Below are 57454 nucleotides of genomic sequence, written 5' to 3' on the forward strand. Positions count from 1 at the left end.
GCGGCTGAGATGCGCATGAAGAACGTCAATACGTTGTTTCAGTGGATGAGCGAAATGCTGGAAGGCAGCGACATCGACGAGCCGATGACGCTGGCTCAGGTGGTGACGCGCTTTACCCTGCGCGACATGATGGAGCGTGGGGAAAGCGATGAGGATCTCGATCAGGTGCAGCTGATGACGCTGCATGCCTCAAAAGGCCTCGAGTTCCCTTATGTGTTTCTGGTCGGCGTGGAAGAGGGGCTGTTGCCGCATCAAAGCAGCATCGACGAAAACAATATCGAGGAAGAGCGTCGGCTGGCCTACGTGGGCATCACGCGCGCGCAGAAAGAACTGACCTTCACGCTCTGTCGCGAGCGCCGTCAGTATGGCGAGCTGGTGCGTCCGGAGCCGAGCCGCTTCCTGCTGGAGCTGCCGCAGGACGATCTGATGTGGGAAACCGAACGCAAGGTGGTCAGCGCCGAAGAGCGGATGAAAACCGGGCAGAGCCGTGTTGCAGGTCTGCGCGCCATGCTGGAGAAATCCAAAAAGAGTTAGCCCGCGTTATTAAAGACCTGGCCTCCGTCGAGAACCGTCGCGAGCGCCAGCGAGGCAAGGCGAGCAGGCCACGGCAAAGCGGAGTTTACATGGCGTAAATGAGCATTTGACGTGGCCTGATCAACGCCGCCGCCGCAGCAAGCGCAGCAGGTTCGATCAACAGATCACCAACAGCCAGTGGGCATAGGACTGATAATGCGCCTCCTGCTCCAACAGCTCCGCCCGCAGCGGATGCAGCTCCAGCCAGCCCGTTGGCAACGTCAAATGCAAGGTATCGTCATCCGCCTGCAGCCTCACTGCCGGTAAAGTATCATCGCGGCGGCGACTGGAAAAAATAATCGCCAGCCGCAGCAGACGGCACAGGCGCTCCGCCATGCGCGGCGGTACGGCGTTCTGCTGCGTCAGCAGCGCGAGATCGATACTGCCGCTCTGGTTTTGCAGCAGACAGGCCAGCATTTTTCGCTGGGCAGGCGTAAAGCCGGGAAGGTCGAGATGACGAACAAGATAGGCGGCGTGTTGCGGCGCCTGACGAAAATCGACGCTCAGGCCAATTTCGTGGATAGAACAGGCGCTTAGCAGCAGGTCGCGACAACGCTGGTCGAGTTTCCATGCGCTGCTGACCTGACGGAAAAAGCTCTCCGCCAGCTGACGCACACGATCGGCCTGCTCCACATCGATAGTAAAACGGCGCTGAACGTTCAGCAGCGTACGGCTACGGATATCCCGGTCAACGGGCAGATGCAGCATTCCGTACACCAACCCTTCGCGCAGCGCGCCGCCGGCCAACGTCATGCCTTCGATGTTTAATTCCTGAAAAATAGCGATCAGAATCGACAGGCCGCTCGGGAAAACCAGCGCGCGCTCCAGCGTCAGCCCTTCGATTTCCAGTTCCTCAAGCTTGCCGCACTGAATAGCGCGCCGCTTAAGCTGCTGAAGCTTACTCAGGGTGATGCGCTCATCCATGCCCTGCGCCACCATAATCTCCTGCAGCGCCTGTACCGTGCCGGATGCGCCCACGCAAATCTGCCACCCCTGCTCGCGCAGATGGTTAGCCACCGGGCGGATCATGTCGCGTGCGGCCTGCTCCGCCTGGGCAAAATTCTCTTTTGCCAGATGGCGATCGCTGAAATAACGCTCCAGCCAGGTCACGCAGCCCATGGAAAGACTGAAAAGCGCCGTCGCGTGCGAACCTTCACCGGTAACCAGTTCGGTACTGCCGCCGCCGATATCCACCACCAGACGCTTATCGGGACCGCCGGTAGTATGCGATACGCCCTGATAAATCAGACGCGCCTCTTCTTCGCCGCTAATAACGTTAATCGGACAGCCAAGAATTTGCCCGGCAGGATGCAAAAAATCCTGCGCGTTTTCCGCCAGACGCAGTGTGGCGGTGGCCACGACGCGAATCTGTTCCGCAGGAATATCCTGCAGCTGCTCGGAAAATAACTTAAGGCATTGCCAGCCACGCGTCATCGCTTCTGCTGAGAGGTGATTCGCCTTATCCAGCCCGGCAGCCAGACGCACCTTGCGCTTGATGCGCGCGACAGTCTGAATCGTGCCTGAGACTTCGCGCACCACCAACATATGAAAGCTGTTAGAGCCTAAATCAATCGCAGCATAAAGTGACGATGCGCTTAGCATGGTGAGCTTAACCCGAACGTTTACGGTTATTACTGCGTGGCGCGCCACCACGGCGGTTGGCGTTATTGCCACGACGTGGCGCATTGCCGGATCGGCTGCGCGCCAGGCGTTTCGGCGGCGGCAGGTCGCTGAGCAGCGCATCGCTGTTGTACTTGCTTACCGGAATGCTGTGGCCAATATAATCTTCAATCGCCGTCAGGTTGAGCGCGTACTCTTCACAGGCGAGGCTAATGGAGTGTCCGCTGGCGCCGGCGCGACCGGTACGGCCAATGCGATGCACGTAATCTTCGCGATCGTCGGGCAGATCATAGTTAAAGACGTGGGTCACGGCCGGAATGTGCAGACCACGCGCGGCCACGTCGGTGGCGACCAGAATATCCACATCGCCTTTGGTAAAGTCGTCGAGAATACGCAGGCGTTTTTTCTGCGCGACATCGCCGGTGAGCAGACCTACGCGATGACCATCGGCAGCCAGATGGCCCCAGATATCTTCACAGCGGTATTTGGTATTGGCGAAAATAATGGCGCGATCCGGCCACTCTTCTTCCAGCAGGGTTTGCAGCAGGCGCATCTTCTCTTCATTTGAGGGATAGAAGAGTTCTTCTTTGATGCGATGGCCGGTTTTCTGCTCGGGCTCTACTTCAACATATTCCGCATTATTCATGTGCTCAAACGCGAGCTCACGAACACGATATGACAGCGTGGCGGAGAAGAGCATGCTCAGGCGCTGTGTGGCGGCAGGCATCCGGCGGAACAGCCAGCGAATGTCTTTGATAAAGCCGAGATCGAACATGCGATCGGCTTCATCCAGCACCACGACCTGAATGGCACCCAAATTAACATGATTTTGTTTAGCGTAATCGATTAAACGGCCGGTGGTGCCCACCAGAATATCGACGCCTTGCTCCAGAACTTTCAGCTGTTTGTCGTAGCCGTCGCCGCCGTACGCAAGGCCCAGTTTCAGGCCGGTAGACTGCGCCAGAGGTTCGGCATCAGCATGAATCTGTACGGCCAGTTCTCGCGTTGGCGCCATAATCAGCGCGCGTGGCTGATTAACCTGACGGCCTTCTGCGGCAGGATGAGTAAGAAGATGATGAAACGTCGACGTCAGAAACGCCATCGTTTTCCCGGTACCGGTTTGCGCCTGACCCGCGACATCACGCCCTGAAAGCGTAAAAGGCAATGCGAGCGCCTGGATAGGCGTGCAATGATGAAAGCCTTTTGTATCAAGGGCTTCCACAACCTGTGGGTGCAGGGCGAAGTCGGAAAACTTCTGTTCAGTTAAGTGTGTTTTGCTCATAGTGTGGTAGAATATCAGCTTATTATCGCTTTACGAAAGCGTATCCGATGAAATAAAGTCAACCTACGTTGGTATATTTTACGCCAATTCGCCAGGCATATTCTTGTGGAGTAAAACATGAGCAGCGATAAAATCGTTCACCTGACCGATGACAGTTTCGACACAGACGTTCTGCAAGCAGAGGGTGTCACGCTGGTAGATTTCTGGGCTGAATGGTGTGGTCCTTGTAAAATGATCGCCCCGATTCTCGATGAAGTCGCAGAAGAGTACGACGGTAAGCTCACAATCGCCAAGTTGAACATTGACGATAATCCGGGCACCGCGCCGAAGTATGGCATTCGCGGCATTCCGACGCTGCTGCTGTTCAAAAACGGTGAAGTGGCCGCCACCAAAGTGGGCGCGTTGTCTAAAGGCCAGCTGAAAGAGTTCCTGAACGCTAACCTGGGCTAAACCTGAAACCGAATAATCGCGGTGGCGAATTTTTTTCCCACCGCTATATTTAAGATCTTTCAGGCGGCAGCGAACATCGTCATAGTCTGAAAGAGAAAAAGGATAATATCCAAAAGATTTCAGGTTGCGGCAAGGCGGCAACTGAGCGCATCCGCGAAAGCTTACATCGGTAAGTGACTGGGATAAGCGAAGGCAGCCAACGCAGCAGCAGCCTGAAAGATGAAGGGTATGGACGTCAGGGTTCAGGCGTGCTAGATTACTTTCACTGCATTACGCACTTACCTTGTAGTTTGAATCTAAAGATTTCCTTTGTTGAACCCTGACACGCTGTAACGTACGGCGGTTTGACAATCTGACGGTTAGCATCAATTTCGGCCTTGCGTTTCGACCGCCTCTTCGCTTCCTATCGCCATCCCTGACGATAATCGTCGAGAAGAGTCGAAAACCGAGCCATTAACAGGCATGGAATTTTTGCCATACCATTCACGACAAACATTTCGAGAATTACCCCGAGTTTAAGAACCCATCACTATGAATCTTACCGAATTAAAGAACACGCCGGTTTCTGAGCTGATTACTCTCGGCGAAAATATGGGACAGGAAAACCTGGCGCGCATGCGCAAGCAGGACATAATTTTCGCCATTTTGAAGCAGCATGCGAAAAGTGGCGAGGACATCTTCGGTGATGGTGTGCTGGAGATACTGCAGGATGGATTTGGTTTCCTCCGCTCCGCAGACAGCTCCTACCTCGCCGGTCCCGACGACATCTACGTTTCTCCCAGCCAAATCCGCCGCTTCAACCTCCGCACTGGTGACACCATTTCCGGCAAGATTCGTCCGCCGAAAGAGGGTGAGCGTTACTTTGCGCTGTTGAAAGTGAACGAGGTTAACTACGATAAGCCGGAAAACGCGCGCAATAAGATTCTGTTCGAAAACCTCACGCCGTTACATGCGAACTCACGTCTGCGCATGGAAAGGGGTAATGGCTCTACGGAAGACCTCACCGCTCGCGTATTGGATCTGGCATCGCCGATCGGTCGCGGCCAGCGCGGCCTGATTGTCGCGCCGCCGAAAGCAGGTAAAACCATGCTGCTGCAGAACATCGCGCAAAGCATCGCTTACAACCATCCTGACTGTGAGCTGATGGTGCTGCTGATCGACGAGCGTCCGGAAGAAGTGACCGAGATGCAGCGTCTGGTGAAAGGCGAAGTGGTGGCGTCAACCTTTGACGAACCCGCTTCGCGTCACGTACAGGTTGCAGAAATGGTTATCGAGAAGGCGAAGCGTCTGGTTGAACACAAGAAAGACGTTATCATCCTGCTCGACTCCATTACCCGTCTGGCGCGCGCCTACAACACTGTGGTGCCGGCGTCCGGTAAAGTGTTGACCGGTGGTGTGGATGCGAACGCCCTGCATCGTCCGAAGCGTTTCTTCGGTGCTGCGCGTAACGTGGAGGAGGGCGGCAGCCTGACCATCATCGCGACCGCGCTGGTTGATACCGGCTCCAAGATGGACGAAGTAATTTACGAAGAGTTTAAAGGCACCGGTAACATGGAGCTGCATCTCGCGCGTAAAATCGCGGAAAAACGCGTCTTCCCGGCTATTGACTACAACCGTTCCGGTACCCGTAAAGAAGAGCTGCTGACTTCCCAGGAAGAGCTGCAAAAAATGTGGATTCTGCGTAAAATCATTCATCCAATGGGTGAAATCGACGCGATGGAATTCCTCATTAACAAACTGGCGATGACCAAAACCAACGACGAATTCTTCGACATGATGAAACGTTCCTGATTCAGCCATGAAGCGCGGGTACACTTTATGCTCGCTTTCATCCGAATCTGCAGGAAATCGCACCGACGCCACGTCTTAACGTGGCGTTTTTCATTTCCGGGCTATAGGATTAACCCTGACGGGAGTATTTATAACGACTGCAGTATCGATACGGGAAAATTTCACCTTTTTTCGCATCGTATAAGCAGATTTCGGACTCTGGATGAACGGCAGAAAAGCTTTTTTGCTTATAGTATCCATGTTTTGTAGCTGAGAGCGTTTAACGTGAATTTACTCACTATGAGTACTGAGCTTGGTTTAACTTTTCTTTTTTCCTTAGCTTTCCTCTTTTTTGCTCGTAAGGCAGCTAAAAAAATCGGGTTGGTCGACACGCCCAATTCGCGTAAACGACACCATGGCGCCATTCCGCTGGTTGGCGGCATTTCCGTGTATGCCGGTATCTGCTTCCTCTTTGCTATCACCAATTACTATCTTCCCCACGCCTTGCTCTATCTTTTTTGCGCCGGCGTTCTGGTGCTGGTCGGGGCGTTGGACGATCGCTTCGATATCAGCGTTAAAATCCGCGCCGTTGTGCAGGCGGTGGTTGCGCTGGTGATGATTATCGGTGCCAAGCTCTATCTGCTCAGCCTGGGTTTTATCATCGGCCCGGTAGAGCTGGTGGTGGGTCCGTTTGGCTATGTGCTCACACTGTTTGCCGTCTGGGCGGCGATCAATGCCTTTAACATGGTAGACGGTATTGACGGTCTGCTCGGCGGCCTTTCCTGCGTCACCTTTGCCGCGATGGGCATCATCCTCTATTTTGACGGCCAGCTGAGCCTGGCGATGTGGTGCTTTGCGATGATTGCCGCCACGGTGCCTTATATCCTGCTTAACCTGGGCTTTCTCGGAAAGCGCTACAAAGTCTTTATGGGCGATGCCGGCAGCACCATGATCGGCTTCACCATCATCTGGATATTGCTGGAAACTACGCAGGGCCTGAGTCATCCCATTACGCCAGTTACGGCGCTCTGGCTGATCGCCATCCCGCTGATGGATATGGTAGCGATCATGTATCGTCGTCTGCGCAAGGGCATGAGCCCGTTTTCCGCCGATCGTCAGCACATTCACCATCTCATCATGCGCGCCGGATTTACCTCGCGTCAGGCCTTTATGTTGATTACCCTGGCGGCCGCCGTGCTGGCCGGGATCGGCGTGTTAGGCGAATATCTGGCCTTTATTCCGGAATGGGTGATGCTGCTGCTGTTCCTGTTCGCTTTCCTGTTATATGGCTATTGCCTTAAGCATGCCTGGCGCGTGGCGCGCCTGGTAAGACGTATGAAACGTCGCCTGCATCATTTTCGAGAAAACAGAAAATTACCCAGATAAGTACCCTTAAAGGATAACCTTGTTATGACCTCTTCCGTCGTGGAGAACGAACTGGATATTCGCGGTCTCTGCTGCACCTTATGGCGTGGCAAGGCGTGGATTGTGGGCCTGGCACTGCTGTTTGCGCTGCTGACCTGGATCGCCTCATTGTTGATGAAACAAGCCTGGAGCGCGACGGCGATAACCGATCGGCCTACCATCAATATGCTGGGCAATTATTATGCGCAGCAACAGTTTCTCAACAATCTGGACGTGCGCAACAATGCCGTGAACCTGACCGCGCCGTCGCCGACGATGATGGATGAGGTCTATCAGGAGTTCACCATGCAGCTCGCCTCCTGGGATACGCGTCGTGAATTCTGGCTGCAGACGGATTATTACAAAAGCCGGAAAAGCGGTAATGCTCGTAACGATGCCGCCGCGCTGGATGATTTAGTGAATAATATCCTGTTTACCCCCGCCGATAGCGCGCATAACACGCGCGACAGCGTGAAGTTAGTGGCGGAAACGGCCAACGATGCCAATAACCTGCTGCGGCAATATATCGCCTTTGCCAGCGAACGGGCGGCGCGGCATTTGAACGCCGAGCTGCAGGGCGCGTGGAAGGCGCGCAGCGACCAGCTTCAGGCGCAGGTAAAACGTCAGGAGAACGTGGCGAATGCGGTATTTGAGCGCCAGCGCCAGCGTATTGAGCAGGCGTTGAAAACCGCAGGTCAGCAGGGCATCAGTGAAAACCAGGCGCGAGCGACGAGCGAGTCGCTGCCCGATTCCGAACTCTTCCTGCTGGGCCAGACGCGGCTTCAGGCTCAGCTGGAAACGCTGCAGGCCACCGGGCCGGGCTACGATATAAGCTATGATCAGAACAGAGCGATGCTGGCTACGCTGGAGGCGGGCCCGAAGCTGAACAGCCAGTTCCAGACATATCGCTATTTACGCACGCCGGAAGAGCCTGTTACACGTGACAGCCCGCGTCGTCTGTTCCTGATGATTATGTGGGGCGCCGTCGGTGCGCTGGTGGGCGCGGGGATCGTGCTGGTGCGCCGTCCACGCCCGATGTTACAGCAGAGCCATTAAGAGAATTCGCGTGAAAGTTCTGACAGTTTTTGGCACCCGTCCCGAGGCGATCAAGATGGCGCCGCTGGTTAAAGCGCTGGCCCAGGATGCGGATTTTGAGTCGCGTCTTTGCGTCACCGCCCAGCATCGGGAAATGCTCGATCAGGTGCTGCGCCTTTTTGATCTACAACCTGATTACGACCTCAATATCATGCGCCCGGAACAGGGGCTGACGGAGATTACCTGCCGTATTTTGCAGGGGTTGAAAACCGTCTTGATGGATTTCAGTCCTGATGTGGTGCTGGTGCATGGCGATACCACCACCACGCTGGCGGCCAGTCTGGCGGCGTTTTACCATCGGGTGCCGGTGGGACATATAGAAGCGGGCCTGCGCACCGGCGATCTTTACTCCCCGTGGCCGGAAGAGGCGAACCGTACCCTGACCGGCCATCTTGCTACCTTTCACTTCACGCCGACCGAAACTTCACGTCTGAATCTGCTGCGGGAAAATCTGCCCGAACCGCGCATCTTTGTTACCGGCAATACGGTGATTGACGCGCTGCTCTGGGTACGCGATCGGGTGTTGATGAATGCCGATCTGAATGCTCAACTGGCGGCGCGTTACCCCTTCCTCGACGCCGACAAAAAACTGATTCTGGTTACCGGCCACCGACGCGAAAGCTTCGGCGGCGGTTTTGAGCGCATCTGTAGCGCGCTGGCGCAGATTGCGCGCCAGCACCCGCAAGTGCAAATCGTCTATCCGGTACACCTCAATCCCAACGTCAGCGAGCCGGTTAACCGTATTCTCAGCGGGATTGAAAACATTGTCTTAATCGAACCGCAGGAGTACCTGCCTTTCGTCTGGCTGATGAACCGCGCCTGGCTGATCCTGACCGACTCCGGCGGCATCCAGGAAGAGGCGCCCTCGCTGGGCAAACCGGTGCTGGTGATGCGGGACACCACAGAACGGCCGGAGGCGGTTGATGCCGGTACCGTCAAGCTGGTGGGCACCGACGTGAATAAAATTGTGGCGGAAGTCAGCCATTTGCTTAATGACGAATCTGCCTGGCAGGCCATGAGCCACGCGCATAATCCCTATGGCGACGGTCAGGCCTGCGGGCGTATTTTGCAGGCATTAAAAAATAACAGAGTTTATTTATGAGTTTTGAAACCATTTCCGTTATTGGACTGGGTTACATTGGGCTGCCGACGGCGGCCGTTTTTGCCTCGAAGGGAAAACAGGTAGTGGGCGTTGATATCAACGCGCGCGCGGTGGAGATCATCAACCGCGGTGAAATTCACATCATCGAGCCAGAGCTGGATGAGGTTGTGCGCGAGGCGGTAAAAAACGGCTATCTGCGCGCAACCATCACGCCGGAAGCGGCCGACGCCTTTTTAATCGCGGTGCCCACCCCTTTTGTCGGCGACCATCAGCCCGATCTCAGCTTTGTGCAGGCGGCGGCGGAGTCGATCGCGCCGGTGCTGAAAAAAGGCGATCTGGTGATTCTTGAATCCACCTCGCCGCCAGGCAGTACCGAACAGCTGGCGAACTGGCTGGCGGCCGCGCGTCCCGATCTCCGTTTCCCCTTGCACGCTGAAGAAACCGATATTCATATCGCATACTGTCCTGAACGCGTATTGCCGGGGCAGGTGATGGTGGAACTGGTGAAGAACGATCGCGTGATTGGCGGCATGACGCCCGCCTGCTCAGTGCGGGCCAGCGCGCTTTACCGCATTTTCCTGCAGGGCGAATGCGTGGAAACCAATACGCGTACGGCGGAAATGTGCAAGCTGACGGAAAACAGCTTCCGCGATGTCAATATCGCCTTCGCTAACGAATTATCGGTGATCTGCGCCGCGCAGGGCATTAACGTATGGGAACTGATTGCGCTGGCGAACCGTCATCCGCGCGTCAATATCCTTCAGCCCGGACCGGGCGTTGGCGGCCACTGCATTGCGGTCGATCCCTGGTTTATCGTGGCGCAAAATCCCGAGCAGGCGCGGCTCATTCGCACTGCGCGTGAAGTGAATGACAGCAAACCCCATTGGGTGCTGGATCAGGTGAAAACCGCGCTGGCGGAGTGTCTGACGCAAAGCGACAAACGCGCCAGCGACATCACTATCGCCTGCTTCGGTCTGGCATTCAAACCCAATATTGATGACCTGCGGGAAAGCCCGGCGATGGAAGTCGCGCATCTGATCGCTGGCTGGCATAGCGGCAAAACCTGGATAGTGGAGCCGCATGTGCAGCAGATTCCGACCGGGCTGGCCGATAAAGCGACGCTGGTTTCCACTGAGCAGGCGCTGCAACAGGCCGACCTGCTGGTGATGCTGGTTGATCATCGCGAATTCCGCGCCATTGATGCTGAAAGCGTAAGGCAGCAGTGGATCGTCGACACCAAAGGGGTCTGGCGATGAAGCAATTTTTGGTTACCGGCGGAGCGGGTTTTATCGGTTCGGCACTGGTACGTTTTCTGATTAACGAAACGGATCATCGCGTGCTGGTGGTGGATAAGCTGAGCTATGCCGGCAACCTGGCCTCGCTGGCCAGCGTGGTGAATCATCCACGTTTCGCCTTCGAACAAATCGACATCTGCGATCGCCCGGCGCTGGATTGTGTACTGGCGCAGTATCAGCCTGACTGCATCATGCATCTGGCTGCGGAAAGCCATGTTGATCGCTCAATTGATGGCCCGATTGCCTTTGTTGAAACCAATATTGTCGGCACCTATCATCTGCTTGAAGCGGCGCGCCACTACTGGAACGTGCTGGCCGATGAGCGCAAAAAAGGTTTTATTTTTCATCATATTTCAACTGATGAAGTGTTCGGCGATCTGCATGACAGCCAGGCGTTTTTCACCGAAACCACGCCCTATGCGCCGAGCAGCCCTTATGCCGCGACCAAAGCGAGCAGCGACCATCTGGTGCGCGCCTGGCTGCGTACCTATGGCTTACCCGTTATCGTGACCAACTGCTCGAATAACTATGGTCCTTACCATTTCCCGGAAAAGCTGATTCCGTTAATCATCATTAACGCGTTAGCCGGCAAGCCGCTCCCGGTATATGGCAACGGCGGGCAGATTCGCGACTGGCTGTTTGTCGACGATCACGCCCGTGCGCTTTACACCGTGATAAACAAGGGAAAACCAGGCGAAACCTATAATATCGGCGGCCACAATGAACGGCGCAACATTGAGGTTGTAGAGACGCTGTGCGCGCTGCTGGAAGAGCTGGCGCCGGAACGTAAACCCGCAGGCCTGAACCATTACCGCGATCTGATCGCTTTTGTCACCGATCGACCCGGACATGACCAGCGGTATGCGATTGACGCCAGTAAAATTGCGCGCGAGCTGGGCTGGCGTCCCCGTGAGACATTTGAGAGCGGCATCCGTAAAACCGTGCAGTGGTACCTCGAAAACCAACACTGGTGGCAGTCGATCCTCGACGGCAGCTACCGTGGCGAACGCCTCGGTTTATCCCGGACGCACTAGCAGAGAAATACAGGAGCTGACGATGAAAGGTATTCTTCTGGCTGGTGGTTCCGGTACCCGCCTGCACCCCATTACCCGTGGTATTTCCAAACAATTATTGCCGGTGTATGACAAGCCGATGATCTATTATCCGCTGTCAGTGCTGATGCTGGCCAGTATCCGTGACGTGCTGATTATCACCACGCCGGAGGATCAACCTTACTTTATCCGGCTGCTGGGTGATGGCAGCGAGTTTGGCCTGCGGCTCTCATGGGCGGTGCAGCCCAGCCCGGACGGGCTGGCGCAGGCGTTTCTTATCGGCGAGGCGTTTATCGGACAGGATCCCTGCTGTCTGGTGTTGGGCGACAACATCTATTTCGGCCAGGGTTTCAGCCCAAAGCTGAAAAAAGTCGCGGCAAAAACCCAGGGCGCAACCGTGTTTGGCTACCAGGTGATGGATCCGGAACGTTTTGGCGTCGTGGAGTTTGATGAGGACTTCAATGCGCTGTCGATTGAGGAAAAACCGCGCCAGCCAAAATCCCGTTGGGCGGTCACCGGCCTCTATTTTTACGATAATCAGGTTATTGAATTTGCCAAACAGGTGAAGCCCTCGGCGCGCGGCGAGCTGGAAATTACCTCCATTAATCAGATGTATCTTGAGCGCGGTGAATTATCCGTCGAGCTATTGGGACGCGGCTTTGCCTGGCTGGATACCGGCACACACGATAGCCTGATCGAGGCCAGTACCTTTGTGCAGACGGTTGAAAAGCGTCAGGGATTTAAAATCGCCTGTCTGGAGGAGATTGCCTGGCGCAACGGCTGGCTGAGCGACGATCAACTTTATGCGGCTGCGCAGGCATTAACCAAAACCGGCTACGGCCAATATCTGTTGGATTTATTGCATGTCCATCCACGTCAATATTAATCCGCTCGACTGGGAAAGCCAGTTCTTTGGTCTGCGTACGGCACGCGTCGATCTTGACGGTACGCAGCCTTTGAACGCTGAAACGATGCGTCCCTGGGCGTTACTGCAGGCGAAAGTCCCGGCGGAGCGCTTTGCAGCGATCGATATGCTGAGCCAGCACGGCTTTCAGCTGGCGGAAGGCGAGGCGGACCTTTCGTTAAGCATCAAGCGGACCGAGCGGCAAACCGGCGTGCGTATTGCGCGCGAGGCGCAGATTAGCCCGTTGCGTGCCGCCGCGCAGCACGCTTTTACCCAAACCCGGTTTCGCGCGCCCTGGTTTTCCCCGCAGGCCAGCGGCGAATTTTATGCCCGGTGGATTGAGAACGCCGTGCGCGGCACCTTCGACCATCAATGTCTGATCGCCGTGGATGATGACGGTGAGCTGCAGGGGTTTGTTTCCCTGCGCGAGGTGGAAGGCGATGCGCGCATCGGCCTGCTGGCGGTGCTGCCGCAGGCGCAGGGCAACGGCGTCGGGCAGAGGTTGATGCTGGCGGCGGCGGACTGGGGACGCGTCAGGCAGCTCAACCGGCTGCGTGTCGCAACCCAGCTCAGCAATCTGGCAGCAATGCGCCTCTATTTACGCAGCGGTGCCCGTCTGGAAAGCACTGCTTACTGGTTCTACAGGAAAGGTGATGATTCCATTTAATGCGCCCCCGGTTGTGGGCACCGAAGTCGAATACATGCAATCAGCAATGAGCAGCGGCAAACTGTGCGGCGATGGCGGATTTACCCGCCGTTGCCAACAGTGGATGGAGCAGCGCTTCGGCAGTAAAAAAGTGCTGTTAACCCCCTCCTGCACCGCATCGCTTGAGATGGCCGCCATATTAATTGATATTCAGCCCGGCGATGAAGTGATCATGCCGAGCTATACCTTTGTTTCCACAGCAAATGCCTTTGTGCTGCGCGGCGCGACTATCGTGTTTGTCGACGTGCGTCCCGATACGCTGAACATGGATGAGACGCGCATCGAAGCGGCGATTACTGCGAAAACCCGCGCCATCGTGCCGGTGCATTATGCGGGCGTTGCCTGTGAAATGGACGCCATCATGGCGCTGGCGCAAAAGTATCAGCTCTATGTGATTGAAGATGCGGCGCAGGGGGTGATGGCGACCTATAAAGGTCGCGCGCTGGGCACTATCGGCCATATCGGCTGCTTCAGCTTCCACGAAACTAAAAATTACACCGCGGGCGGCGAAGGCGGCGCCACGCTGATCAATGATGCAAAACTGGTGGAACGTGCGGAGATCATCCGGGAAAAAGGTACCAATCGCAGCCAGTTCTTTCGTGGTCAGGTGGATAAATATACCTGGCGCGATATCGGCTCCAGCTATCTGATGTCCGATTTGCAGGCCGCTTATCTCTGGGCGCAGCTGGAAGCCGCTGTACCTATCAATCAGCAGCGCCTGCGCCTCTGGCAGCGCTATTATGATGCGCTGCAACCGCTGGCGGCGAGCGGGCGCATCAGCCTGCCGCATATTCCTGCCAGCTGTGAACACAATGCGCACATGTTCTATATCAAATTGCGCGACAATGACGATCGCAGCGCGTTGATTAACTGGATGAAAGAAGCGGAAATCCTGACGGTATTTCACTACATCCCGCTGCACACCTCGCCTGCCGGCCAGCGCTTTGGCCGCTTCGAGGGGGAAGATAACTTCACCACGCGGGAAAGCGAGCGTCTGTTACGTCTGCCGCTGTTCTATAACCTCTCGGACAATAACCAGAATTCGGTTATCGGTTCCCTGTTGAGCTTCTTTTCCTGATGTCGCTGGCCAGAGCATCGGTGTGGACGGCATCGTCCACGCTGGTAAAAATTATTGCCGGGCTGCTGGTGGTGAAGCTGCTGGCGGTGAGCTTTGGCCCGCAGGGGGTGGGGCAGGCAGGCAATTTTCGTCAGCTGATTACCGTGCTCGGCGTGCTGGCCGGGGCCGGAATATTCAACGGCGTTACCAAATATGTGGCGCAGTATCAGCATGAGCCGACGCAGCTGCAGGCCGTGGCCGGAACGGCGTCGGCCATGGTGCTGGGCTTCTCCTTGCTGTTGGCGCTGCTGTTTTTGCTGGCAGCGGCGCCCATCAGCGTCGGGCTGTTCGGCGACGATCGCTACCAGAATGTGGTGCGCATCGTGGCCTTTCTGCAGCTGGGCATCGCCTGGGCCAATCTGCTGCTGGCGCTGCTGAAAGGGTTTCGCGATGCGCGCGGCAACGCGCTGGCGTTGATCATCGGCAGTGTGATCGGCGTTATCGCTTACGTTTTCTGCTGGTGGATAGGCGGCTACGCCGGTGCGCTGGTGGGGCTGGCGCTGGTGCCCGCGCTGGTGTTCTTTCCCGCGCTGGGCCTGTTAAAGCGGCGCGTAGCGCTGCCGCTCGCCTGGCTACAGCCGCAATGGCATCCGGCGCTGGCGCGCAGTCTGGCGAAATTTACCCTGATGGCGCTGATCACCGCCGTGACGCTGCCGGTCGCCTGGGTGATGATGCGCAACCTGCTGGCTGCCCATGACGGATGGCAGCAGGTGGGCCTGTGGCAGGGCGTCACCAGCATTTCCGATGCTTATCTGCAGTTTATTACTGCCACTTTCAGCGTCTGGTTGCTGCCCACCCTGGCTCGCCTGGAGAGCAAAAAGGATATTGCGCGCGAAATCTGGCGTGCGCTGCGCTTTGTCATCCCGGCGGTCGCCGCCGCCAGCTTTTGCGTCTGGTTGCTGCGCGATGTGGCGATTTGGCTGCTGTTTTCCAAAGCCTTCAGCGGGATGCGCGACCTTTTCGTCTGGCAGCTGTGCGGAGACGTCTTTAAAGTGGGCGCTTATGTTTTCGGTTATCTGGTGATCGCCAAAGCTTCGCTGCGCTTTTATATCGTCGCTGAAGTGAGCCAGTTCATTCTCCTGACGCTGTTTTCGCGTTGGCTGATCCCGCTCTACGGCGCAACCGGCGCGGCGCAGGCTTACATGGCGACCTATATCATCTGGTTTGCCCTGTGTTGCGGCGCATTTATACTCTATTGCTGGAAAAAATGACTTTACTTCATGTTTTGGGATCGGATATTCCCCATCACAACCAAACTGTGCTGCGCTTTTTTAACGATGTGCTGAGCATCGAGCAGCCGACCCCGCAGCCGCGCCGCTTTATGGTGGTGGCGCGCGAGGCTGAGGCATTTGCTGCCTTTACCGCGCTTGAGATCGAACTGTTCGCCAGCAAAAAAGCGCTGGCGCAGGCTCTGACTGATCGTGCGGCAAATCGCCAGCAGCGCTTTTTCTGTCACGGGCAGTTTAATCCCTGGATCTGGCTGGCGTTGCTGAGCGGGAAAATCAGACGCGCGCAGATTTACTGGCATGTCTGGGGCGCAGATCTCTATGAGGATGCGACTGGCCTGAAGTTTCGTCTGTTTTATCTGCTGCGTCGGCTGGCGCAGGGACGGGTGGCCCATCTGTTCGCCACGCGCGGCGATATTCACCACTATCAGCAGCGGCATCCAAAGGTGCCGACCTCGCTGCTCTATTTTCCGACCAATATGCCGGAAACCGCGCCTGCGTCATCGCCTACGGTCGCACCGCTTACGCTGTTGCTCGGCAATTCCGGCGATAAGAGCAATCGTCATATTCAGGGGCTGGAGGCGATTCGCGCGCAGTTTGGCGACAAGGTGAAGATTGAAGTGCCGCTTGGCTACCCGCCGGACAATGAAGCTTATGTTTCTCAGGTGGAGGCAGCCGCTGTGCGCCTCTTCCCGGCGGGCAACGTCCATCTTATTCGGGAAAAGCTGGCGTTTGCGGATTATCTGCAGCTTATCGCCCGCTGCCAGCTGGGCTATTTTATATTCGAACGACAGCAGGGGATCGGCACGCTCTGCCTGTTGATCCAGGCTAACGTTCCCTTTGTGCTCAACCGTAAAAATCCTTTCTGGCGTGATTTAAGCGAGCAGCAGCTGCCAGTGCTGTTCAGCAGCGATGAGCTGAACGAGAACCGGGTTGCCGAAGCGCGCCGCCAGCTTCAGCTGTGCGATAAACAGGCTATCGCCTTTTTCGCGCCGGCATACCTCACGGGCTGGAAAGCGGCCTTAACCCTTAGCGAAGGGGAGTCGATATGAGCCTCATGCAGTTTAGCGGTCTGCTGGTGGTCTATCTGTTCTCGCTGGGCTTTGTGCTGACGCTGACCTGGCGGGAATTCAGGCGGGTGCGCTTTAATTTTCACCTTTTTTTCTCCCTGTTGTTTCTGCTGACCTTTTACTTTGGCTTTCCGCTGACCAGCGTTCTGGTCTTTCGCTTCGATATGGCGGTAGTGCCAGCGGAATACCTGTTGCAGGCGCTGCTGGCGGCGACAGCGTTCTACGCCATTTACTATGTCAGTTACAAGGTGCGGCTGAAAGCGGCCACGGCGCCGCCGGGAAAACCCTTGTTTAACCTGAACCGGGTAGAAACGCATCTGAGCTGGTTGTTGATGGCGCTGGTGGCGCTGGGCACCGTGACGATCTTCTTTCTGCATAACGGCTTTTTGCTGTTCCGCCTGAGCGCCTATAACCAGATCTTCTCCAGCGAAGTTTCCGGGGTGGCGCTGAAGCGCTTCTTCTACTTCTTTATTCCGGCGATGCTGGTGCTCTATTTCCTGCGGCCCACGCAGCGAAACTGGATCCTGTTTCTGCTGATTACCGTGGGTTTTGGCCTGCTGACCTATGCGCTGGTCGGCGGAACGCGCGCCAACATCATTATCGCCTTTGCGCTGTTTCTGTTTATCGGCATCACGCGCGGCTGGATCACGCTGTGGATGCTGGTTGCGGCGGGAGCGATGGCGATTGTCGGCATGTTCTGGCTGGCGCTGCGGCGCTATAACCTCGACGTGGTGGGGGATGAGGCGTTTTATACCTTTCTTTATCTGACGCGCGACACCTTCTCGCCATGGGAGAATCTGGCGCTGCTGTTACAGCACTACGACAAAATCAGCTTCCAGGGGCTGGCGCCGCTATGGCGCGACTTCTATGTCTTTATTCCCGGCTGGCTCTGGCCGGGTCGGCCTGCCATGGTGCTTAACAGCGCGAACTACTTTACCTGGGAAGTGCTGGGCAACCATTCGGGGCTGGCGATTTCGCCAACGCTGATCGGCTCGCTGGTGGTGATGGGCGGCGTCTGGTTTATCCCGCTGGGCGCGGTTGCGGTCGGCATGATTATCAAATGGTTCGACTGGCTTTACACCCGTGGTCGTCAGGAGAGCAACCGCTACAAGGCGGCGATTCTGCAAAGCTTCTGCTTCGGCGCGGTGTTTAATATGATCGTGCTGGCGCGCGAGGGGCTGGATGCGTTCGGCTCGCGCGTGGTGTTTTTCTGCGTCATCTTTGCGGCCTGCATCGTGGCGGCGAAATTGCTTTACTGGTTACTGGATCGCGCCGGGCTGATTCGCAGCCGCGATGGTCAGGTTTTACAACGCTCAACCTGACATTCAGGCACAACAGGAAAATAAAAACAGCTTATGACAAGGCAACCCGATGCGCCGCAGTACCAGATTCGCGGCGTGGCGCTGTATGGCTTCGACAAAATGTCGTCGTTTCTCGATTTCCTCTTTGCCGATGGAAAGGTTTGCACCGGTACGTTGGTGGCGATCAATGCGGAAAAAATGCTGACGGCGGAAACCGACAGCGATCTGCGCGCGCTGCTGCAGCAAGCCGAATTTAAATATCCGGATGGCATCAGCATTGTTCGCTCTATTCGTAAAAAATATCCTGATGCGGTGGTCAGCCGCATTGCCGGCGCCGACCTGTGGGAAGCGCTGATGGAGCGCGCCGGGCGGGAAGGGACGCCGGTTTTTCTGATTGGCGGTCGTGAAAAGGTGCTTAATGAAACCTGCGACAAATTACGGCGTCAGTGGAACGTCAATATCGTTGGCAGCCAGGATGGCTACTTTGCGCCGGCGGAGCGCGACGCGCTGTTTGCCAGGGTAGCGGCCAGCGGGGCGCAGATTGTTACCGTCGCGCTCGGCTCGCCGCGTCAGGAGATACTGATGCGCGACTGCCGCCAGGTTTGTCCGCAGGCATTGTATATGGGGGTCGGCGGCACTTACGACGTATTTACCGGCCAGGTGAAGCGAGCGCCTAAAATCTGGCAAAAACTCGGGCTGGAGTGGCTTTATCGCCTGATTGCACAGCCGAGCCGCTGGCGCAGACAGTTAAAGTTAATGAAATATCTGCGCTACCACTGGCGCGGCGATCTTTGATATCGCTGGTTTTTTCAGCACCCTTTACCTTGTGGAGAAGAAATAGTGAGCGAAAAGGGTAAAGAGTGCGCAAAGCGTCATTAAACGCGTATTTTTGTGAAAAAAGCACTGGACAGCATCACACCAAATCCGTAGTATGCCCATCCGCAACGGCGCTACGCGCCCGTAGCTCAGCTGGATAGAGCGCTGCCCTCCGGAGGCAGAGGTCTCAGGTTCGAATCCTGTCGGGCGCGCCATTTGGTTTAAGCGCAAGAGCTGCGGTGGTTACATTACCGCGTTAGTTAGAAGGATGATGGCTGCAAACGTCGTCCCGGTAAGTAGATAGTTTGCAGAAAGAATTATGGTGGCTATAGCTCAGTTGGTAGAGCCCTGGATTGTGATTCCAGTTGTCGTGGGTTCGAGTCCCATTAGCCACCCCAGATTTTGCTGGGGTATTGCGAAGGTGGCGGAATTGGTAGACGCGCTAGCTTCAGGTGTTAGTGTCTTAACGGACGTGAGGGTTCAAGTCCCTCTCTTCGCACCAGGCAAAATAAGAAAGATAAAAATCGGCGAGTAGCGCAGCTTGGTAGCGCAACTGGTTTGGGACCAGTGGGTCGGAGGTTCGAATCCTCTCTCGCCGACCATCTTTTTCACCTCGCTTATGCGAGGTTTTTTGTTTTCAGCGTGCCTGAAATCTCTTTCGCTCCGATCTCTCCCTGTTTCCACTTTGTCGCGAATCTGTGACAGTTATCTCATTGAATAGATTGCGTTTTATCTGGAACGCTGTGGGTTGTCGCCTGCCAGAGACAGTTTTATCGTCTGTTGTCGTGAAACAGCAACGTTACCGGCCAGAAGCACCAGGTTGAAAATATATAATTCTATATTTTTCATATAGTTAAGATAAGCTTCTTAAGAAGAGTGCCATACTGGCACGCTTTATGCAATAATCAAGCTGTAGATGCTCATTCCACCTCTTATGTCTGCTGATGCTGCATAAACCTGGGAATGATGCAGAGCCAATTTACGGCACCTGTTGTCCGCCCCGCCTGTATCGCCTTTGCTTTACAGCAACTACGGACATTACGTTGAGTCGGGTGCCAACTCAGTTGTCTTACTGACCTGATCTTACACCTGCCTCTGGCAGGTGTTTTTTTATCTGGCGTCAGGCAAAAAAAAGCCGGGCACTAAGCCCGGCGTGCACAAAAAAACAACCAATAAAAAATCAGGCGCCCGGATTGTTCTTCAGCGTCAGCAATAATCCTTCGCGACGCATGTTTGCCGCATCTTCCGGGCGGTGCAGACGATCGTACACATCGGCCAGCCAGGCATAATCAAAAGCATCGGGACGCTGCGCCAGCGCCTGATTAAAGGCATCTGCCGCCTGCTGCCATTCACCGTGACGCATCAACATCTGCCCCAGCGTGCTGTGCAGCAGCGGGGTTGCGCCGTGCTGTTTGATCTGCTGACGCAGCGCTTTTTCCAGCGCTTCCGGATTGCCGCTTTTGATGCGCGGCATCAGCAGCACCAGACGATCGTCATAGTGACGCTTCAGCCCATCCAGAACGATTTCTTGCGCAGTATCGTGGTCGTCACATTCAATAAGGTGATCCGCCATCGCCACCTGCAACGCGGTTTCCTGGCGCGTTTTGCGGCTCAGCTTATGCCACCAGCGCTTCAGCCCTTCGCTGCCCTGGTCGGCCATCGCTTGATTCATCAATCCCAGCCAGGCCTGCTGCTGTAGCGCGTCGCGCTGTGCCTCGTCGCCCACCTGCGCTTTCTGCATCGCGGGAAGGATATCCAGCAGCGCACCCCATGCGCCGGTACGCACGTAGGCCTGCTCCGCCAGACGCAGCACTTCCGGGTGACGCGGCGCGACTTCCAGCAAACGGTCAATGCCGCCGCGCGCGGCGTGATCCTCATTGCGCGCCAGTTGAATGCGGACGCGGGTGATCTCTATCGGGATGCGATCGTTTTCCGACAGCTCCGCGGCGCGATCCAGATGCTGATTAGCGCGGATTTCGTCGCCGCGCTGCTGCGCCGCTTCCGCCGCCAGCAGATAGTTCGCCACCGGCTGTTCAGCGTGATCGGCATCTTTCGACAGCAGTTTCTCTACCTGTTTGTAATCGCCTTCCGCCAGCTTCATCAGCGCGTTTTGCGTCTGACGGTGGGCACGCCGGCGTTTGCGACCTGCAAACCAGCCGCGGGTGCGCGCGCCGGTACGGAACAGTCGACGCAGCACCCATTCCACCAACAGAATCACAATCAGGCTGAGGATCAGGATAATCGCCAGGCCCGTGACGCTGGTTTCGATATTCCAGTTATCGGTCTGGATCAGCACATAACCCTGATGGCCAGAAATCATCGGTCCGACCACCACGCCAGCAATCAGCAGCAGGAATAGCACCAGTACTTTTAGCATGCTTATTCTCCCTGCGGGTTAGCCGGAACCGATGGCTGCGCCAACAGGTTGCGTACGCGCGTCTGCATCAGTTTATCCAGCAGCGGCTGACTTTCCAGCGACTCCGGCACATCCATTGAGATGCTCTGCTGGCCGAGATCGTCCAGCTGAGAGAGAAACGCTTTGGTTGCGGCATCGTCGGTGTCATACCAGGCGCGTATCCAGGCCGAGACAGTGTCGATCGATTGCTTGTAAATTTCATCCTGATGGCGTGGTACTGCCTGGGCGGCAATCAGCAGGCGGGAGCGAATGTTCTCTCGCAGATAGACATCCTGATTCGGCGCCAGCAGCGGCTGGGCAGTGTTATCGCGGCGGCGAATGGTGATGAAATCATCCATAAAGTTATGCCAGCTTTTCACCAGGTTCTGTCGCCACTCGTGCAGAGAGCTGGAAAGTTCGCCGTTATCGTTATCCATCGGCGCGTCATCGGCGTCGTTATCTGCCAGACGCAGATTATCAACGCCATTGGAAAGCTGATTCAGCTTAAGGATGATGCCATCGTAGTCAACCTGGCTGACGCCGGAGAGGTTGCTGATATCCATCGTCAGCGCGCGCCGCACGTTCGTCACGCTGGGATCGTTCATGTCCGCCAGGCTGGCATCGGCGCTTTTCAGCAGCGCCGCTGCGGTAGTGACATCCTGATCGCTCCAGAGCTTGCGCCCGGCCAGCTTCACCAGATAATCCGCCTGCGCCAGCAGCCAGGTGCGGGAATCGTTGCCGGAGATAGTCGCCACTTTCTCACGCAGCGTTTCCAGCGCCCTGGTGGTAGCATCCTGCTGGCTACGCGCCTGCTGCAACGCGCCGTTCGCGCTGGCTAACTGCTGGGTCAGCTGCTGTTTATCGCTGCTGGTTTGCTGTTGCAGGCTGGCGAGCTGTTCGCTCAGGCTTTTGTTGGTTTGCGCCTGCAAATCAGCCTGATGCTTCCCGTAGAGGTATAAACCTGCGCCTAAGGCCAGCGCGATAACGATCGCCACCGCACCCAGTACGGCGCCGCTGTTTTTGCTGTTGCGAGGCGGCTTAGCTGCTGGAGGGGTGGTGTTATCTACCGCTGGGGTGGTTTCTTCAACCATGGCGGAGGACGCTTTTTGTTCCGTCATTGTGGCACATCCCGTTGTTAAGTTCAGAGTAACGCGCGCAGCAGCGCATCGTTATCGGCACCATCGGCTACCTGAATATCCTGCCAGCCAAGTTCACCGGCCAGCGTAGCCAAACGTTCACTGACGACCAGCAGTCGACAGTGCAGTAACCATTCCTCGCGATCGATAGCGGGGAACAGTGAAAACAGCTGTTGTAACATCTCACCGCTGGTCACCACCAGGGTAGTAATTCCGCGGTCGCGCCAGCGGCGTCCTTCTGTTGCGCCATCGTACTGCTTATTGCAGCGTTGATAGCATTCACAAAAAGAGACGTCAGCGCCGCGCTCAAGCAGCGTCTCCGCCAGCAGCTCACGTCCGCCGTTGCCGCGCAGGATCAGTGCGCGCTTGCCTGCAACCTTTTGCAGCCTGTTCAGCTGGATAAGCGCGTCGCTGGTCTCCCGGGCATGGGGATAATCAACCGGCAAACCGCTAACAGTATGCCAGGCTAACGCCGTGCTGCGACCAATAGCATAATAGTCTACGTCGCCCGGCCACGCTGTGCCGCCGCGCTGCAGCGCGGGGTGCGCATAGCGGATAGCCTGCTGCGAAAGCAGAAAAACCAGGTCACCGGGGCGTAGTGCGGCAAGCTTCTGTGGTAACGCATCCAGATCGCGGCCCGGCGTGAATTCAATCAGCGGCAGGCTCCAGGCGTGCCGACCATGCGTGCGCAGGCGGGTGACCAGCTCAGCGGCGGCGGGTTCCGGACGGGTCACCAGGATGGTCATGCAGGCGGATTTCCCTGATAAACGTCGCGCAGGATATCGCGCGCGCCGCGCTCCAGCAGCTCTTCAGCCAGCGAAATGCCCAACTGCTCCGCCTGATCGCGCGGGCCGCGCCGCTCGCCGCTCACCATGGTGCTGCCATCCGGCGAACCCACCAGGCCGCGCAGCCAGAGTTCTTCTTCTTCCAGCACGGCGAAGCTGCCGATCGGCACCTGGCAACCGCCTTCCAGACGGGTATTCATGGCGCGTTCGGCCTTGACGCAGATGGCGGTATCGTCATCGTTCAGCGCCTGCAGCAGCTGAATAAGCTGATGATCATCGAGGCGGCACTCAATGCCGACCGCACCCTGGCCTACGGCGGGCAGGGAGATTTCCGCCGGTAGCGCCAGGCGAATACGATCTTCCTGTCCGAGCCGCTTCAGACCGGCGGCGGCGAGGATAATCGCGTCATACTCGCCCGCGTCCAGCTTCGCCAGACGGGTACCGACATTGCCGCGCAGCGAGCGAATCACCAGATCCGGGCGACGGGCGCTGATCTGACATTGACGACGCAAACTGGAGGTGCCGACCACCGCGCCAGACGGCAGTTCGTCAATCGAGGCGTAATGGTGAGAAACAAAGGCGTCGCGCGGATCTTCACGCTCGCAGATGGTAACCAGACCCAGGCCTTCAGGAAAATCGACCGGCACATCTTTCATTGAATGCACAGCTAAGTCGGCGCGGCCTTCCAGCATCGCCAGTTCAAGTTCTTTGACGAACAACCCTTTGCCGCCGACTTTCGCCAGCGGCGTATCCAGGATCACATCACCTTTCGTGACCATCGGCACCAGTTCCACCCGCAGTCCGGGATGCGCAGCCATCAGACGCTGTTGCACATAGTGTGCCTGCCATAACGCCAGCGGGCTCTGTCTTGTAGCAATTCTGAAAATTTTGTCTAACATTCTGTTAACCGTTTTAATCGTTCACGGATTATCCTATCATTGATAAAGGAATGCTGTCAGTTTCAACGGATTGAAAAGGGCTGAGCGATCGCGATCGTGCGGGCAACGCATGGACGATTTGTCGCTTAAGTCTGAAAAGGCGGAATGACGCAAGCAGCGTGCTAAACTGTTAAGTAGCGCAACTTTCTTTACGGTCAATCTGCCAGGTGTTAGATTGATCACGTTTCCAGCAATAATCTGCACGAAACCTTTATTATAAGCGGCAGATTTCGGAAACAGGGTTCTTAAACACTGGGACAATCAGGCGAAACGTCTTGTACCTCTACATTGAGACACTGAAACAGAGACTGGATGCCATTAACCAGCTGCGCGTCGATCGCGCGCTGGCTGCCATGGGACCTGCTTTCCAGCACGTCTACAGTCTGCTGCCAACCTTATTACATTATCATCATCCGCTGATGCCGGGTTACCTTGAAGGTAACGTTCCACATGGCATCAGCTTCTTCACGCCTGAAGAAAAGCAGATGCAGCTGCTGGCCGAACTGGCCGGAGAAAATGCGCTCACGCTGGCGCCATCGCCGAAAGGCGAAATGCCGATTACCGGCATCTACTCCATGGGCAGCACCTCATCGGTCGGGCAAAACAGCGTGTCGGATCTCGATATCTGGGTCTGCCATCAATCCTGGCTGGATAATGAAGAGCGCCTGAAGCTGCAGCGAAAATGTACGCTGTTGCAGAAATGGTGCGTCTCGATGGGCGTCGAGGTCAGCTTCTTCCTGATTGATGAGAACCGCTTCCGTCATAACGAAAGCGGCAGCCTGGGAGGAGAAGATTGCGGTTCAACCCAACACATTCTGCTGCTGGATGAGTTTTACCGTACCGCCGTACGTATGGCGGGTAAACGCATCCTTTGGAACATGGTGCCGGGCGAAGAGGAGCAGCATTACGACGATTACGTGATGTCCCTCTATGCGCAGGGCGTGTTGACGCCCAACGAATGGCTCGATCTCGGCGGCCTCAGCACGCTGTCGGCGGAAGAGTATTTCGGTGCCAGCCTGTGGCAGCTCTATAAAAGCATCGATTCCCCCTACAAAGCGGTGTTGAAAACTCTGCTGCTGGAAGCCTACAGTTGGGAATATCCCCACACCAAACTGCTGGCGATGGATATCAAACAGCGCCTGCACGACGGTGAAATCGTCTGCTTTGGCCTCGACCCTTACTGCATGATGCTGGAACGCGTTACGCATTACCTGACCAGCGTGGACGATCAGGCGCGTCTCGACCTGGTGCGCCGCTGTTTTTACCTGAAGGTGTGCGAAAAGCTGACCAACGAAGAGCATCATCATCGCTCAGGCTGGCGGCGCGAGATCCTTTCTCAGCTGGTGAAAGAGTGGGGCTGGGATGAGGCGAAGCTGGCGGTACTGGATAACCGCGCCGAGTGGAAAATCGAGCGCGTGCGCGAGGCGCACAACGAGCTGCTCGACGCCATGATGCAAAGTTACCGCAACCTGATCCGTTTTGCCCGCCGCAACAATTTAAGCGTCAGCGCCAGCCCGCAAGATATCGGCGTGCTGACCCGTAAACTGTATGCCGCATTTGAAGCGTTGCCCGGCAAGGTGACGCTGGTGAATCCGCAGATTTCGCCGGATCTCTCCGAAGAAAACCTGACCTTTATTCATGTGCCGGCGGGCCGCGCCAACCGGGCGGGTTGGTATCTCTATAACCAGGCACCGGATATGGACTCCATCATCAGCCATCAGCCGCTGGAGTATAACCGCTACCTGAATAAGCTGGTGGCCTGGGCCTGGTTTAACGGGCTGCTCACCGCCCGTACCCGGTTGCATATTAAAGGCAACGAGATATGCGATCTGGCGCGTCTGCAGGAACTGGTTAACGACGTTTCGCATCATTTTCCGCTGCGTCTGCCCGCGCCGACGCCGAAAGCGCTCTACAGCCCATGTGAAATCCGCCATCTGGCGATCATCGTCAATCTGGAACACGATCCGACCTCGGCGTTCCGCAATCAGGTGGTGCATTTCGATTTCCGTAAGCTGGACGTGTTCAGCTTTGGTCAACAGCAGCAGTGCCTGGTCGGCAGCATCGATCTGCTCTACCGTAACTCCTGGAACGAAGTGCGCACGCTGCATTTCAACGGTGAGCAGGCGATGATAGAAGCGCTGAAAACTATCCTGGGCAAAATGCATCAGGACGCGGCGCCGCCTGATAATGTCGAGGTGTTCTGCTACAGCCAGCATTTGCGTGGGCTGATCCGCACTCGCGTACAGCAGTTAGTTTCTGAATGTATTGAGCTGCGCCTCTCCAGCACGCGTCTGGAGCCGGGCCGCTTCAAGGCGCTGCGCGTAGCGGGGCAAACCTGGGGCCTGTTCTTTGAACGCATGAGCGTCTCGGTGCAGAAGCTGGAAAACGCGGTGGAGTTCTACGGCGCGATCTCCAACAACAAGCTGCACGGGCTTTCTATCAAGGTAGAGTCGAACCATACGCCGCTGCCGCCGGTGGTTAACGGCTACGCCAGCGAAGGCATTATTCAGTTCTTCTTTGAAGACACCAGCGACGATCGCGGTTTCAACATCTATATCCTTGATGAAACCAACCGCGTGGAGATTTATCACCACTGCGAAGGCAGCAAAGAGGAACTGGTGCGCGACGTTAGCCGTTTTTATTCGTCGTCGCACGACCGGTTTACCTATGGCTCCAGCTTCGTGAATTTCAATCTGCCGCAGTTCTACCAGATTGTGAATACCGGCGAGCGCTTCCAGGTGATCCCGTTCCGCAGCCAGACGCTGACGCAGCTGTGCGCCACGCAGCCGGATAACGATCACAGCGATTACCAGCCGCGCTACCAGATGCACTGAACCCCTTTCTGACCTTCGCCGCGGCCCGAAAGGGCGCGCGGTTTGCCCTGATTCTTCTCTGTTATTAACCCCAGCTGCCGTGCGCTTCACGCTATTTGCGGGCATTTCCTGTTGCTTTTCCAACTTCAACTGCGATGATAAGCAACCGGGTTAAGGACATTAATGAGCAGAGAAAATGAAGAGAATGATTTGCCAGCTGGGCATGGTGCTGGCGTTAGCGAGCCTGGTCGGTTGCGGATTAAAAGGACCGCTTTACTTCCCGCCTAAAGATCAGCCGCAGCAACCTAAAAAGCAGACCGCCAGCAACAGCCGCGACGCGAATGCCGTCTCATCCAACGGCAACGTAAACAGCATGGTGACCAGTAAACCGAGCAGGCAGGCGAACTAATTTCTTATGGCGTATCATCCGGCGGAGCAGAAAATGCAGTTCTCAAAAATGCACGGTCTCGGCAACGACTTTATGGTGGTGGATGCCGTGACGCAAAACGTCTTTTTTTCGCCGGAGCTGATCCGTCGACTGGCGGATCGGCATCTCGGCATCGGCTTCGATCAGCTGCTGATCGTCGAGCCTCCTTACGATCCCGATCTCGATTTTCACTATCGCATCTTTAACGCTGACGGCAGCGAAGTGGCTCAGTGCGGCAACGGCGCGCGCTGCTTTGCCCGCTTTGTGCGTCTGAAAGGGTTGACCAACAAAAGCGATATTCGCGTCAGCACGCAAACCGGACGTATGGTGCTCAGCGTTACTAATGATGAGCTGGTGCGGGTGAACATGGGCGAGCCGAACTTTGAGCCGCAGCAGGTGCCGTTCCGCGCCAATAAAGCGGAAAATCTCTATCTGATGCGCGTCGCCGAGCAGACGGTGATGTTTGGCGCGGTCTCAATGGGGAATCCGCACTGTGTGATTCAGGTGGAGAGCGTGAAAACCGCGGCCGTTGAGACGCTGGGTCCGCTGCTGGAAAGCCACGAACGTTTTCCTGAACGGGTAAACGTCGGCTTTATGGAAGTGTCCAACCCGGAACATATCCGGCTGCGCGTCTATGAACGCGGCGCAGGGGAAACCCAGGCCTGCGGCAGCGGCGCCTGTGCCGCCGTGGCGTGTGGCATTCAGCAGGGCATTCTGGCGGAAAAAGTACGCGTCGATCTGCCAGGCGGCACGCTGCATATTGCCTGGAAAGGGCCGGGAGAGCCGTTGTTTATGACCGGCCCGGCCACACATGTCTATGATGGGTTTATTCATTTATGAAAAATGTCGAAGAGCAGACCGTCACTGAGGTCATGCTGGACGATCAGGCCGTGAGTGAGTATCTGCGGCAGAATCCCGATTTCTTTATCCGCAACGCGCGTCAGGTTGAGCAGATGATGGTGCCGCATCCGGTGCGGGGCAGCGTCTCGCTGGTGGAGTGGCATATGGCGCGTCAGCGCAACCACATTCAACAGCTGGAAGAGGAGATCACGCTGTTGATGGAGCAGGCAACCGCTAACCATCAACTCTTCGATCGTCTGCTGACGTTGCAGAGCCATCTGGCTGCCGCCGACAGCCTGCAGGCGATGCTGAACCGTCTGCAGGGCTGGGCGCGCGAACTGGGGCTGGCCGGAGCCAATGTGCGCCTGTTCAATGACAAATGGCGCATCGGCGCGCCCTCTGATTTCACCCAGCTCGCCCTGTCGCGCCAGGCGTTTGAGCCGCTGCGCATTCAGCGCTTCGGCAAACAGCAGCATTTTCTCGGCAACCTCAACGGGCCGGAGCTGCTGCTTTTACTGCCTCAGGCGAAAGCGATCGGTTCGGTGGCGATGTCGCTGATGGGCGAACAGGGCGAGCTTGGCGTGCTGATTTTCAGCAGCCGTGACACGCAGCACTATCAGGCCGGCATGGGCACCTTACTGCTACAACATCTGGCGCATATGTTGCCCGATCTGCTGGCGCGCTGGGTGGAACGGGTATGAGCCAGGACGCGCCGTTGCAGGCCGCCGTTGAGGGCTTTCTGCGTTATCTGAAGGTAGAGCGCCAGCTCAGCCCGCTGACGCAAAGCAACTATGCGCGTCAGCTCAAAGCGCTGGTCATGCTGGCGGAAGAGATGAAGATTCGCGCCTGGAGCCAGCTCGATCCGGCGCTGGTGCGATCGCTGGCCGCGCGCAGTCGGCGCGGCGGCTTGCAGCCTGCCAGTCTGGCGCTGCGTCTTTCCGCGCTGCGCAGTTTTCTTGACTGGCAGGTGAGCCAGGGAATGCTGGCCGCGAATCCCGCCAAAGGCATCGCCACCCCGCGCGCGCCTCGTCATCTGCCGAAAAACATCGATGTGGATGAAATCACTCAGCTGCTGAATATCGATCTCAACGACCCGCTGGCGGTGCGCGATCGCGCCATGCTGGAAGTGATGTATGGCGCGGGGCTGCGCCTGTCTGAACTGGTGAATATCGATTGCCGCCATCTTGATCTGGAGGCGGGCGACGTCTGGGTCACGGGCAAAGGCAGCAAAGAACGACGCGTGCCGATGGGCCGCACGGCGGTCACCTGGCTGGAGCACTGGCTGGCGCTGCGCGATATTTTCGCACCCGATGACGATGCGCTTTTTCTTGCCAGCCAGGGCCGTCGCATCTCGGCGCGCAACGTGCAGAAACGCTTTGCGGAGTGGGGCGTGAAGCAGGGCGTGGCTAACCACATCCACCCTCACAAGCTGCGCCACTCGTTCGCCACCCATCTGCTGGAGTCGAGCGGCGATCTGCGCGCGGTGCAGGAGCTGCTGGGCCATGCCAATCTCTCGACCACGCAAATTTATACCCATCTCGATTTTCAACATCTGGCGTCGGTTTACGATGCCGCGCATCCCCGTGCAAAACGAGGAAAAGGCTCATGAAGTTTTATCGTTCGCTGCGTCCGATCAAAGCGATCACCTTCGATCTGGACGATACGCTGTATGACAACTATCCAGTGATCCGTAAAACCACTGCGGAATCGCACGCGGCCTTGCAGGCGTATCATCCTGCGCTCAGCGACTTCAGCGAAGAGGCTTATCAGGCGCTGCGTAATGAACTGTTGCTGCACGAACCCGATATCGGTCATGACGTGACCGAATGGCGTCGTCGTTCGGTCGAGCTGGCGATGCTCAATGCTGGCCTCTCTTCCGCTGAAGCGCGCACTGGCGCCGATAAGGTGATGGCAGTATTCGCCCACTGGCGCAGCCGGGTTGAGATGCCGGAAGAGACGCATCTCACGCTTGCGGCGCTGGCGGAGCATGTGCCGCTGGTGGCGATCACCAACGGCAACGCCGAGCCGGAAAAGCTGGGCATCGATCGCTATTTTCAGTTCAGCCTGCGCGCCGGGCCGCACGGGCGCGCCAAGCCCTGGCAGGATATGTATCATCTGGCGGCGCAGCGACTCGCTATCGCGCCGGAAAATATTCTGCACGTCGGCGACGATCTCATTACCGATGTGGCGGGTTCCCTGCGCTGCGGCATGCAGGCGTGCTGGATCAATCTGCGCCAGGGTAACCTGATGCAGATGAAAGAGGCGCGTCTGTTGCCTCATATGGAAATTTCACAGTTGGCTTCACTTACCTCGCTGCTATAATGGCTGTAAAAATATCCAGTAATACGATGCTTCTCTGACTTAACGGTGCTTATGGACGTTTCTGATCTGCTCAACAGTTTGAATGACAAACAGCGCGAGGCCGTTGCGGCGCCGCGCAGCAACCTGCTGGTTCTGGCAGGGGCAGGCAGCGGCAAGACGCGCGTTCTGGTGCACCGTATCGCCTGGCTGCTGTCGGTGGAGAACTGCTCGCCCTATTCGATTATGGCGGTGACCTTCACCAACAAAGCGGCAGCGGAGATGCGTCATCGTATTGAACAGCTGATCGGCACCAGCCAGGGCGGGATGTGGATCGGCACCTTCCACGGCCTGGCGCACCGTCTGCTGCGCGCGCATCATCTCGATGCCCGACTGCCGCAGGATTTCCAAATCCTGGACAGCGAAGATCAGCTGCGCCTGCTGAAGCGTCTGATCAAAGCGATGAATCTCGACGAGAAGCAGTGGCCTGCGCGTCAGGGCATGTGGTACATCAACGGCAAGAAAGATGAAGGGCTGCGACCGCAGCATATTGAAAGCTATAACAACCCGGTGGAGCAAACCTGGCTGCGTATCTATCAGGCCTATCAGGAAGCCTGCGATCGCGCCGGGCTGGTTGATTTCGCCGAACTGCTGCTGCGCGCCCATGAGCTGTGGCTGACCAAGCCGCAGATTCTTAATCACTACCGTGAGCGCTTTACCAACGTGCTGGTGGATGAGTTCCAGGATACCAACAATATTCAGTACGCCTGGATCCGTATGCTGGCCGGCGATAGCGGACGGGTAATTATTGTCGGCGATGACGACCAGTCGATCTACGGCTGGCGCGGCGCGCAGGTAGAGAATATTCAGCGCTTCCTGAACGATTTTCCCGGTGCGGAAACCATCCGCCTGGAGCAGAACTACCGCTCCACCAACAATATTCTTAAAGCAGCTAACGCCCTGATCGCCAACAACAATGGCCGCCTGGGTAAAGAACTCTGGACCGACGGCAGCGACGGCGAAAAGATTTCCATCTACTGCGCGTTCAACGAGCTGGATGAAGCGCGCTTTGTGGTTAATCGCATTAAAACCTGGCACGAAAACGCCAACGCGCTGGCCGACTGCGCCATTCTCTATCGCAGCAACGCCCAGTCGCGCGTGCTGGAGGAAGCGCTGCTGCAAAGCAGCATGCCGTACCGCATTTATGGCGGCATGCGCTTCTTCGAACGTCAGGAAATTAAAGATGCGCTCGCCTATCTGCGCCTGATTGCGAACCGCAATGATGATGCCGCTTTCGAGCGCGTGGTCAACACACCGACGCGCGGCGTGGGCGATCGCACGCTAGACGTGGTGCGTCAGGCGGCACGCGAGCGGGAGCTAACCCTGTGGCAGGCGACGCGCGAGCTGTTGCAGGAGCGGGCGCTGGCTGGCCGCGCCGCCTCTGCGCTGCAACGCTTTTGCGAGCTGGTGGATTCGCTGGCGCAGGAAACGGTTGAGATGCCGCTGCATGTGCAGACCGACCGCGTGATCAAAGATTCCGGCCTCTGGCTGATGTACGAGCAGGAAAAAGGCGAGAAAGGCCAGGCGCGTATCGAAAACCTTGAGGAGCTGGTCACGGCAACGCGCCAGTTTAGCTATCAGGATGAAGATGAAGATCTGATGCCGCTGCAGGCGTTTCTGTCGCACGCGGCGCTGGAAGCGGGCGAAGGTCAGGCGGATAAATGGCAGGATGCGGTGCAGCTGATGACGATGCACGCCGCTAAAGGGCTGGAGTTCAGCCAGGTCTTTATCGTCGGTATGGAAGAGGGGATGTTCCCAAGCCAGATGTCGCTGGATGAGGGCGGGCGTCTGGAAGAGGAGCGCCGTCTGGCATATGTGGGCGTCACGCGCGCAATGCAAAAGTTGACCTTAACCTATGCCGAAACGCGCCGCCTGTATGGCAAAGAGGTTTATCACCGTCCGTCACGTTTTATTGGCGAACTGCCGGAAGAGTGCGTTGACGAGGTTCGTCTGCGCGCCAGCGTCAGCCGCCCGGTCAATCATCAGCGCATGGGCACGCCGGTAAGTAAAAGCGATAGCGGTTTTGTGTTAGGCCAGCGGGTGCGCCACGCCAAATTTGGCGAAGGCACCGTGATTAACCTGGAAGGCAGCGGCGATCACAGCCGGATTCAGGTGGCTTTTCAGGGGCAGGGCATCAAATGGCTGGTGGCTGCCTACGCAAAACTGGAAACCGTTTAAGCAAACCTGAATGGCACGACAACGGGAATTGCCCGAAAGGGTGGCTCCCTTGACGACTTTTTCGTCTCAGCGTAACATGCGCGCACTATTATCAAGAGAGGACAATGCCTTGGACACGCCCAGTCGATGCTGGCTCATTAACCTGGTTAACAGGAATAACATCTAAGGCTGCCTCTTTTGGCTGGTAGCCTTAGCGGTTATCAGCGACCTCCCTTTCTGTCCGTCGCACGAGTCAGCACTGATTTTCTCTCGAAACGTGAGTTTCTGTGTTCAGGCCTTTGCTGTGCCTGCCCTGCAATGCGCAGCGCGGTACGCAGCGTTGTCCCATTCCGTCTGCAATGGGGAGTATTGCTATGCTGAGCGCATTTAAACTGGATCGCAGCCGTCTGGCGCGTCTGGAACTGGAAGATAATGCTGACCAACTGACCTCATCGGTCTGGGTCGATCTGATCGAGCCGGAAGAGAGCGAACGTGACCGGGTTCAGAGCGAGCTGGGACAAAGCCTGGCGACGCGTCCTGAACTGGAAGATATCGAAGCCTCGGCGCGTTTTTTTGAAGACGAAGATGGCCTGCACATTCACTCCTTCTTCTTTTATGAAGACGCCGCCGATCATGCGGGCAATTCAACCGTCGCCTTCACCATCCGCGAAGGCCGTCTCTATACGCTGCGCGAGCGCGAGCTGCCGGCGTTCCGCCTTTACCGTATGCGCGCGCGCAACCAGACGTTAACCGACGGCAACGCCTTCGAGCTGCTGCTGGATCTGTTTGAAACCAAAATTGAACAGCTGGCCGATGAGATTGAAAGCATCTACAGCGCGCTGGAAAAACTGAGCCGCGTGATCATGGAAGGCCAGCAGGGCGAAGAGTATGACGAAGCGCTGTCACGGCTGGCGGAGATGGAAGATATCGGCTGGAAAGTGCGCCTCTGCCTGATGGATACCCAGCGCGCGCTGAATTTCCTGGTGCGTAAGGCGCGTCTGCCGGGCAACCAGCTGGAGCAGGCGCGCGAAATCCTGCGCGATATCGAATCGCTGCTGCCGCATAACGAATCGCTGTTCCAGCGGGTGAACTTTCTGATGCAGGCGGCGATGGGCTTTATCAACATCGAGCAGAACCGCATCATCAAAATTTTCTCGGTGGTTTCCGTGGTATTTCTGCCGCCGACGCTGGTGGCCTCCAGCTATGGCATGAACTTTGAGTTTATGCCCGAGCTGAAGTGGAGCTTCGGCTATCCGGCGGCGATTGGCCTGATGATTCTCGCCGGTCTGGCGCCTTATCTCTACTTCAAACGTAAAAACTGGCTGTGAACCTGTAGCGGGCCGACGATCGTTGGCCCGTTCCGCTGGCGCTGCGCGCGCAATCTGCGTAATCTGTCACCTCTTCTTTTCCTCTTACTCTTTTCTTCGCTATGGAACGTCTCTCTTTGCGGTTGCAGTGGACGATTCTGCTTATCGCTTCGTTGCTGTTGGGTTTTTTGTTGCAGTATTTTCATGTACCGGCGGCGTTGCTGCTGGGGCCGATGATCGTTGGCGTGGCGATGGGGCTATCCGGCGCCTCGCTACGTATCGATAAGCGACTGTTTACGCTGGCGCAGGCGGTGCTGGGCTGCATGATAGGGCAGAGCCTGTCGCCCTCGATTCTGACGCCGCTGCTGGCTGACTGGCCGGTGGTGCTGGCGGTGCTGCTGCTGACGTTGGCCGCCAGTGGCTTATCCGGCTTTTTGCTGGTGCGCTTCAGCGATCTGCCCGGTCCGACGGGCGCTTGGGGATCGTCGCCGGGCGGCGCGTCGGCGATGGTGGCGATGTCTGGCGATTTCGGTGCCGATCCCCGTCTGGTCGCCTTTATGCAATATCTGCGCGTGCTGTTTGTTGCCACGGCTGCGGCAGTGGTGGCGCGTATCGGCCTCGGCGATGCGGCGCAGAACGTCACGCTTACCTGGTTTCCTGCGCTGAACAGCGGCTTTTTGGTGACGTTGCTGGTGATGTTCGGCGGCGCCTGGCTGGGGCAGCGGCTGCGTATTCCCTCCGGCGCGCTGCTGCTGCCAGCCTTTATCGGCGCTACCCTGCACGCCACGAGTATCGCGACATTGCAGGTGCCGGAGTGGCTGCTGGCGCTGGCCTATTCGCTGATTGGCTGGAGCGTCGGCTTGCGCTTTACGCGGCCGATATTTTTACTGGCGCTGCGCACGCTGCCGCAGATGATCGTCTCGATTATCGGTCTGATGCTGCTGTGCGGCGGGCTGGCCTGGATGCTGACGCGCGTGCTGCACGTTGATCTGATGACCGCTTATCTCGCCACCAGTCCGGGCGGGCTGGACACGGTGGCGATCATTGCGGCGGGCAGCCGGGTCGATATCGCGTTTGTCATGGCGCTACAGACGCTGCGTCTGTTCACCATTCTGCTGACCGGCCCGGCGATGGCGCGTTTTATTTCACGCTACGCGCACGCACCCGATATGAACTCAGCACGGCATCGAAGATAAACAGCGCCAGTGCCAGCCAGATAAAGCTGAAGGTCACCAGCTTATCGGGGGTAATCTGCTCGCCGTAAAACAGCGCGGCCAGCAGGAACATCAGCGTCGGCCCAAGATACTGAAAGAAGCCGACCGTTGAGAGGCGCAGGCGGTAACAGGCTGCGGCGAACAGCATCAGCGGAATGGTGGTGACAATCCCGGCGGCAACCAGCATCAGGTTAAGGCTCAGCGGATTGGCGCTCAGATGGCTGGTGGCGCTGTTGGCGATGCCGAACAGATAGATCGCGGCGAGCGGCAGCAGCCAGAGGGTTTCAATCAGCATACCGCTCTGCGCATCGACCGCGATTTTTTTGCGGATCAGCCCGTAAAAGGCGAAGCTGAGCGCCAGGCCGAGCGCAATCAGCGGCAGCGAGCCGAACTGCCACAGCTGCACCAGCACGCCGATGGTCGCCAGCAGCACGGCAAGCCATTGCAGGCGACGAAAGCGCTCGCGCAGAAACAACATGCCGAACACCACGTTAATCAGCGGGTTGATAAAATAACCGAGGCTCGCTTCCAGCATATGCTGGTTATTCACCGCCCAGATGAACAGCAGCCAGTTGCCGCCGACGGTAAAGGCCGTCACCGCCAGCAGCAGCACTTTTTTTGGTTGACGCATCACTGAAATAACCTGCGTCCAGCTGCGGCTCAGGCTGATCAGCAGCACCATAAACAGCGCCGACCAGATGACGCGGTGGGTCATAATCTCGCTGGGCGGCACCTGTTTCACCAGTTTGAAATAGGCGGGCGCAATGCCCCAGAGGAAGTAAGCGCCAAGCGCATAAAAAATGCCCTGACGGGTTTGTTGCGTATCCATAAGGTTCTCAGTTTGCAAAAGGCGGCTGATTTTCGCACCCTTCGGCAGGTTAACCAATCAAATAGGTCGCCGTTGCGGTGGCGATGTAATCGCCCTGCTGGTTGTGCAGCTCAACGCGCGCCACAGCTACCTTATTCCCGGCGCGCAGCAGGCTGCTGGTGGCGACAAAGCGTTCGCCCCGGCCGGGACGCAGATAATCGACGCGCAAATCAATGGTGCCCATGCGCGACAGGCGCTGGCGCAGATCTTCTTCGCTGATGCTTTCCTGGCGCGTCAGGGCGCTGCTGACGCACACCAGACCGGCGGCCACATCGAGCACCGAGGCGATAACGCCGCCATGCAGAATATGCTGGGCATGGTTCCCTACCAGCATGGTTTTGTTAGCGAAACTCAGCTCGGCATAATCCGCTTCCAGACGCTCGAGTTGCAGGCCCAGCGCCTGATTAAACGGCATGTGATAAACGAAAATCTCGCCGATCAGGCGGCGGGCATCCTGCTGGGATAACAGCGTGGCAGACATCGTATTTTTTTCCTGAGTCGCCCCTTCGTCAGGGCTGAATGTTACACGGTTGTGTATTCTATGCCGGGCGGAAGCCGCTTTCCAGTTCAGGAAAACAGCGCTGATCTTTGCCGCTTTTTGCGTGTAGAATGGCCTGCTTTTCATTTCTAATGCAGCGTTTAGCGGAGATTTCTATGCGTATGATACGCGCCATAGCGGCAGCGGCTCTGTTACTTCCTGCCCTGGTTCAGGCAGAGGAAGCCACGATTAAAGATGTACATGACACGCCCGCGGTGCGTGGCAGCATTATCGCCAACTTGCTGGAAAAACACGATAATCCGTTCGTGCTTTATCCTTATGAAAACAACTACCTGCTTTATACCTATACCAGCGATATTAATCGGGAAGCGATCTCCAGCTACAACTGGAGTAATAATGCCAAAAAAGATGAGGTAAAATTCCAGCTGAGTCTGGCGTTTCCGTTATGGCGCGGTATTTTAGGCGACAACTCCGTGCTGGCGGCTTCTTATACGCAGCGCTCCTGGTGGCAGCTTTCCAACCGCGGCGAATCGTCGCCGTTTCGTGAAACCAACTATGAGCCGCAGATTTTTCTCGGCTGGGCCACTGACTACAGCTTCGCCGGCTGGACGTTACGTGATGTGGAGACGGGCTTCAACCATCAGTCAAACGGCCGCAGTGACCCAACATCACGCAGCTGGAACCGCATTTATGCGCGTTTGATGGCGAAAAACGGCAATTTCCTTGCCGAAGTGAAACCCTGGTATCGCCTGCCTGAAGGCTCAAGTAGTGACGATAACCCTGATATCACCAAATATATGGGGTATTATCAGTTGAAGCTGGGCTACATGCTTGGCGACAGCATTTTCAGCCTGCAGGGCAACTATAACTGGAATAGCGGTTATGGCGGTGCCGAACTGGCCTGGAGCTATCCTCTCACTGAACACGTTCGTTTCTATACGCAGCTTTTCAGCGGTTACGGGGAATCCCTTATCGATTACGATCATCGCCAGACGCGTTTTGGCGTGGGCGTGACGCTCAACGATCTCTTCTGATTCAATAAAGACAGGATTACAGTGGCAACATCGGCAGTCATCAATCAGGAAGCGCTGGCGCAGCAGGTATTGCAGGATACCTTCGGCTACCAGCAGTTTCGTCCTGGCCAGCAAACCATCATCGAAGCGGCGCTGGCGGGGCGAGACTGTCTGGTCGTGATGCCGACCGGCGGTGGTAAATCACTCTGTTATCAGATCCCGGCGCTGGTGCGTGACGGATTGACGCTGGTGGTTTCACCGCTGATCTCGCTGATGAAAGACCAGGTGGATCAGCTGCTGGCTAACGGTGTGGCGGCGGCCTGCCTGAACTCGACGCAAACGCGCGAGCAGCAGCAGACGGTGATGGCCGACTGCCGCACCGGGCGCGTGAAGCTGCTCTATATCGCGCCTGAACGCCTGATGATGGATAACTTCCTCGAGACACTGGCGCACTGGCAGCCGGTGATGCTGGCGGTCGATGAAGCGCACTGTATTTCGCAATGGGGCCACGATTTCCGTCCGGAATATGGCGCGCTGGGCCGCTTGCGCCAGCGCTTCCCCGATCTGCCGGTGATGGCGCTGACCGCCACGGCAGATGAAACCACCCGTAACGACATCGTGCATCTGCTACAGCTGCACGATCCGCTGATTCAGCTCAGCAGCTTTGATCGTCCCAATATTCGCTACACCTTGGTGGAGAAATTTAAGCCCACCGATCAGCTGCTGCGTTACGTCCAGGATCAGCGCGGTAAAAGCGGCATTATCTACTGCAACAGCCGGGCAAAGGTGGAAGACACCGCTGCGCGTTTGCAGAGCCGCGGGCTGAGCGTTGGCGCTTACCATGCCGGTATCGACAGCGAGCAGCGCGCCCATGTGCAGGAAGCCTTCCAGCGCGACGATTTACAAATTGTGGTGGCGACAGTGGCGTTTGGCATGGGCATCAACAAGCCGAACGTACGCTTTGTGGTGCACTTCGACATCCCGCGCAACATCGAATCCTATTATCAGGAGACGGGCCGCGCGGGCCGTGATGGCCTGCCGGCGGAAGCGATGCTGCTGTACGACCCGGCGGATATGGCCTGGCTGCGCCGCTGTCTGGAAGAGAAGGCGCCGGGACCCTTGCAGGATATCGAACGTCATAAGCTTAACGCCATGGGCGCCTTCGCCGAGGCGCAAACCTGTCGTCGTCTGGTGCTGTTGAATTACTTTGGCGAGGGACGCCAGCAGCCGTGCGGCAACTGCGATATCTGCCTCGATCCGCCCAAGCGTTACGATGGCCTGGTGGAAGCGCAGAAGGCGCTGTCGGGCATTTATCGCGTCGGCCAGCGTTTTGGTATGGGCTATATCGTCGAGGTGCTGCGCGGCGCCAATAACCAGCGCATTCGCGAGCTGGGTCACGATAAACTGCCTGTCTACGGCATCGGTCGCGATCAGAGCCATGAGCATTGGGTGAGCGTGTTGCGCCAGCTTATCCACCTCGGTTTTGTGACGCAAAATATCGCGATGCACTCGGCGTTGCAGCTCACCGAGGCGGCGCGCCCGGTACTGCGCGGCGAAGTGCCGCTGATGCTGGCGGTGCCGCGCCTGATCACGGCAAAAATCAAAGGCAGCAGCGCGCCGAAATTCTACGGCGGCAACTACGATCGCAAGCTGTTCGCCAAGCTGCGTAAGTTGCGTAAAGCGATCGCCGATGAAGAAAATATTCCGCCTTACGTAGTGTTTAACGATGCCACGCTGATTGAAATGGCGGAGCAGATGCCGGTGAGCGCCTCGGAGATGCTGAGCGTGAACGGCGTCGGCCATCGTAAGCTGGAGCGGTTCGGCAAGCCGTTTCTGTTGATGATAAAAGAGCATGTTGATGAAGAGTAAAGGACTGGAATTATGCTGATGTTATTTTTAACGGTGGCGATGGTGCATCTGGTTGCCTTGATGAGTCCGGGGCCCGATTTCTTTTTTGTTTCGCAGACCGCTGCCAGCCGTTCGCGCAAAGAGGCGATGATGGGCGTGTTTGGCATTACGCTGGGCATCGTGATCTGGGCTGGTGTGGCGCTGATGGGCCTGCATCTGATCCTGCAAAAAATGGCCTGGCTGCATCAGATTATTATGGTCAGCGGCGGGCTTTATCTGTTGTGGATGGGCTGGCAGCTGCTGCGCTCGGCGCGTCAGCAGCATAAACATCCGCCAACCGAAGTGCGCCAGGTTGAGTTGCCGAAACGCGGCATGAGCTTCCTGAAAGGCTTTCTGACCAACCTCTCAAACCCGAAAGCGGTAATCTATTTCGGCAGCGTCTTTTCGCTTTTTGTCGGCGATGACGTGGGCACGACGGAGCGCTGGGGTCTGTTTTTGCTGATTATCGGCGAAACCTGCGCCTGGTTTTCGCTGGTGGCGGCGGTCTTCGCGCTGCCGTGGATGCGGGCAAAATATCAGCGCCTGGCGAAATGGATAGATGGCATGGCCGGGGTACTCTTCACCGGTTTTGGCATTCATCTGATTATCTCAAGGTGACGACCTTGCACCGTGCAGTGTTTTAAAAAAAATTAAAAAAGCATCAAGCCATTTTTCGCGCGCTGACAAGCAGCGCGCCGACTGCCATAAACAGCCCGCCAAAGGTACGGTTGAGCCGCTTCATCTGTTTCGGCCCTTTAATCCAGGCGGCGATGCGTGTCGCTAACGCGGCATAGCCAATCATCACAATAATATCGACCACCACGGTAGTCACGCCAAGCACCAGATACTGCATCGCCTGCGGTTGATGCGGCAGTATGAACTGCGGGAACAGGGCGGCAAGAAACACAATGCTCTTGGGATTGGTCAGGTTGACCAGCACTGCGCGTTTGAACAGGCGGCGGCGCGGCATCGCTTTGGCAACGGCGTGCAGATCGATCGCGCCAGCCGAACGCCACTGCTGAATGCCCAGCCAGACTAAATAGGCCGCACCGGCCCACTTCAAAATTTCGAAGGCGAGCAGCGACTGCGAAAACAGCGCGCCGAGACCAATGCCGACCAGCACGATATGCAGCGCCAGTCCAAGCTGCAAACCGGCAATCGAAGCTGTAGCCCCACGATAGCCGTGGCTGATGCCGGTACTCATGGTATTAATGGCACCAGAACCTGGCGAAAGGCTGAGAATTGAGGTGGTGAGAAGATAGGTCAGCCACCATTCGATGGTCATGGGTTACGCTCCCTGTATGGGCAGAAGTGTGACACAATACGCCAGAAATAAGCGTGACGCTACGACCCACAGGGGTACCGGGCAGGTAATTTTTGCGGCAGGAGGGCGGATGAATCAACACAGAGAAGGTTGGCTCACGCGCGAAAAGGCATTTGCCGCTTTCGCGACCGGACCGCTGCTCGATTTCTGGCACAGCCGGGAAGAGCGCGCATTCACTGGCGTAGAAAACCTGACGATTCGCTATGTACGCTTCACGTCCCCGCAACATAAGCGTGTCATTCTGCTGGTGCCGGGGCGCATTGAAAGCTACGTTAAATATCCGGAGCTGGCGTACGATCTGTTTCACTGCGGTTTTGATGTGATCATCATCGATCATCGCGGGCAGGGTCGTTCCGATCGTCTGCTGGATGATTCGCATCGCGGGCACGTGGTAGATTTCACCCATTACGTGGAAGATCTGGAAACGCTCTACCTGAAAGAGATCGTCGGCGGCCATTATCAGCAGCGTTTCGCACTGGCGCACTCAATGGGCGGCGCGATTCTGACGCTGTTCCTGGCGCGCCAGCCGCAGGCGTTTCATGCGGTCGCGCTGGCAGCGCCGATGTTTGGCATCGCGCTGCCGCTGCCGGACTGGATGGCGCATCGCATTCTCGACTGGGCTGAAAAGCGGCCCGCGTTGCGCGAGGGTTATGCGCTGGGCACCGGACGCTGGCGTCCCCATCCGTTCGGTATTAACCGGCTGACCCACAGCCACGAACGCTACCGGCGCAGCCTGAGATTCTACGCCGACGATCCGGCGATTCGCGTCGGCGGCCCGACTTATCACTGGGTGCGTGAAGGGATCCACGCCGGGCGTAACATTATCAGCAAGGCGGCAACCATTACCACGCCGATGCTGATGCTGCAGGCCAGCGACGACCGCGTGGTGGATAACCGCTCACAGGATCTCTTTTGCGCGACGATGGCGTCGGCAGGTCATCCTTGCGACGGCGGTAAGCCGCGTATTATTCAGGGCGCGCGTCATGAGATCTTGTTCGAAGAAGACAGGATGCGTGCCGAAGCGCTGAATGCCGTGGTCGATTTTTTTGACCGCCACGGCTGATGCGTCATTACTCTACCGGCTTCGGCCAACTGACATCGATACCAGAGGTTTACATGTACCACATCGTTGCATCCGACCTGGATGGCACGCTGCTTTCACCTGAACATACCCTGACACCCTTTGCCCATGAAACGCTGCAACAGCTGGTGGCGCAGGATATTCACTTCGTGTTCGCCACCGGACGTCACCATATCGACGTCGGGCAGATGCGCGATAAGCTTGGCATTCCCGCCTATATGATTACCGCCAACGGCGCGCGCGTGCACAATGCCGACGGCGAGCTAATTTTCAGCCATAACCTTGATGAAGATATTGCGCACGATCTCTACAGGCTGAAATACAGCGACCCGCAGATTCTGACCCACGTCTACCGCGATGACGAATGGTTTATCAGCCGTCACCGCCCGGCGGAACAGGATTATTTCCGTGAGTCGGTGTTTAACTATCAGGTGTTTGAGCCGGGCATTCTTCCGACCGATGGCATCAGCAAGGTGTTTTTCACCAGCGACGAGCCGGAGCAGCTGATCCCGATGGAGCAGGCGATTGCCGCGCGCTGGGGCGATCGCGTCAACGTCAGCTTTTCTTTGCCCACCTGTCTGGAAGTGATGGCGGGCGGCGTCTCCAAAGGTCATGCGCTGGAAGCAGTGGCGAAGCGGCTGCATACCTCGCTGGAGGCGTGCATCGCCTTTGGCGACGGGATGAATGACAAAGAGATGCTCACCATGGCGGGCAAAGGCTGCATCATGGACAATGCGCACTATCGTTTGAAGGACCTGCTGCCGGAGCTGGAAGTGATCGGCAGCAACCGTGATGATGCGGTGCCGCACACACTGCGCAGAATGTTTCTGGCGTAAGTAAAAAGGCCGGTTTACCCGGCCTTATTGTTTATTACAGCCGCTGCTTATGCCGATGTTCGTTGATCATCGTCAGCAGCAGCAGAATCACCGCCAGTACGCAGCCGACAATCATCACCAGAAAACCGCCGTCCCAGCCGAAATAATCTACCGTGTAGCCGACAATGGCGCTGGCCGCGACCGAGCCGCCAAGGTAGCCAAACAGTCCGGTAAAGCCCGCCGCAGTGCCCGCTGCTTTTTTCGGCGCCAGCTCCAGCGCGTGCAGGCCAATCAGCATCACCGGCCCGTAGATCAAAAAGCCGATAACAATCATGCAGGCCATATCCACGCCCGGATTACCCGCCGGATTCAACCAGTAGACGATTGTCGCGATGGTCACCAGCGTCATAAAGAAGACGCCGGTCGCGCCGCGATTGCCCCGGAAAACCTTATCGGACATCCAGCCGCAGAGCAGGGTGCCGGGAATACCGGCATATTCATAGAAAAAGTAGGCCCACGACGATTTATCCAGCGTGAAATGCTTTACCTCTTTCAGATAGGTAGGCGACCAGTCGAGAATGCCGTAACGCAGCAGGTAAACAAAGACGTTAGCCAGCGCGATATACCACAGCAGCTTGTTCGGCAGCACGTACTGCATGAAAATTTGTTTCGCCGTCAGCTCCTCTTCATGCTGCGCGTTATAGTCCGGCGGATAATCGTTTTTATACTCCTCAATCGGCGGCAGTCCGCACGACTGCGGCGTGTCGCGCATCAGCGCAAAAGCCACGATCGCGACCAGAATGGCGCCGAAGGCGGGCATATAGAGCGCGGCTTTCCAGTCGTTAAACCACGCCATGCCGAGCAGGAACAGTAGCGGAGGCAGGCCGCCGCCAACGTTATGGGCGCAATTCCACACCGAGACGATGCCGCCGCGCTCTTTTTGTGACCACCAGTGCACCATGGTGCGGCCGCAAGGCGGCCAGCCCATACCCTGAAACCAGCCGCAGAGAAACAGCAGCCCAAACATCACCATTATGCTGGAGGTAGCCCAGGGAACAAATCCCATAAACAGCATTACCGCAGCGGCGAGTATCAGCCCGGCGGGCAGGAACACGCGCGGGTTCGAGCGATCCGAGACCGAACCCATAATGAACTTCGAAAAGCCGTAGGCGATAGAGATACCGGAAAGCGCAAAGCCGAGATCGCCGCGCGAGAAGCCTTGCTCAACCAGATATGGCATGGCGAGCGCAAAGTTTTTCCGCACCAGATAGTAGGCGGCGTAGCCAAAAAAGATGCCGATAAAAATTTGCCAGCGCAGACGGCGATAAAGCGGATCGACGCGATCGGTCGCCACGCGCGGCTGGTGACGCTCAGGTTTAAAAATACTTAGCATGTGTCTGGCCTCCGGGGCGCAGTATTATTTTTTCGACAAGATTCACTGTTGTTAACAGATAAAGAGAAATTTGCCGCTAATGTTCCATTTCGCGCACAGGATAGGGGTAGTCACGTTGCGTTACTGTGATATATGACAAAATTATTACACTTTTGTGACACTCACGCGCGGATCAGGTCAAAACGTGGCTCTATTCGCGCATGGGATTGTCTGCTTGTATATTGCTCAGATGTAAACCAGATATTTCGCCCTTCGCGCACGGCTTTGTTTACACTAGCGGTTCACTGTTTTTCGGGACTGTTATCGTGGCATTACTGATTGTTACCACCATTCTGTGGGCGTTTTCCTTTAGCCTGATCGGCGAATATCTGGCTGGGCAGGTCGACAGCTGGTTTTCGGTGCTGATGCGTCTGGCACTGGCGGCGCTGGTTTTCCTGCCGTTTCTACGCTGGCGCGGCTATCGCGCTTCAACATTGCTGCTTTATATGCTGGTGGGAATGTTGCAGTTAGGCATCATGTATCTGCTCGGCTTTGAAGCCTATCTCTACCTCAGCGTGTCAGAGTTTCTGCTGTTTACCGTGATGACGCCGCTCTACGTTACGCTGATTTATGATTTGATCAGCAAGCGTCCGCTGCGCATCGGCTACGCCTTCAGCGCGCTGCTGGCAGTGGCTGGCGCGGCGATTATTCGCTACGACAAAGTGAGCGAACATTTCTGGTTCGGCCTGCTGCTGGTGCAGCTGGCGAATATCTGTTTTGCGGTGGGGATGGTGGGCTATAAGCGGTTGCAGGAGACGCGGCCGATGCCGCAGCATACGGCTTTTTCGTGGTTTTACCTCGGTGCGGTATTGATTGCGATTATCGCCTGGACGCTTTGGGGCAATCCGCAAAAGCTGCCGACCACGGGATTGCAATGGGGCATTCTGGTCTGGCTGGGCGTGGCGGCGTCCGGGCTGGGCTACTTTATGTGGAACTACGGCGCGACGCAGGTGGATGCCGGCACCCTGGGCATCATGAACAATATGCATGTGCCCGCTGGTTTGCTGGTTAATCTGGCGATCTGGCAGCAGCAGCCGCACTGGACCAGCTTTATCCTGGGCGCGGCGGTGATCTGCGCCTCGCTGTGGGTACATAAGCGCTGGATTGTCGGACACTCCGCCAAATAATAGGCGCAAAGGCATCGTATCCCGATGCCTTTTCTGTTTTTACGCGGGTTTGTTGGCCGGTGGGCGATGGATCAGCGTCAGCCCTTTCAGGAAATTGCGCAGGATCTGATCGCCGCACTCGCGGTAATTATGGTGATCCGGCTTGCGGAAAATCGCGCCAATTTCCGCCTGAGAAACAATAAAGTTCGCTTTTTTCAGTATTTCCGGGATGTCGGTGGTTTTCAGCTCAAAGGCGATACGCAGCTTTTTCATAAAGATGTTGTTGTTCATCTTGCGCTCGATCGAAGGCGCAGGCGCATCGTCGCTTTTGCCGCGACGGTAAAAAATCAGACCATTAAGAAAATAGCCCATCAGCACATCCGGACAGGGACGATACGCGGCGTCGTCCTCTTTCTTCAACCACGCCTGGACGTCGGCCAGCGGCACTTCGCTCTCTGCCAGCGCAAAGATCGACACCATTTTCGCATCGCTGAGATTGAGCATATAGCGCACGCTGCGCAGAATATCGTTATTGGTCATGGTGAGTTCTTCTTTGGGTCATTAACAGAGGCTGCGCATTATAGGCCAGGGAACCGGAGGATAACAGGCGGCATTTTGTCCGCCCGACGGAATCAGGGCGAGGAGGGCAGCAGCGAGCCGGGACGTGAAGCATCCCGTACAAAAGGAAGATGCTCACAGGCGTGCTGACGCGCAAAACGCATAAAGGCTTCCAGCACTGGCTGCCGCTGTTCGCCATCGCGCACCGCCGCATAAAGCCGACTCCACAGCCCATCCCCCAGGGTTTTGGTGACCACCAGCTTTTGATGCTCAAAACTCTCCACCACCCAGTGCGGCAGGGCGGCAATCCCCATGCGCGCCGCCACCATCTGAATCAGCAGCAGGGTGTTATCCACGCTTTTCAACGCCGGACTGACGCCTGCGGGTTGCAGAAAATGACGCCAGATATCGAGGCGCTGGCGCTGCACCGGATAGATCATCAACACCTCGCTCGCCAGATCCTCCGGCGTAATATGCGCTTTCTGCGCCAGCGGATGGTCCGGCGCCAGCACCAGACGCACTTCAAAATCAAACATCGGCGAATAGTGCAGCCCGCTGCGCGGCAGGATATCTGAGGTTAGCACCACGTCCAGCTCGCCCTGCTGGAGCGCCGGTTGCGGATCGAAGGTGACGCCCGATTTGAAATCCATCACCACCTGCGGCCAGCTCTGGCGGAAATTATCCAGCGCGGGCGTCAGCCACTGAATACAGCTGTGGCACTCAATAGCGATGCGCAGAGCGGTCTGATGCGGTTCATGGCACGCCTGTAGCGCCTGCTGAATCTGCGGCAACACCTGTTCCGCCAGCTGCAACAAAATCTCTCCCTGCGGCGTAAAACGCAGCGGCTGGCTTTTGCGCACGAACAGACGAAAACCGAGACGCTGCTCCAGATCGCTGAACTGATGCGATAACGCCGATTGCGTTTGATGGAGCTGAGCAGCGGCCGCCGCCAGCGAGCCGGTATTCCTGAGTGCCTGCAGCGTCCGCAGGTGTTTGAGTTCGATCATGAGAGTCCTTCACATCGAGATTGAACAATTTGCGCTTGAGGAACATACACTACCCGCAGATGATAGCAGTGTAAACATCTGGACGGCTAAACATCTTTGGCGGGCGCGCTTTCACCTCAGGTTTTAACCGCGCCAGCGACGCCAAAGCATCAAAAATATCTGGAGAACATCTGATGACCATACTGAACCATACGCTCGGCTTCCCCCGTGTCGGCCTGCATCGCGAACTTAAAAAAGCGCAGGAGAGTTACTGGGCGGGCAACAGCACGCAGCAAGAATTACTGGCGGTGGGTCGTGAATTGCGCGCGCGCCACTGGCAACAACAGAAAGAGGCGGGCGTGGATCTGCTGCCGGTGGGCGATTTCGCCTGGTACGATCATGTTCTCACCACCAGCCTGCTGCTGGGCAACGTACCGGCGCGCCATCAGAATAAAGATGGTTCGGTGGATCTTGATACCCTGTTCCGTCTGGGACGTGGTCGTGCGCCGAGCGGAGAACCGGCCGCAGCAGCAGAAATGACTAAATGGTTTAACACCAATTATCACTACATGGTGCCGGAATTTACCAAAGGGCAGCAGTTCAAACTGACCTGGACACAGCTGCTGGAAGAGGTGGATGAGGCGCTGGCGCTGGGCCATAAAGTGAAGCCTGTGCTGCTGGGTCCGGTAACTTATCTGTGGCTGGGCAAAGTGAAAGGCGAGCAGTTTGATCGTCTCTCTCTGCTGAACGATATTCTGCCGGTTTATCAGCAGGTACTGGCCGAGCTGGCGAAACGCGATATCGAGTGGGTGCAGATTGACGAACCGGCGCTGGCGCTGGAGCTGCCACAGGCCTGGCGCGAGGCGTTTCAGCCTGCCTATGACGCCTTACAGGGCACAACCCGCCTGCTGCTGACCACCTATTTTGACAGCATTGGTCAGAATATTGACGTGATTCGTACGCTGCCGGTTCAGGGGCTACATCTGGATCTGGTGCATGGTCGCGACGACATTGCGCAGTTGAATCAACAGATTCCTGCGGACTGGTTGCTCTCTCTCGGCGTGATCAATGGCCGTAACGTCTGGCGGGCCGACCTGAGCCGCTGGTTTGCGCGTTTGCAGCCGCTGGTTGGGCAGCGTGACCGGGTATGGATTGGCACCTCCTGCTCGCTGCTGCACAGCCCGATCGACCTGAGCGTGGAAACCCGACTCGATGAAGAAGTGAAAAGCTGGTTCGCTTTCGCCCTGCAGAAATGCGCCGAGCTGGCGCTACTCAGCAAGGCGCTGAACACTAACGATCCCGCCGCGCTGGAAGCCTGGAGCGCCCCGGTGCGTGCCCGTGCGCACTCTGCCCGCGTGCATAACGCGGCGGTGGGTGAACGTCTGGCGGCGATCGCCGCGCAGGACAGCCAGCGTCAAAGCCCTTACGCACAGCGTGCCGAGGCTCAGCGCCAGCGTTTTAACCTGCCCGCCTGGCCGACCACTACTATCGGTTCCTTCCCGCAAACCACGGAAATCCGCGGCCTGCGCCTCGGCTTCAAGCAGGGGCGTCTCGACAGACATCACTACCGCACCGGTATCGCTGAACATATCAAGCAGGCGATCCTTGAGCAGGAACGTCTTGGTCTGGACGTGCTGGTACATGGCGAAGCCGAGCGTAACGATATGGTGGAATATTTCGGCGAGCATCTGGATGGTTTCGTCTTTACCCAGAACGGTTGGGTGCAGAGCTACGGTTCGCGCTGTGTGAAGCCGCCGGTGATTATCGGCGACGTCAGTCGCCCTGAGTCGATTACCGTTGAGTGGGCGAAGTATGCGCAGTCGCTGACCAGCAAGCCGGTGAAAGGCATGTTGACCGGCCCGGTGACGATTCTCTGTTGGTCATTCCCGCGTGAAGATGTCTCCCGCGAAACCATCGCCAAACAGATCGCGCTGGCGCTGCGTGACGAAGTAGCGGATCTGGAAAAAGCGGGCATCGGCATTATTCAGATTGATGAACCGGCGCTGCGCGAAGGTCTGCCGCTGCATCAGTCCGACTGGGCGGCTTATCTCACCTGGGCGGTGGATGCGTTCCGCCTGAATGCGGCGGTAGCGCAGGATGAAACGCAGATTCATACCCACATGTGTTACTGCGAATTCAACGACATCATGGATTCAATTGCGGCGCTGGATGCCGATGTGATCACCATCGAAACCTCGCGTTCTGATATGGAGCTGCTGGAATCCTTTGAGGAGTTCGAATATCCGAATGAAATCGGTCCGGGCGTTTACGATATTCATTCGCCGAACGTGCCGGGTGTGGAATGGATGGAAACGCTGTTGCGTAAAGCGGCGCAGCGCATCCCGGAAGCGCGTCTGTGGGTCAACCCGGACTGCGGCCTGAAAACGCGCGGCTGGACGGAAACGCGTCAGGCGCTGGCGAACATGGTCAAAGCAGCGCAAAACCTGCGCGGCGAAAAAGCGTAATAAAGTCTGCTAAACGTTGTGTTGTAGTTTGGGGCGCGCAGGCGCCCCTTTTTTATCTTCAGGCCGTTGGCGCCACGCCATACTGCCGGAACCAGGCCAGCATACGCGACCAGCCATCTTTCGCGGATTCCGCGTGATAGCTGGGGCGATAGTCAGCGTTGAACGCATGGCCCGCATCGGGATAAACCACGATTTCCGCGTTGGCATTGGCGGCACGCAGCGCCTGACGCATCTGCTCCACGCTCTCCAGCGGAATACCTTCATCCTGTCCGCCATACAGACCCAGCACCGGCGCGGTGAGATCCACCGCCACATCAATCGGATGCTTTTGCTGCTTCATGGTCTTGTCGCCCACCAGACGGCCATACCAGGCGACAGCGGCGCTCAGCTGTGGATTATGCGCGGCATAAAGCCAGCTGATGCGTCCGCCCCAGCAAAAACCGGTGATGCCCAGACGACGAATATCACCGCCGTTGCGCGCAGCCCAGTTGGCCGCATGATCGAGATCGGAAAGCACCTGGCTATCCGGTACTTTGCTCACCAGCTCTTTAAAAAGGGTAGGGATATCGTCATAGTCATTGGGATCGCCCTCGCGGAAATAGAGTTCCGGCGCCACGGCCAGGTAACCCTCCAGCGCCAGTCGACGACAAATATCGCGGATGTGCTCATGGACGCCAAAAATCTCCTGCACAACCAGCACCACCGGTAACGGTCCTTCAGCCTCTTTGGGTTTGGCGAAGAACGCCGGCATATTTTCCCCCTGGCTGGGTACCGAGGTTTCGCCAGTCTGGATCGCCGGGCTGTCCGTCACGATGGTGGTCGAGGCGGTGGGCAGCACGGCCGACGCGAAGCCGCCGGTTGCAGATTTTTGTGCCATATTTTCTTCGGTTTTCATTGTTCTCTCCGTGCAAGCAATAGCGCAATCACGTAACTATAGCCTGGGGATAACCAGGCGGCGGGTAGCAGAGCGGGCAGAACATCGCCATTTCTCATTCTCTTTATCATTGCTGAGAAAGGTTACACATTGCAGCTTGTAGCATTGGCGGATAATAGAGTCAGATATGTGACATATATCGCACTATTTTACGGTAAAAATGTAACTTTCATTTTTTGTAGTGATTGTTATCACACATTTATCCGGTGAGGTGACGTAAAGTGTCGCCCAAACCCCCTTTCATCAGGAGTCTGTTATGGCGCAATCTGACGTTTTCCATCTGGGTCTTACCAAAGCCGATCTGCAGGGCGCAACGCTGGCTATCGTGCCGGGCGACCCTGAGCGTGTAAAAAAAATTGCCGGGCTAATGGAGAACCCGCAGCACCTGGCTTCGCACCGTGAGTTCACCAGCTGGCTGGCGCAGCTTGACGGCAAGCCGGTGGTGATCTGCTCAACCGGCATTGGCGGGCCGTCGACTTCAATTGCCGTGGAAGAGCTGGCGCAGCTCGGCGTGCGTACCTTTTTGCGCGTCGGCACTACCGGGGCGATCCAGCCGCACATTAATGTCGGCGACGTGCTGGTCACCACCGCGGCGGTACGCCTTGACGGCGCCAGTCTGCACTTTGCGCCGATGGAGTTCCCGGCGGTAGCGGATTTTACCTGCACCACCGCGCTGGTCGAGGCGGCGAAAGCCAGCGGCGCCAGCCTGCATGTGGGCGTCACCGCCTCATCCGATACTTTTTATCCGGGCCAGGAGCGTTACGACACCTTTTCAGGCCGCGTGGTGAGCCGTTTTCAGGGATCGATGCAGGAGTGGCAGCAGATGGGCGTGCTCAACTATGAGATGGAATCCGCTACACTTTTGACGATGTGCGCCAGCCAGGGGCTGCGTGCCGGTATGGTGGCAGGCGTGATCGTTAATCGCACGCAGAAAGAGATTCCGGATGCGGCGGCCATGAAACAAACCGAAAGCGATGCGGTGAAGATCGTTGTGGAAGCTGCGCGTCGCCTGTTATAGCGCGCCTTGCCCGTCGTCATTTCCGCAACAGGACGACGGGCGGAACAGAACGGGGCGCAATTTGAATAAAAGGGAGAATTTGAATGCGCAAAACGATTCCTGTCCGTCGTCCTGCTCCGGCTGCCTCTTCTGCCGAATTGCAGGCCCGCCTTGAAGCCAGCGCCGCCCGTTTTCGTCAGGCCATGGCTGAATCTGATTTCCCCGTTGCCCGCCAGTGCTGCGAAGAGGTATTGCGTTTCGCGCCCAACAATATGCGGGTGCTGAGCGATTATGCGCTGAGCCTGATGCGCGTGGGCGAGCAGGCGAAAGCTTATAAGGTGTATCAAAAAATTTATCAGGCGCCTGCGCCACAGCGCGCGCAGGCGGCGGAGACGTGGCTTGATGGTCTGGTCGAAGCGTGCGGCTGGCTGGGAAAAACGGATGAAGTACGGCGCTACGGGCTGGAGGCGCTGGAGGCCGCCGATGCGCGTTTCGCTCAGGGTCAGCGCTATCCGTTTCCCTCGTCTGCGCCTCCGCCGTTCGACGCCAGCAAGCCTGAACAGAATATTATCGCTTTCAGCCTCTATGGCGGGCAGCCGCGCTATTGCGAAACGCTGATCAAAAACGTTGAGGTGGCGCGTGAGCTTTATCCCGCCTGGACCTGCCGGGTCTGGCTGGATGAGAGCGTGCCGCAGCATGTCTGGCAACGTCTGCGGCAGGCGGGCGCGCAGCTGGTGGATATGTCGCAGGAAAAAGCGATTTTCCCTACGCTGTGGCGCTTTCTGGTGATGGACGATCCCACCGTGCGGCGCTTTATTGTACGTGACGCTGACTCGCTGCTTTCCGAGCGTGAGACCGCGGCGGTAGAGGAGTGGCTCGCCTCGCCTTACTGGTTCCACCATATGCGCGACTACTTTTCCCATACGGAGCTGCTGCTGGCGGGGATGTGGGGAGGGTGTCAGGGCGTGTTTAGCGGGGTGGGCGAGTGGATGCGTGATTTCCATGCCCGCTATACCAGCAGCGAGCGTTTTGCCGATCAAACCTTCCTGAAAATGGTGCTCTGGCCAACGGTACGGGAAAGCGTGCTTAATCACGATGCGCTGTTTGGCTTCCATGGCGCACGCGCGTGGCCGACACATGCGCCGGTACGCTGGCGAAATGAGAGCTTTCACGTCGGCAGCAACGCTGGTTTCGCCAGCATGACGGGCAAAACCAGCGTGGCGGAGGGCGAAACCCAGCCGATAGAAATTATCCGGGACAACGAGCGCTGGCACTATAAGGCGCAGGTGAAAAATGCCGAGTGGAAGCTGCCGATGCCGTTCTTTCTGATCGATGAATGGCAAAGCGGACGGCTAAAAGTGCAGGCGTTGTAACCTTTCGTTCTGACGGGCAAAATTGTCTGGACATTCATACAGTGCGACTCTACCTTTTCCCTGAACGACGCGATGGGGTGAGGGATAACGTGGATCAGCAAATCATTATCAGCGCCTGCCTGGCGCTGGCCGGACTCGGCATCGGCTGGATTCTGGCGCAGCTGCGCACGGGTCATCAGCAGGCGGCTTTCACTGCCGAGCGGCGGCTGATGGAGGAGGCGCAGCGTCGTCAGGAACAGCAGATCGAAAACGGTCGTCAGCAGCTACAGCTACGCGAGCAGGAGCTGCGCCAGCTGCACGGCTCGCTCAGCGCGGCGCAGGAGAAGCTCCAGCAGCTCGACTACTGGCGCGGCGAGTGCGAGCAGCTTAACCGCGAGCTGCGTAATCAGCTTGAAGTGAACAGCGCGCAGGAAGCGGAACTGCGCGAAGTCACCATTCGTCTTGAAGAGACGCGCTTTGCCGCCGAGGAGAAGCAGCGTCTGTTAACCAACAGCGAACAGCGCCTCAGCGCGCAGTTTGAGAATCTCGCCAACCGTATCTTCGAAAACAGCGGCCGTCGCGTCGACGAGCAGAACCGTCAAAGCCTGAACAGCCTGATTGGCCCGCTGCGCGATCAGCTGGACGGCTTTCGTCGTCAGGTCAATGAAAGCTTCGGTCAGGAAGCGCGCGAGCGTCATACGCTGGCCCATGAGATCCGCCAACTACAGCAGCTGAATGCGCAGATGGCGCAGGAAGCGATCAACCTGACGAAAGCGCTGAAGGGCGACAACAAAATTCAGGGCAACTGGGGCGAAGTGGTGCTCAGCCGGGTGCTGGAGGCGTCAGGTCTGCGTCAGGGCTACGAGTATGAAACCCAGGTCAGCGTGCAGCTGGAGCAGCAGCAGGGCCGTATGCAGCCCGACGTGATTGTGCGTTTGCCGCAGGGCAAAGATGTGGTGATCGACGCCAAAATGACGCTGGTGGCCTATGAACGCTACTTTAATGCTGAAGATGAAGTCACGCGGGAGCAAGCGTTGCAGGAGCATGTCAGCGCCATGCGCGCACATATTCGCTTACTGGGACGCAAAGATTATCAACAATTACCCGGTTTACGCTCGCTGGATTATGTGTTGATGTTTATCCCGGTTGAACCGGCGTTTCTGCTGGCGATCGATCGTCAGCCCGAAATCATCAGCGAAGCGCTGCAGCAAAACATCATGCTGGTGAGCCCAACCACTTTGCTGGTGGCGCTGCGCACCATCAACAACCTCTGGCGCTATGAGCATCAGAGCCGTAATGCGCAGCGCATTGCGGACCGCGCAGCCAGGCTGTATGACAAAATGCGTCTGTTTGTTGATGATATGAGCGGCATCGGCCATAACCTGGATAAAGCGCAGCAAAGTTACCGTCTGGCGATGAAAAAACTCGCCGAAGGGCGCGGCAATCTGATTGCCCAGAGTGAAGCCTTTCGCTCGCTGGGCGTAGAGATAAAACGTTCGATTAACCCACAGCTGGTGGAACAGGCGAAGCCGGATCAGGACGACGACAGCGCATGGCTTGATGAAGCGCCCGAGGCGGCGGAAATGCCCGCCCAATCGTTGCGCAGCATTAATGAATAACGCGGGCGTCGCGTGCCTGACCTTCGGGACTCTGTTACACTTCGGGAAGTCTTGATTGTAGAGCAGGTATAACCAATGGCAGATGAATCACAGGAAACAACCCATTTTGGCTTTCAGACCGTCGCCAAAAGCGAAAAGGCTGAAAAAGTCGCGGACGTGTTTCACTCCGTAGCGGCAAAATATGACCTGATGAACGATTTGATGTCTTTTGGCATCCATCGTATCTGGAAACGTTTTACCATTGATAACAGCGGCGTGCGTCGCGGTCAGCGCGTACTGGATCTGGCTGGCGGCACTGGCGATCTCACCGCGAAATTCTCGCGTCTGGTGGGCGAAACCGGCCAGGTCGTGCTGGCGGATATTAACAGCTCAATGCTGAAAATGGGCCGTGAAAAGCTGCGCAATCTGGGCGTGGTGGGCAATGTCAGCTATGTGCAGGCGAATGCCGAAGCGCTGCCGTTTCCTGATAACTATTTCGATTGCATCACCATCTCATTCGGTCTGCGTAACGTGACGGAAAAAGAGAAGGCGCTGGCCTCGATGTACCGCGTGCTGAAGCCGGGCGGACGTCTGCTGGTGCTGGAGTTTTCTAAACCGCTGCTCGAGCCGCTCAGCAAAGCTTACGACACCTACTCTTTCCACATTCTGCCGCGCATCGGCCAGATGGTGGCGAAGGATGCGGAAAGCTATCGTTATCTGGCGGAATCGATCCGTATGCATCCCGATCAGGAGACCCTGAAGGCGATGATGAACGATGCGGGTTTTGAAAATACCAACTATTACAACCTGACCGGCGGCATCGTCGCGTTGCATCGCGGCTATAAGTTTTAATCTGCTATGGCGATGACATTAACGCCCCTGATGACGGCCGGTCTGGAGACCGCGCTGAATCGTATTCTTTACCGCGATCGCAGCCTGAAAGCCGCGCGCCAGCGTCTGACAGGCAAAGTGCTGACGCTGCGCCTGCAAGAGCTGTCACAGCCGCTGGTGCTGGTGTTTAGCGAGCAGCAGTTGGATGTGCTGGGCGACTGGCAGGACAACAGCGATTGCATCGTTAAAATGCGCCTTGCCACGCTGCCCAAGCTGCGCGATCGCCAGCAGCTTACTGGCCTGATCCGCAGCGGCGAGCTGGAAGTGGAAGGCGACCTGCAGGTGGTGCAGCAGTTCTCCGCACTGATGGATTTGGCCGAGCTGGATCCGGCGGAGTATCTCGCGCCCTGGGTTGGCGATATCGCTGCGCAGAGCATCAGCCAGGCAGCACAGCGCGCCTTGCAGTTTCTGCGCAGCGATGTTCAGCGCAAGCAAAGTTATCTTGGTCAGGCGCTAACCGAAGAGTGGCGCGTCGCGCCAGGCGCGCTGGAACTGGCCTGGTTTTGTGAGGAGGTGGACGCGATGGATCGTTCGCTTGATGCGTTGACTACGCGTTTAGCGCAGCTGGAGGCGAAATGACGCTGGGAGAAATTCGTCGTTTATATTTTATTATCAAGGTGTTTCTGACCTATGGCCTTGATGAACTGATCCCCCGCATGCGCATTACGCTTCCGCTTCGCCTCTGGCGGCGCGGGGTTTTCTGGATCCCTAACCGGCATAAAGATAAAGACATTGGCGTGCGCATGCGTATGGCGATGGAACAGCTCGGCCCGGTGTGGATCAAGCTTGGACAGATGCTCTCGACCCGACGCGACCTCTTTCCGCCGCAGATCGCCGATCAGCTGGCGATTTTGCAGGATCGCGTTGCGCCTTTCGACGGCGTAAAGGCGAAAGCGCAGATTGAGCGCTCGCTGGGCGGCCCGCTGGAAACCTGGTTCGACGATTTTGATATCAAGCCGCTGGCTTCCGCTTCCATCGCCCAGGTGCATACCGCGACGCTGAAAGAGAACGGCAAGCAAGTGGTGATCAAAGTGATCCGCCCCGATATTTTGCCGGTGATCAAAGCGGATATGCGGTTGATTTACCGTATCGCCCGCTGGGTGCCGCGTCTGCTGCCTGATGGTCGCCGTCTGCGTCCGGTAGAAGTGGTGCGCGACTACGAAAAAACGCTGCTGGATGAGCTTAACCTGCTGCGCGAGGCAGCGAACGCCATTCAGCTGCGCCGTAACTTTGAAGGCGACCGCCTGCTCTATGTGCCGGAGATGTACTCCGACTACTGCAGCGAATCGATGCTGGTGATGGAACGCATCTACGGCATTCCCATCTCTGACGTGGTGGCGCTGGAACAGCATGGCGTGAACATGAAGCTGCTGGCCGAGCGCGGCGTGCAGGTGTTTTTCACCCAGGTATTCCGCGACAGCTTTTTCCACGCCGACATGCATCCGGGCAATATTTTCGTCAGCTACGATCACCCGGAAGATCCGCAATATATCGGTATCGACTGCGGCATCGTCGGCTCGCTGAATAAAGAAGACAAGCGCTATCTGGCCGAGAACTTTATCGCTTTCTTCAATCGCGACTACCGCAAAGTGGCGGAGCTGCACGTCGATTCCGGCTGGGTGCCGCCGGATACTAACGTGGAAGATTTCGAGTTCGCCATCCGTACGGTCTGCGAGCCGATTTTCGAGAAGCCGCTGGCGGAGATCTCCTTCGGACACGTATTGCTGAACCTGTTCAATACCGCGCGTCGCTTCAATATGGAAGTGCAGCCGCAGCTGGTGCTGTTGCAGAAAACGCTGCTCTATATCGAAGGCATTGGTCGCCAACTCTATCCGCAGCTTGACCTGTGGAAAACTGCCAAGCCTTTCCTTGAAGACTGGATTAAAGATCAAATCGGGCTTCCGGCGATATGGCGTGCGGTAAAAGACAAAGCGCCATTCTGGGCGGAGAAGCTGCCGGAACTGCCGGAACTTTTTTATGAAAGTATGCGTCAGCATAAGATGTTGCAGCACAGCGTCGATAAGCTCACTACCGATCTGAATGCGCAGCGCACCCGCCATCATCAGTCGCGTTATCTGTTTGGCGTAGGGGCAGCTTTGCTGCTGAGCGGAACGGCTATATTGCTGAACCGGCCGGAGTGGGATTTCTTTCCGGCGCTGTTAATGGCGTCGGGAATCGTCACCTGGCTAATCGGTTGGCGCAAGACAAACTGATTGTCAGGCTTACCTAAAACGCGGTAATGTCGCTGATTAAGACCCTGCACGCAGGGGGCTTTCTGTGGTGCGTTACCCGTCAGTTTTTCACAGAATAGTAGAGGCTATCTCATGGGCGGTATCAGTATTTGGCAATTGATCATCATTGCCGTCATTGTTGTACTTCTGTTCGGTACCAATAAATTACGTAATCTGGGTTCGGATTTGGGTTCCTCCATCCGTGGCTTTAAAAAAGCGATGGGCGACGAGGACGACAAAAAGGATCAACCGAAAGAGCAGGAC

At 56.9% G+C, this 57454-nt stretch carries 51 protein-coding genes and 4 tRNA genes (2 of these 55 cut by a window edge); 42 read left to right on the forward strand and 13 right to left on the reverse strand.

The annotated features are described in order from the left end of the window. On the forward strand, positions 1–534 hold the 3' portion of the coding sequence (gene rep, locus ABU178_RS00775; protein ID WP_397211015.1) for a DNA helicase Rep. 1488 nt of this gene lie to the left of the window's left edge; only the last 534 of its 2022 coding nucleotides appear in the window; its start codon lies off the left edge, out of view; its stop codon occupies positions 532–534. Positions 535–690: 156 nt separating this feature from the next. Here the strand turns inward: rep and gppA are convergent, their stop codons facing one another. Further along, on the reverse strand, positions 691–2175 hold the full coding sequence (gene gppA / locus ABU178_RS00780) for a guanosine-5'-triphosphate,3'-diphosphate diphosphatase (protein ID WP_397211144.1): 1485 nt from the start codon (positions 2173–2175) through the stop codon (positions 691–693). 7 nt (positions 2176–2182) lie between these two features. Beyond that, positions 2183–3475, reverse strand: coding sequence for an ATP-dependent RNA helicase RhlB (gene rhlB / locus ABU178_RS00785; protein ID WP_397211017.1), 1293 nt, complete (start codon positions 3473–3475; stop codon positions 2183–2185). Between the two features lie 117 nt (positions 3476–3592). Here rhlB and trxA point away from each other — a divergent pair, with 117 nt between their 5' ends. The 18 genes from trxA to ABU178_RS00875 all read left to right on the forward strand — a co-directional run bounded on the left by trxA (position 3593) and on the right by ABU178_RS00875 (position 19385). Beyond that, entirely contained in the window at positions 3593–3925 is a 333-nt protein-coding gene (gene trxA / locus ABU178_RS00790; protein ID WP_130833123.1) for a thioredoxin TrxA, read from the forward strand. A 531-nt stretch (positions 3926–4456) separates the two neighbouring features. Further along, positions 4457–5716 carry a transcription termination factor Rho gene (gene rho / locus ABU178_RS00795; RefSeq protein WP_397211019.1) on the forward strand — a complete coding sequence of 420 codons (1260 nt, stop codon included), beginning with the start codon at positions 4457–4459 and terminating at the stop codon, positions 5714–5716. Between the two features lie 279 nt (positions 5717–5995). Beyond that, a complete protein-coding gene (gene wecA / locus ABU178_RS00800) occupies positions 5996–7081 on the forward strand; it encodes a UDP-N-acetylglucosamine--undecaprenyl-phosphate N-acetylglucosaminephosphotransferase (protein ID WP_397211021.1) in 1086 nt (361 codons plus the stop codon). 24 nt (positions 7082–7105) lie between these two features. Further along, positions 7106–8155 carry an ECA polysaccharide chain length modulation protein gene (gene wzzE / locus ABU178_RS00805; RefSeq protein WP_397211023.1) on the forward strand — a complete coding sequence of 350 codons (1050 nt, stop codon included), beginning with the start codon at positions 7106–7108 and terminating at the stop codon, positions 8153–8155. A 10-nt stretch (positions 8156–8165) separates the two neighbouring features. After that, on the forward strand, positions 8166–9296 hold the full coding sequence (gene wecB / locus ABU178_RS00810) for a non-hydrolyzing UDP-N-acetylglucosamine 2-epimerase (RefSeq protein ID WP_397211025.1): 1131 nt from the start codon (positions 8166–8168) through the stop codon (positions 9294–9296). Continuing rightward, positions 9293–10552: a UDP-N-acetyl-D-mannosamine dehydrogenase gene (gene wecC, locus ABU178_RS00815; RefSeq protein WP_397211027.1), complete on the forward strand. Its 1260-nt coding sequence runs from the start codon at positions 9293–9295 to the stop codon at positions 10550–10552. The genes wecB and wecC overlap by 4 nt, the downstream gene beginning before the upstream one ends. Next, the gene (gene rfbB, locus ABU178_RS00820; protein ID WP_397211029.1) at positions 10549–11625 is read left to right on the forward strand and encodes a dTDP-glucose 4,6-dehydratase; all 1077 of its coding nucleotides are present in this window, start codon (positions 10549–10551) and stop codon (positions 11623–11625) included. The genes wecC and rfbB overlap by 4 nt, the downstream gene beginning before the upstream one ends. Before the next feature lie 22 nt (positions 11626–11647). Beyond that, complete coding sequence (gene rfbA / locus ABU178_RS00825; RefSeq protein WP_397211031.1) at positions 11648–12529, forward strand: glucose-1-phosphate thymidylyltransferase RfbA; 882 nt, start codon at positions 11648–11650, stop codon at positions 12527–12529. Further along, positions 12507–13214 carry a dTDP-4-amino-4,6-dideoxy-D-galactose acyltransferase gene (gene rffC / locus ABU178_RS00830; protein ID WP_397211033.1) on the forward strand — a complete coding sequence of 236 codons (708 nt, stop codon included), beginning with the start codon at positions 12507–12509 and terminating at the stop codon, positions 13212–13214. Before rfbA ends, rffC begins: the two co-directional genes overlap by 23 nt. Next, positions 13201–14331, forward strand: a complete 1131-nt coding sequence (rffA, locus tag ABU178_RS00835; RefSeq protein ID WP_397211035.1) for a dTDP-4-amino-4,6-dideoxygalactose transaminase — start codon at positions 13201–13203, stop codon at positions 14329–14331. Before rffC ends, rffA begins: the two co-directional genes overlap by 14 nt. After that, positions 14331–15581, forward strand: coding sequence for a lipid III flippase WzxE (wzxE, locus tag ABU178_RS00840; RefSeq protein WP_397211037.1), 1251 nt, complete (start codon positions 14331–14333; stop codon positions 15579–15581). The genes rffA and wzxE overlap by 1 nt, the downstream gene beginning before the upstream one ends. Beyond that, a complete protein-coding gene (locus ABU178_RS00845; protein ID WP_397211039.1) occupies positions 15578–16648 on the forward strand; it encodes a TDP-N-acetylfucosamine:lipid II N-acetylfucosaminyltransferase in 1071 nt (356 codons plus the stop codon). The genes wzxE and ABU178_RS00845 overlap by 4 nt, the downstream gene beginning before the upstream one ends. Continuing rightward, positions 16645–17988, forward strand: coding sequence for an ECA oligosaccharide polymerase (gene wzyE / locus ABU178_RS00850; protein ID WP_397211041.1), 1344 nt, complete (start codon positions 16645–16647; stop codon positions 17986–17988). Before ABU178_RS00845 ends, wzyE begins: the two co-directional genes overlap by 4 nt. A 33-nt stretch (positions 17989–18021) precedes the next feature. After that, positions 18022–18762, forward strand: coding sequence for a lipopolysaccharide N-acetylmannosaminouronosyltransferase (gene wecG / locus ABU178_RS00855; RefSeq protein ID WP_397211043.1), 741 nt, complete (start codon positions 18022–18024; stop codon positions 18760–18762). Positions 18763–18921: 159 nt separating this feature from the next. Further along, positions 18922–18998 (forward strand) — tRNA-Arg (locus ABU178_RS00860). A 107-nt stretch (positions 18999–19105) separates the two neighbouring features. After that, positions 19106–19181: transfer RNA gene (locus ABU178_RS00865), tRNA-His, on the forward strand. Between the two features lie 17 nt (positions 19182–19198). Next, positions 19199–19285 (forward strand) — tRNA-Leu (locus ABU178_RS00870). Positions 19286–19308: 23 nt separating this feature from the next. Continuing rightward, positions 19309–19385, forward strand: a tRNA-Pro gene (locus ABU178_RS00875). Positions 19386–19963: 578 nt separating this feature from the next. On the opposite strand, the gene hemY is transcribed toward ABU178_RS00875, so the two are convergent. Genes hemY through hemC form a run of 4 tightly spaced genes read right to left on the reverse strand, consistent with a single transcriptional unit; the run spans position 19964 to position 23998 of the window. After that, entirely contained in the window at positions 19964–21160 is a 1197-nt protein-coding gene (gene hemY / locus ABU178_RS00880; RefSeq protein ID WP_397211045.1) for a protoheme IX biogenesis protein HemY, read from the reverse strand. Positions 21161–21162: 2 nt separating this feature from the next. Further along, entirely contained in the window at positions 21163–22296 is a 1134-nt protein-coding gene (gene hemX, locus ABU178_RS00885) for a uroporphyrinogen-III C-methyltransferase (protein ID WP_397211047.1), read from the reverse strand. Positions 22297–22319: 23 nt separating this feature from the next. Continuing rightward, on the reverse strand, positions 22320–23060 hold the full coding sequence (gene hemD / locus ABU178_RS00890; protein WP_397211049.1) for a uroporphyrinogen-III synthase: 741 nt from the start codon (positions 23058–23060) through the stop codon (positions 22320–22322). Continuing rightward, a complete protein-coding gene (hemC, locus tag ABU178_RS00895) occupies positions 23057–23998 on the reverse strand; it encodes a hydroxymethylbilane synthase (protein WP_397211051.1) in 942 nt (313 codons plus the stop codon). Before hemC ends, hemD begins: the two co-directional genes overlap by 4 nt. A gap of 314 nt (positions 23999–24312) precedes the next feature. Between hemC and ABU178_RS00900 the strand changes: the two genes are divergently transcribed. From ABU178_RS00900 to ABU178_RS00940, 9 genes are all read left to right on the forward strand, one after another. Next, positions 24313–26871, forward strand: coding sequence for a class I adenylate cyclase (locus ABU178_RS00900; RefSeq protein ID WP_397211053.1), 2559 nt, complete (start codon positions 24313–24315; stop codon positions 26869–26871). A 175-nt stretch (positions 26872–27046) separates the two neighbouring features. Continuing rightward, positions 27047–27259 (forward strand): LPS translocon maturation chaperone LptM, encoded by a 213-nt coding sequence (lptM, locus tag ABU178_RS00905; RefSeq protein WP_397211055.1) that lies wholly within the window; start codon positions 27047–27049, stop codon positions 27257–27259. 33 nt (positions 27260–27292) lie between these two features. Beyond that, entirely contained in the window at positions 27293–28117 is an 825-nt protein-coding gene (dapF, locus tag ABU178_RS00910) for a diaminopimelate epimerase (protein WP_397211057.1), read from the forward strand. Continuing rightward, positions 28114–28818 carry a DUF484 domain-containing protein gene (locus tag ABU178_RS00915; protein WP_397211059.1) on the forward strand — a complete coding sequence of 235 codons (705 nt, stop codon included), beginning with the start codon at positions 28114–28116 and terminating at the stop codon, positions 28816–28818. Before dapF ends, ABU178_RS00915 begins: the two co-directional genes overlap by 4 nt. After that, positions 28815–29726 carry a tyrosine recombinase XerC gene (gene xerC / locus ABU178_RS00920; RefSeq protein WP_397211061.1) on the forward strand — a complete coding sequence of 304 codons (912 nt, stop codon included), beginning with the start codon at positions 28815–28817 and terminating at the stop codon, positions 29724–29726. Before ABU178_RS00915 ends, xerC begins: the two co-directional genes overlap by 4 nt. Further along, a complete protein-coding gene (yigB, locus tag ABU178_RS00925; protein ID WP_397211063.1) occupies positions 29723–30439 on the forward strand; it encodes a 5-amino-6-(5-phospho-D-ribitylamino)uracil phosphatase YigB in 717 nt (238 codons plus the stop codon). The genes xerC and yigB overlap by 4 nt, the downstream gene beginning before the upstream one ends. A gap of 51 nt (positions 30440–30490) precedes the next feature. Further along, entirely contained in the window at positions 30491–32653 is a 2163-nt protein-coding gene (gene uvrD, locus ABU178_RS00930; RefSeq protein WP_397211065.1) for a DNA helicase II, read from the forward strand. Positions 32654–33006: 353 nt separating this feature from the next. After that, on the forward strand, positions 33007–33960 hold the full coding sequence (gene corA, locus ABU178_RS00935; RefSeq protein WP_397211066.1) for a magnesium/cobalt transporter CorA: 954 nt from the start codon (positions 33007–33009) through the stop codon (positions 33958–33960). Between the two features lie 101 nt (positions 33961–34061). Continuing rightward, positions 34062–35135, forward strand: a complete 1074-nt coding sequence (locus ABU178_RS00940; protein WP_397211068.1) for an AbrB family transcriptional regulator — start codon at positions 34062–34064, stop codon at positions 35133–35135. Here the strand turns inward: ABU178_RS00940 and rarD are convergent. Both rarD and ABU178_RS00950 read right to left on the reverse strand, forming a co-directional pair. Continuing rightward, positions 35080–35982 carry an EamA family transporter RarD gene (rarD, locus tag ABU178_RS00945; RefSeq protein WP_397211070.1) on the reverse strand — a complete coding sequence of 301 codons (903 nt, stop codon included), beginning with the start codon at positions 35980–35982 and terminating at the stop codon, positions 35080–35082. The genes ABU178_RS00940 and rarD overlap by 56 nt on opposite strands. Positions 35983–36031: 49 nt before the next feature. Then, entirely contained in the window at positions 36032–36502 is a 471-nt protein-coding gene (locus ABU178_RS00950; protein ID WP_397211072.1) for a thioesterase family protein, read from the reverse strand. Positions 36503–36675: 173 nt separating this feature from the next. Here ABU178_RS00950 and pldA point away from each other — a divergent pair, with 173 nt between their 5' ends. From pldA to rhtC, 3 genes are read left to right on the forward strand one after another with little or no spacing between them, the layout of a single operon-like run. Then, positions 36676–37554 (forward strand): phospholipase A, encoded by an 879-nt coding sequence (gene pldA / locus ABU178_RS00955; RefSeq protein ID WP_397211074.1) that lies wholly within the window; start codon positions 36676–36678, stop codon positions 37552–37554. Between the two features lie 21 nt (positions 37555–37575). After that, entirely contained in the window at positions 37576–39402 is a 1827-nt protein-coding gene (gene recQ / locus ABU178_RS00960; protein WP_397211076.1) for an ATP-dependent DNA helicase RecQ, read from the forward strand. A gap of 12 nt (positions 39403–39414) precedes the next feature. Beyond that, positions 39415–40038 carry a threonine export protein RhtC gene (gene rhtC / locus ABU178_RS00965; RefSeq protein ID WP_397211078.1) on the forward strand — a complete coding sequence of 208 codons (624 nt, stop codon included), beginning with the start codon at positions 39415–39417 and terminating at the stop codon, positions 40036–40038. 43 nt (positions 40039–40081) lie between these two features. Here rhtC and rhtB read toward each other — a convergent pair whose 3' ends face one another. Next, positions 40082–40705 (reverse strand): homoserine/homoserine lactone efflux protein, encoded by a 624-nt coding sequence (rhtB, locus tag ABU178_RS00970; RefSeq protein ID WP_397211080.1) that lies wholly within the window; start codon positions 40703–40705, stop codon positions 40082–40084. Positions 40706–40814: 109 nt separating this feature from the next. Here rhtB and pldB point away from each other — a divergent pair, with 109 nt between their 5' ends. Together pldB and yigL are read left to right on the forward strand one after the other, a co-directional pair. After that, a complete protein-coding gene (gene pldB / locus ABU178_RS00975) occupies positions 40815–41807 on the forward strand; it encodes a lysophospholipase L2 (RefSeq protein ID WP_397211082.1) in 993 nt (330 codons plus the stop codon). 53 nt (positions 41808–41860) lie between these two features. Beyond that, positions 41861–42661 carry a sugar/pyridoxal phosphate phosphatase YigL gene (gene yigL, locus ABU178_RS00980; protein WP_397211084.1) on the forward strand — a complete coding sequence of 267 codons (801 nt, stop codon included), beginning with the start codon at positions 41861–41863 and terminating at the stop codon, positions 42659–42661. A 34-nt stretch (positions 42662–42695) separates the two neighbouring features. On the opposite strand, the gene glpT is transcribed toward yigL, so the two are convergent. Then, complete coding sequence (glpT, locus tag ABU178_RS00985; protein WP_397211086.1) at positions 42696–44033, reverse strand: glycerol-3-phosphate transporter; 1338 nt, start codon at positions 44031–44033, stop codon at positions 42696–42698. 305 nt (positions 44034–44338) lie between these two features. Here glpT and ABU178_RS00990 point away from each other — a divergent pair, with 305 nt between their 5' ends. Continuing rightward, a complete protein-coding gene (locus tag ABU178_RS00990) occupies positions 44339–45199 on the forward strand; it encodes a carboxylate/amino acid/amine transporter (protein WP_397211088.1) in 861 nt (286 codons plus the stop codon). A gap of 39 nt (positions 45200–45238) precedes the next feature. On the opposite strand, the gene ABU178_RS00995 is transcribed toward ABU178_RS00990, so the two are convergent. Together ABU178_RS00995 and metR are read right to left on the reverse strand one after the other, a co-directional pair. Then, positions 45239–45718 carry a DUF1456 family protein gene (locus tag ABU178_RS00995; RefSeq protein WP_397211090.1) on the reverse strand — a complete coding sequence of 160 codons (480 nt, stop codon included), beginning with the start codon at positions 45716–45718 and terminating at the stop codon, positions 45239–45241. A 92-nt stretch (positions 45719–45810) separates the two neighbouring features. Next, complete coding sequence (gene metR, locus ABU178_RS01000) at positions 45811–46743, reverse strand: HTH-type transcriptional regulator MetR (protein ID WP_397211092.1); 933 nt, start codon at positions 46741–46743, stop codon at positions 45811–45813. Positions 46744–46916: 173 nt separating this feature from the next. Here metR and metE point away from each other — a divergent pair, with 173 nt between their 5' ends. After that, positions 46917–49187, forward strand: coding sequence for a 5-methyltetrahydropteroyltriglutamate--homocysteine S-methyltransferase (metE, locus tag ABU178_RS01005; RefSeq protein WP_397211094.1), 2271 nt, complete (start codon positions 46917–46919; stop codon positions 49185–49187). Between the two features lie 58 nt (positions 49188–49245). Here the strand turns inward: metE and ABU178_RS01010 are convergent, their stop codons facing one another. Further along, a complete protein-coding gene (locus ABU178_RS01010) occupies positions 49246–50082 on the reverse strand; it encodes a dienelactone hydrolase family protein (protein ID WP_397211096.1) in 837 nt (278 codons plus the stop codon). A gap of 295 nt (positions 50083–50377) precedes the next feature. Between ABU178_RS01010 and udp the strand changes: the two genes are divergently transcribed. From udp to tatA, 7 genes are all read left to right on the forward strand, one after another. Beyond that, positions 50378–51139 (forward strand): uridine phosphorylase, encoded by a 762-nt coding sequence (gene udp, locus ABU178_RS01015; RefSeq protein WP_397211098.1) that lies wholly within the window; start codon positions 50378–50380, stop codon positions 51137–51139. A gap of 83 nt (positions 51140–51222) precedes the next feature. Continuing rightward, positions 51223–52491: a tetratricopeptide repeat protein gene (locus ABU178_RS01020; protein WP_397211100.1), complete on the forward strand. Its 1269-nt coding sequence runs from the start codon at positions 51223–51225 to the stop codon at positions 52489–52491. 89 nt (positions 52492–52580) lie between these two features. Then, positions 52581–54089 (forward strand): DNA recombination protein RmuC, encoded by a 1509-nt coding sequence (rmuC, locus tag ABU178_RS01025; protein ID WP_397211102.1) that lies wholly within the window; start codon positions 52581–52583, stop codon positions 54087–54089. Between the two features lie 75 nt (positions 54090–54164). Continuing rightward, complete coding sequence (gene ubiE / locus ABU178_RS01030) at positions 54165–54920, forward strand: bifunctional demethylmenaquinone methyltransferase/2-methoxy-6-polyprenyl-1,4-benzoquinol methylase UbiE (RefSeq protein ID WP_397211104.1); 756 nt, start codon at positions 54165–54167, stop codon at positions 54918–54920. Between the two features lie 12 nt (positions 54921–54932). Further along, the gene (gene ubiJ / locus ABU178_RS01035) at positions 54933–55538 is read left to right on the forward strand and encodes a ubiquinone biosynthesis protein UbiJ (protein WP_397211105.1); all 606 of its coding nucleotides are present in this window, start codon (positions 54933–54935) and stop codon (positions 55536–55538) included. Then, positions 55535–57172, forward strand: coding sequence for a ubiquinone biosynthesis regulatory protein kinase UbiB (ubiB, locus tag ABU178_RS01040; RefSeq protein WP_397211107.1), 1638 nt, complete (start codon positions 55535–55537; stop codon positions 57170–57172). Before ubiJ ends, ubiB begins: the two co-directional genes overlap by 4 nt. Positions 57173–57283: 111 nt before the next feature. Further along, positions 57284–57454 carry the 5' portion of a twin-arginine translocase TatA/TatE family subunit gene (gene tatA / locus ABU178_RS01045; protein ID WP_397211109.1) on the forward strand. It continues 84 nt past the right edge of the window, so the window shows 171 of its 255 coding nt (coding positions 1–171); it begins with the start codon at positions 57284–57286; its stop codon lies off the right edge, out of view.

It is taken from the genome of Pantoea osteomyelitidis (assembly GCF_044342975.1).
GTDB lineage: Bacteria > Pseudomonadota > Gammaproteobacteria > Enterobacterales > Enterobacteriaceae > Pantoea > Pantoea osteomyelitidis.

Coding starts and splice junctions, on each gene's coding strand:
- ubiB (WP_397211107.1), top strand. CDS start 55,535: ATGACGCTGGGAGAAATTCGTCGTTTATATTTTATTATCAAGGTGTTT.
- rhlB (WP_397211017.1), bottom strand. CDS start 3,475: ATGAGCAAAACACACTTAACTGAACAGAAGTTTTCCGACTTCGCCCTG.
- uvrD (WP_397211065.1), top strand. CDS start 30,491: ATGGACGTTTCTGATCTGCTCAACAGTTTGAATGACAAACAGCGCGAG.
- ubiE (WP_397211104.1), top strand. CDS start 54,165: ATGGCAGATGAATCACAGGAAACAACCCATTTTGGCTTTCAGACCGTC.
- trxA (WP_130833123.1), top strand. CDS start 3,593: ATGAGCAGCGATAAAATCGTTCACCTGACCGATGACAGTTTCGACACA.
- rhtC (WP_397211078.1), top strand. CDS start 39,415: ATGCTGATGTTATTTTTAACGGTGGCGATGGTGCATCTGGTTGCCTTG.
- lptM (WP_397211055.1), top strand. CDS start 27,047: ATGAAGAGAATGATTTGCCAGCTGGGCATGGTGCTGGCGTTAGCGAGC.
- rho (WP_397211019.1), top strand. CDS start 4,457: ATGAATCTTACCGAATTAAAGAACACGCCGGTTTCTGAGCTGATTACT.
- rfbA (WP_397211031.1), top strand. CDS start 11,648: ATGAAAGGTATTCTTCTGGCTGGTGGTTCCGGTACCCGCCTGCACCCC.
- hemY (WP_397211045.1), bottom strand. CDS start 21,160: ATGCTAAAAGTACTGGTGCTATTCCTGCTGCTGATTGCTGGCGTGGTG.
- wecC (WP_397211027.1), top strand. CDS start 9,293: ATGAGTTTTGAAACCATTTCCGTTATTGGACTGGGTTACATTGGGCTG.
- yigB (WP_397211063.1), top strand. CDS start 29,723: ATGAAGTTTTATCGTTCGCTGCGTCCGATCAAAGCGATCACCTTCGAT.
- ubiJ (WP_397211105.1), top strand. CDS start 54,933: ATGACATTAACGCCCCTGATGACGGCCGGTCTGGAGACCGCGCTGAAT.
- wzzE (WP_397211023.1), top strand. CDS start 7,106: ATGACCTCTTCCGTCGTGGAGAACGAACTGGATATTCGCGGTCTCTGC.
- pldB (WP_397211082.1), top strand. CDS start 40,815: ATGAATCAACACAGAGAAGGTTGGCTCACGCGCGAAAAGGCATTTGCC.
- hemX (WP_397211047.1), bottom strand. CDS start 22,296: ATGACGGAACAAAAAGCGTCCTCCGCCATGGTTGAAGAAACCACCCCA.
- rarD (WP_397211070.1), bottom strand. CDS start 35,982: ATGGATACGCAACAAACCCGTCAGGGCATTTTTTATGCGCTTGGCGCT.
- pldA (WP_397211074.1), top strand. CDS start 36,676: ATGCGTATGATACGCGCCATAGCGGCAGCGGCTCTGTTACTTCCTGCC.
- wecG (WP_397211043.1), top strand. CDS start 18,022: ATGACAAGGCAACCCGATGCGCCGCAGTACCAGATTCGCGGCGTGGCG.
- rffC (WP_397211033.1), top strand. CDS start 12,507: ATGTCCATCCACGTCAATATTAATCCGCTCGACTGGGAAAGCCAGTTC.
- rfbB (WP_397211029.1), top strand. CDS start 10,549: ATGAAGCAATTTTTGGTTACCGGCGGAGCGGGTTTTATCGGTTCGGCA.
- xerC (WP_397211061.1), top strand. CDS start 28,815: ATGAGCCAGGACGCGCCGTTGCAGGCCGCCGTTGAGGGCTTTCTGCGT.
- hemD (WP_397211049.1), bottom strand. CDS start 23,060: ATGACCATCCTGGTGACCCGTCCGGAACCCGCCGCCGCTGAGCTGGTC.
- gppA (WP_397211144.1), bottom strand. CDS start 2,175: ATGCTAAGCGCATCGTCACTTTATGCTGCGATTGATTTAGGCTCTAAC.
- wecA (WP_397211021.1), top strand. CDS start 5,996: ATGAGTACTGAGCTTGGTTTAACTTTTCTTTTTTCCTTAGCTTTCCTC.
- hemC (WP_397211051.1), bottom strand. CDS start 23,998: ATGTTAGACAAAATTTTCAGAATTGCTACAAGACAGAGCCCGCTGGCG.
- glpT (WP_397211086.1), bottom strand. CDS start 44,033: ATGCTAAGTATTTTTAAACCTGAGCGTCACCAGCCGCGCGTGGCGACC.
- ABU178_RS00915 (WP_397211059.1), top strand. CDS start 28,114: ATGAAAAATGTCGAAGAGCAGACCGTCACTGAGGTCATGCTGGACGAT.
- wzyE (WP_397211041.1), top strand. CDS start 16,645: ATGAGCCTCATGCAGTTTAGCGGTCTGCTGGTGGTCTATCTGTTCTCG.
- rhtB (WP_397211080.1), bottom strand. CDS start 40,705: ATGACCATCGAATGGTGGCTGACCTATCTTCTCACCACCTCAATTCTC.
- ABU178_RS00995 (WP_397211090.1), bottom strand. CDS start 45,718: ATGACCAATAACGATATTCTGCGCAGCGTGCGCTATATGCTCAATCTC.
- ABU178_RS01010 (WP_397211096.1), bottom strand. CDS start 50,082: ATGAAAACCGAAGAAAATATGGCACAAAAATCTGCAACCGGCGGCTTC.
- corA (WP_397211066.1), top strand. CDS start 33,007: ATGCTGAGCGCATTTAAACTGGATCGCAGCCGTCTGGCGCGTCTGGAA.
- udp (WP_397211098.1), top strand. CDS start 50,378: ATGGCGCAATCTGACGTTTTCCATCTGGGTCTTACCAAAGCCGATCTG.
- ABU178_RS01020 (WP_397211100.1), top strand. CDS start 51,223: ATGCGCAAAACGATTCCTGTCCGTCGTCCTGCTCCGGCTGCCTCTTCT.
- yigL (WP_397211084.1), top strand. CDS start 41,861: ATGTACCACATCGTTGCATCCGACCTGGATGGCACGCTGCTTTCACCT.
- metE (WP_397211094.1), top strand. CDS start 46,917: ATGACCATACTGAACCATACGCTCGGCTTCCCCCGTGTCGGCCTGCAT.
- ABU178_RS00950 (WP_397211072.1), bottom strand. CDS start 36,502: ATGTCTGCCACGCTGTTATCCCAGCAGGATGCCCGCCGCCTGATCGGC.
- dapF (WP_397211057.1), top strand. CDS start 27,293: ATGCAGTTCTCAAAAATGCACGGTCTCGGCAACGACTTTATGGTGGTG.
- rffA (WP_397211035.1), top strand. CDS start 13,201: ATGATTCCATTTAATGCGCCCCCGGTTGTGGGCACCGAAGTCGAATAC.
- ABU178_RS00940 (WP_397211068.1), top strand. CDS start 34,062: ATGGAACGTCTCTCTTTGCGGTTGCAGTGGACGATTCTGCTTATCGCT.
- wzxE (WP_397211037.1), top strand. CDS start 14,331: ATGTCGCTGGCCAGAGCATCGGTGTGGACGGCATCGTCCACGCTGGTA.
- metR (WP_397211092.1), bottom strand. CDS start 46,743: ATGATCGAACTCAAACACCTGCGGACGCTGCAGGCACTCAGGAATACC.
- ABU178_RS00845 (WP_397211039.1), top strand. CDS start 15,578: ATGACTTTACTTCATGTTTTGGGATCGGATATTCCCCATCACAACCAA.